Source organism: Janthinobacterium sp. 75, assembly GCF_004365495.1.
Taxonomy (GTDB): Bacteria; Pseudomonadota; Gammaproteobacteria; order Burkholderiales; family Burkholderiaceae_D; genus Janthinobacterium.
The window spans coordinates 3,991,570-4,047,832 of sequence record NZ_SORD01000001.1 but is presented as its reverse complement, the minus strand read 5'-3'; the positions used below and the strand labels follow the sequence as shown (position 1 = coordinate 4,047,832).

At 62.6% G+C, this 56,263-nt stretch carries 52 protein-coding genes (2 of these 52 running past the window's edge); 28 read left to right on the top strand and 24 right to left on the bottom strand.

Features of this window, described 5'->3' with window-relative positions:
• Positions 1-28, bottom strand: partial view of a tetratricopeptide repeat-containing response regulator gene (locus C8C89_RS18490; protein WP_133991645.1) — the 5' end (the start) only. Its footprint begins 1,598 nt before the window's first position; 28 of the gene's 1,626 nt are visible here — the first part of the coding sequence; its start codon is at positions 26-28; its stop codon lies beyond the left edge, outside the window.
• A 349-nt stretch (positions 29-377) separates the two neighbouring features.
• On the opposite strand from C8C89_RS18490, the gene C8C89_RS18485 reads away from it, so the two are divergent.
• Together C8C89_RS18485 and purL are read left to right on the top strand one after the other, a co-directional pair.
• Positions 378-1,442, top strand: coding sequence for a GGDEF domain-containing protein (locus C8C89_RS18485; protein ID WP_101481179.1), 1,065 nt, complete (start codon positions 378-380; stop codon positions 1,440-1,442).
• A 204-nt stretch (positions 1,443-1,646) separates the two neighbouring features.
• A complete protein-coding gene (purL, locus tag C8C89_RS18480; protein ID WP_133991642.1) occupies positions 1,647-5,696 on the top strand; it encodes a phosphoribosylformylglycinamidine synthase in 4,050 nt (1,349 codons plus the stop codon).
• A gap of 106 nt (positions 5,697-5,802) precedes the next feature.
• Here the strand turns inward: purL and C8C89_RS18475 are convergent, their stop codons facing one another.
• A complete protein-coding gene (locus tag C8C89_RS18475) occupies positions 5,803-6,468 on the bottom strand; it encodes a hypothetical protein (protein ID WP_243858087.1) in 666 nt (221 codons plus the stop codon).
• A gap of 523 nt (positions 6,469-6,991) precedes the next feature.
• Positions 6,992-7,798 (bottom strand): lipid II flippase Amj family protein, encoded by an 807-nt coding sequence (locus tag C8C89_RS18465; RefSeq protein ID WP_133991636.1) that lies wholly within the window; start codon positions 7,796-7,798, stop codon positions 6,992-6,994.
• A 314-nt stretch (positions 7,799-8,112) separates the two neighbouring features.
• Here C8C89_RS18465 and C8C89_RS18460 point away from each other — a divergent pair, with 314 nt between their 5' ends.
• A complete protein-coding gene (locus tag C8C89_RS18460) occupies positions 8,113-8,568 on the top strand; it encodes a tellurite resistance TerB family protein (RefSeq protein ID WP_096235317.1) in 456 nt (151 codons plus the stop codon).
• A gap of 366 nt (positions 8,569-8,934) precedes the next feature.
• Here the strand turns inward: C8C89_RS18460 and C8C89_RS18455 are convergent, their stop codons facing one another.
• The 4 genes from C8C89_RS18455 to C8C89_RS18440 all read right to left on the bottom strand — a co-directional run bounded on the left by C8C89_RS18455 (position 8,935) and on the right by C8C89_RS18440 (position 11,311).
• A complete protein-coding gene (locus tag C8C89_RS18455; protein ID WP_101481182.1) occupies positions 8,935-9,378 on the bottom strand; it encodes a hypothetical protein in 444 nt (147 codons plus the stop codon).
• Between the two features lie 146 nt (positions 9,379-9,524).
• Positions 9,525-9,944 carry a hypothetical protein gene (locus C8C89_RS18450; RefSeq protein ID WP_101481183.1) on the bottom strand — a complete coding sequence of 140 codons (420 nt, stop codon included), beginning with the start codon at positions 9,942-9,944 and terminating at the stop codon, positions 9,525-9,527.
• 6 nt (positions 9,945-9,950) lie between these two features.
• Positions 9,951-10,400, bottom strand: a complete 450-nt coding sequence (locus tag C8C89_RS18445; protein WP_133991634.1) for a hypothetical protein — start codon at positions 10,398-10,400, stop codon at positions 9,951-9,953.
• Between the two features lie 185 nt (positions 10,401-10,585).
• On the bottom strand, positions 10,586-11,311 hold the full coding sequence (locus C8C89_RS18440) for a helix-turn-helix transcriptional regulator (RefSeq protein ID WP_166674791.1): 726 nt from the start codon (positions 11,309-11,311) through the stop codon (positions 10,586-10,588).
• A 277-nt stretch (positions 11,312-11,588) separates the two neighbouring features.
• On the opposite strand from C8C89_RS18440, the gene C8C89_RS18435 reads away from it, so the two are divergent.
• Genes C8C89_RS18435 through C8C89_RS18415 form a run of 5 tightly spaced genes read left to right on the top strand, consistent with a single transcriptional unit; the run spans position 11,589 to position 18,104 of the window.
• A complete protein-coding gene (locus tag C8C89_RS18435; protein WP_101481186.1) occupies positions 11,589-12,272 on the top strand; it encodes a VWA domain-containing protein in 684 nt (227 codons plus the stop codon).
• Positions 12,273-12,286: 14 nt separating this feature from the next.
• Positions 12,287-13,045 carry a PP2C family serine/threonine-protein phosphatase gene (locus tag C8C89_RS18430; RefSeq protein WP_133991632.1) on the top strand — a complete coding sequence of 253 codons (759 nt, stop codon included), beginning with the start codon at positions 12,287-12,289 and terminating at the stop codon, positions 13,043-13,045.
• Complete coding sequence (locus tag C8C89_RS18425) at positions 13,042-15,390, top strand: hypothetical protein (RefSeq protein WP_133991630.1); 2,349 nt, start codon at positions 13,042-13,044, stop codon at positions 15,388-15,390. Before C8C89_RS18430 ends, C8C89_RS18425 begins: the two co-directional genes overlap by 4 nt.
• A gap of 9 nt (positions 15,391-15,399) precedes the next feature.
• Positions 15,400-16,746, top strand: a complete 1,347-nt coding sequence (locus tag C8C89_RS18420) for a toxin-antitoxin system YwqK family antitoxin (RefSeq protein WP_133991628.1) — start codon at positions 15,400-15,402, stop codon at positions 16,744-16,746.
• The gene (locus C8C89_RS18415) at positions 16,731-18,104 is read left to right on the top strand and encodes a toxin-antitoxin system YwqK family antitoxin (protein WP_166674790.1); all 1,374 of its coding nucleotides are present in this window, start codon (positions 16,731-16,733) and stop codon (positions 18,102-18,104) included. The genes C8C89_RS18420 and C8C89_RS18415 overlap by 16 nt, the downstream gene beginning before the upstream one ends.
• A gap of 429 nt (positions 18,105-18,533) precedes the next feature.
• Here the strand turns inward: C8C89_RS18415 and C8C89_RS18410 are convergent, their stop codons facing one another.
• Complete coding sequence (locus tag C8C89_RS18410; protein WP_133989997.1) at positions 18,534-19,760, bottom strand: FAD-dependent monooxygenase; 1,227 nt, start codon at positions 19,758-19,760, stop codon at positions 18,534-18,536.
• A 137-nt stretch (positions 19,761-19,897) separates the two neighbouring features.
• Here C8C89_RS18410 and C8C89_RS18405 point away from each other — a divergent pair, with 137 nt between their 5' ends.
• Complete coding sequence (locus C8C89_RS18405; RefSeq protein WP_099419983.1) at positions 19,898-20,839, top strand: LysR family transcriptional regulator; 942 nt, start codon at positions 19,898-19,900, stop codon at positions 20,837-20,839.
• 188 nt (positions 20,840-21,027) lie between these two features.
• Here the strand turns inward: C8C89_RS18405 and C8C89_RS18400 are convergent, their stop codons facing one another.
• The 4 genes from C8C89_RS18400 to nadB all read right to left on the bottom strand — a co-directional run bounded on the left by C8C89_RS18400 (position 21,028) and on the right by nadB (position 25,223).
• Positions 21,028-21,486, bottom strand: a complete 459-nt coding sequence (locus tag C8C89_RS18400) for a hypothetical protein (protein WP_133991624.1) — start codon at positions 21,484-21,486, stop codon at positions 21,028-21,030.
• A gap of 311 nt (positions 21,487-21,797) precedes the next feature.
• Positions 21,798-23,039: a hypothetical protein gene (locus tag C8C89_RS18390; protein WP_133991622.1), complete on the bottom strand. Its 1,242-nt coding sequence runs from the start codon at positions 23,037-23,039 to the stop codon at positions 21,798-21,800.
• Between the two features lie 142 nt (positions 23,040-23,181).
• A complete protein-coding gene (locus C8C89_RS18385; RefSeq protein ID WP_133991620.1) occupies positions 23,182-23,472 on the bottom strand; it encodes a hypothetical protein in 291 nt (96 codons plus the stop codon).
• Positions 23,473-23,609: 137 nt separating this feature from the next.
• A complete protein-coding gene (gene nadB, locus C8C89_RS18380) occupies positions 23,610-25,223 on the bottom strand; it encodes an L-aspartate oxidase (protein WP_101481197.1) in 1,614 nt (537 codons plus the stop codon).
• A 203-nt stretch (positions 25,224-25,426) separates the two neighbouring features.
• Here nadB and C8C89_RS18375 point away from each other — a divergent pair, with 203 nt between their 5' ends.
• The 6 genes from C8C89_RS18375 to C8C89_RS18350 all read left to right on the top strand — a co-directional run bounded on the left by C8C89_RS18375 (position 25,427) and on the right by C8C89_RS18350 (position 32,523).
• Positions 25,427-26,815: a TIGR03013 family XrtA/PEP-CTERM system glycosyltransferase gene (locus tag C8C89_RS18375; RefSeq protein ID WP_133991618.1), complete on the top strand. Its 1,389-nt coding sequence runs from the start codon at positions 25,427-25,429 to the stop codon at positions 26,813-26,815.
• Complete coding sequence (prsK, locus tag C8C89_RS18370) at positions 26,815-28,863, top strand: XrtA/PEP-CTERM system histidine kinase PrsK (protein ID WP_166674789.1); 2,049 nt, start codon at positions 26,815-26,817, stop codon at positions 28,861-28,863. The genes C8C89_RS18375 and prsK overlap by 1 nt, the downstream gene beginning before the upstream one ends.
• A gap of 12 nt (positions 28,864-28,875) precedes the next feature.
• Positions 28,876-30,231: a PEP-CTERM-box response regulator transcription factor gene (gene prsR / locus C8C89_RS18365; protein ID WP_133991614.1), complete on the top strand. Its 1,356-nt coding sequence runs from the start codon at positions 28,876-28,878 to the stop codon at positions 30,229-30,231.
• A gap of 105 nt (positions 30,232-30,336) precedes the next feature.
• Positions 30,337-30,780 (top strand): hemerythrin domain-containing protein, encoded by a 444-nt coding sequence (locus tag C8C89_RS18360; protein WP_133991611.1) that lies wholly within the window; start codon positions 30,337-30,339, stop codon positions 30,778-30,780.
• Between the two features lie 36 nt (positions 30,781-30,816).
• The gene (locus C8C89_RS18355; protein WP_133991609.1) at positions 30,817-31,752 is read left to right on the top strand and encodes a hypothetical protein; all 936 of its coding nucleotides are present in this window, start codon (positions 30,817-30,819) and stop codon (positions 31,750-31,752) included.
• Between the two features lie 201 nt (positions 31,753-31,953).
• Positions 31,954-32,523 (top strand): DUF1439 domain-containing protein, encoded by a 570-nt coding sequence (locus C8C89_RS18350; RefSeq protein ID WP_101481203.1) that lies wholly within the window; start codon positions 31,954-31,956, stop codon positions 32,521-32,523.
• Position 32,524: 1 nt separating this feature from the next.
• Here the strand turns inward: C8C89_RS18350 and C8C89_RS18345 are convergent, their stop codons facing one another.
• Entirely contained in the window at positions 32,525-32,761 is a 237-nt protein-coding gene (locus tag C8C89_RS18345; protein WP_101481204.1) for a hypothetical protein, read from the bottom strand.
• A 156-nt stretch (positions 32,762-32,917) separates the two neighbouring features.
• Here C8C89_RS18345 and C8C89_RS18340 point away from each other — a divergent pair, with 156 nt between their 5' ends.
• The gene (locus tag C8C89_RS18340; protein ID WP_133991607.1) at positions 32,918-33,640 is read left to right on the top strand and encodes a hypothetical protein; all 723 of its coding nucleotides are present in this window, start codon (positions 32,918-32,920) and stop codon (positions 33,638-33,640) included.
• A gap of 118 nt (positions 33,641-33,758) precedes the next feature.
• On the top strand, positions 33,759-35,807 hold the full coding sequence (locus C8C89_RS18335) for a M13 family metallopeptidase (RefSeq protein ID WP_133991605.1): 2,049 nt from the start codon (positions 33,759-33,761) through the stop codon (positions 35,805-35,807).
• 45 nt (positions 35,808-35,852) lie between these two features.
• Here the strand turns inward: C8C89_RS18335 and fdx are convergent, their stop codons facing one another.
• The 3 genes from fdx to lpxO all read right to left on the bottom strand — a co-directional run bounded on the left by fdx (position 35,853) and on the right by lpxO (position 37,640).
• A complete protein-coding gene (fdx, locus tag C8C89_RS18330; protein WP_133991602.1) occupies positions 35,853-36,185 on the bottom strand; it encodes an ISC system 2Fe-2S type ferredoxin in 333 nt (110 codons plus the stop codon).
• Between the two features lie 61 nt (positions 36,186-36,246).
• Positions 36,247-36,645, bottom strand: a complete 399-nt coding sequence (locus C8C89_RS18325; protein ID WP_133991600.1) for a DUF6331 family protein — start codon at positions 36,643-36,645, stop codon at positions 36,247-36,249.
• A 95-nt stretch (positions 36,646-36,740) separates the two neighbouring features.
• On the bottom strand, positions 36,741-37,640 hold the full coding sequence (lpxO, locus tag C8C89_RS18320; RefSeq protein WP_101481209.1) for a lipid A hydroxylase LpxO: 900 nt from the start codon (positions 37,638-37,640) through the stop codon (positions 36,741-36,743).
• Positions 37,641-37,784: 144 nt separating this feature from the next.
• On the opposite strand from lpxO, the gene C8C89_RS18315 reads away from it, so the two are divergent.
• From C8C89_RS18315 to C8C89_RS18305, 3 genes are all read left to right on the top strand, one after another.
• Positions 37,785-38,210, top strand: coding sequence for a hotdog fold thioesterase (locus C8C89_RS18315; RefSeq protein ID WP_133991598.1), 426 nt, complete (start codon positions 37,785-37,787; stop codon positions 38,208-38,210).
• Positions 38,211-38,465: 255 nt separating this feature from the next.
• Positions 38,466-40,046: a methyl-accepting chemotaxis protein gene (locus tag C8C89_RS18310; protein WP_133991596.1), complete on the top strand. Its 1,581-nt coding sequence runs from the start codon at positions 38,466-38,468 to the stop codon at positions 40,044-40,046.
• 80 nt (positions 40,047-40,126) lie between these two features.
• Positions 40,127-40,663, top strand: coding sequence for a CPBP family glutamic-type intramembrane protease (locus C8C89_RS18305; protein WP_133991594.1), 537 nt, complete (start codon positions 40,127-40,129; stop codon positions 40,661-40,663).
• On the opposite strand, the gene C8C89_RS18300 is transcribed toward C8C89_RS18305, so the two are convergent.
• On the bottom strand, positions 40,645-42,144 hold the full coding sequence (locus C8C89_RS18300) for an MFS transporter (RefSeq protein ID WP_133991591.1): 1,500 nt from the start codon (positions 42,142-42,144) through the stop codon (positions 40,645-40,647). The genes C8C89_RS18305 and C8C89_RS18300 overlap by 19 nt on opposite strands.
• A gap of 110 nt (positions 42,145-42,254) precedes the next feature.
• On the opposite strand from C8C89_RS18300, the gene C8C89_RS18295 reads away from it, so the two are divergent.
• The 5 genes from C8C89_RS18295 to C8C89_RS18275 all read left to right on the top strand — a co-directional run bounded on the left by C8C89_RS18295 (position 42,255) and on the right by C8C89_RS18275 (position 46,337).
• The gene (locus C8C89_RS18295) at positions 42,255-43,148 is read left to right on the top strand and encodes a LysR family transcriptional regulator (protein ID WP_133991589.1); all 894 of its coding nucleotides are present in this window, start codon (positions 42,255-42,257) and stop codon (positions 43,146-43,148) included.
• Positions 43,149-43,292: 144 nt separating this feature from the next.
• Entirely contained in the window at positions 43,293-43,793 is a 501-nt protein-coding gene (locus C8C89_RS18290; protein WP_208327796.1) for a VOC family protein, read from the top strand.
• A gap of 111 nt (positions 43,794-43,904) precedes the next feature.
• The gene (gene purT, locus C8C89_RS18285) at positions 43,905-45,134 is read left to right on the top strand and encodes a formate-dependent phosphoribosylglycinamide formyltransferase (protein WP_101481216.1); all 1,230 of its coding nucleotides are present in this window, start codon (positions 43,905-43,907) and stop codon (positions 45,132-45,134) included.
• A complete protein-coding gene (locus tag C8C89_RS18280) occupies positions 45,134-45,583 on the top strand; it encodes a DUF6678 family protein (RefSeq protein WP_243858085.1) in 450 nt (149 codons plus the stop codon). The genes purT and C8C89_RS18280 overlap by 1 nt, the downstream gene beginning before the upstream one ends.
• A gap of 16 nt (positions 45,584-45,599) precedes the next feature.
• Positions 45,600-46,337 (top strand): hypothetical protein, encoded by a 738-nt coding sequence (locus C8C89_RS18275; protein WP_133991587.1) that lies wholly within the window; start codon positions 45,600-45,602, stop codon positions 46,335-46,337.
• Here the strand turns inward: C8C89_RS18275 and C8C89_RS18270 are convergent.
• From C8C89_RS18270 to C8C89_RS18245, 6 genes are read right to left on the bottom strand one after another with little or no spacing between them, the layout of a single operon-like run.
• Entirely contained in the window at positions 46,324-47,040 is a 717-nt protein-coding gene (locus C8C89_RS18270) for a tetratricopeptide repeat protein (protein WP_133991585.1), read from the bottom strand. The genes C8C89_RS18275 and C8C89_RS18270 overlap by 14 nt on opposite strands.
• Positions 47,037-48,341: a glycosyltransferase gene (locus C8C89_RS18265; RefSeq protein ID WP_243858083.1), complete on the bottom strand. Its 1,305-nt coding sequence runs from the start codon at positions 48,339-48,341 to the stop codon at positions 47,037-47,039. The genes C8C89_RS18270 and C8C89_RS18265 overlap by 4 nt, the downstream gene beginning before the upstream one ends.
• Positions 48,335-49,222, bottom strand: a complete 888-nt coding sequence (locus C8C89_RS18260) for a hydrolase 1, exosortase A system-associated (protein WP_133991582.1) — start codon at positions 49,220-49,222, stop codon at positions 48,335-48,337. The genes C8C89_RS18265 and C8C89_RS18260 overlap by 7 nt, the downstream gene beginning before the upstream one ends.
• Positions 49,219-50,076: a hydrolase 2, exosortase A system-associated gene (locus C8C89_RS18255; protein WP_133991580.1), complete on the bottom strand. Its 858-nt coding sequence runs from the start codon at positions 50,074-50,076 to the stop codon at positions 49,219-49,221. The genes C8C89_RS18260 and C8C89_RS18255 overlap by 4 nt, the downstream gene beginning before the upstream one ends.
• Complete coding sequence (locus tag C8C89_RS18250; protein WP_101481221.1) at positions 50,073-50,318, bottom strand: acyl carrier protein; 246 nt, start codon at positions 50,316-50,318, stop codon at positions 50,073-50,075. Before C8C89_RS18250 ends, C8C89_RS18255 begins: the two co-directional genes overlap by 4 nt.
• On the bottom strand, positions 50,297-51,076 hold the full coding sequence (locus C8C89_RS18245; RefSeq protein ID WP_101484532.1) for a hypothetical protein: 780 nt from the start codon (positions 51,074-51,076) through the stop codon (positions 50,297-50,299). The genes C8C89_RS18250 and C8C89_RS18245 overlap by 22 nt, the downstream gene beginning before the upstream one ends.
• 186 nt (positions 51,077-51,262) lie before the next feature.
• On the opposite strand from C8C89_RS18245, the gene C8C89_RS18240 reads away from it, so the two are divergent.
• The 3 genes from C8C89_RS18240 to C8C89_RS18230 all read left to right on the top strand — a co-directional run bounded on the left by C8C89_RS18240 (position 51,263) and on the right by C8C89_RS18230 (position 56,087).
• The gene (locus tag C8C89_RS18240; RefSeq protein ID WP_133991578.1) at positions 51,263-52,867 is read left to right on the top strand and encodes an acyl-CoA ligase (AMP-forming), exosortase A system-associated; all 1,605 of its coding nucleotides are present in this window, start codon (positions 51,263-51,265) and stop codon (positions 52,865-52,867) included.
• A 113-nt stretch (positions 52,868-52,980) separates the two neighbouring features.
• Positions 52,981-54,159, top strand: a complete 1,179-nt coding sequence (locus tag C8C89_RS18235) for a pyridoxal-dependent decarboxylase, exosortase A system-associated (RefSeq protein ID WP_133993498.1) — start codon at positions 52,981-52,983, stop codon at positions 54,157-54,159.
• Positions 54,156-56,087 carry an asparagine synthase C-terminal domain-containing protein gene (locus C8C89_RS18230; RefSeq protein WP_101481223.1) on the top strand — a complete coding sequence of 644 codons (1,932 nt, stop codon included), beginning with the start codon at positions 54,156-54,158 and terminating at the stop codon, positions 56,085-56,087. Before C8C89_RS18235 ends, C8C89_RS18230 begins: the two co-directional genes overlap by 4 nt.
• Here C8C89_RS18230 and C8C89_RS18225 read toward each other — a convergent pair.
• Positions 55,996-56,263: the end of a polysaccharide deacetylase family protein gene (locus C8C89_RS18225; RefSeq protein ID WP_101481224.1), read on the bottom strand. 668 nt of this gene lie beyond the right edge of the window; only the last 268 of its 936 coding nucleotides appear in the window; its start codon lies beyond the right edge, outside the window — the gene reads right to left on this strand; the stop codon is at positions 55,996-55,998. The genes C8C89_RS18230 and C8C89_RS18225 overlap by 92 nt on opposite strands.

The window sequence follows — 56,263 nt, the reverse complement described above, 5'->3', positions numbered from 1 at the left end:
GGACAGATAAGTCGCTAGTTTCTGGCATTGTTCAGCTCTCGTTCATCTGTTCGGTCATTTGCGGGAACTCTCTTATATGTCTCTGCCCGGCAGCATTATTTTTTATCAGCATACTGCAAAGCTGGCTGGCACTGCCAGCAAAATGCATGCAATCCGGCGCGCTGCGTGAGGGCAGGCGCGTCCGGCGCCGTCCAGCGTTGTATTTCATGACACAGAGTTCCGCTTGTGGCGGTGCCAGCAGCTGTTTTTTCGTCCATTGATTGACTAGCGTGATAGTATTTTATAAATGCAACATTTGTTGCATACCGCGCCATGTCGCGGCCAGGCATGCGCAGGCTGTACGGGCGCTTTCTCCCTCTCTGGTATTGAAACCCGTCATGCGCTTACCTGATCTGTCTACCTTGCGGCGTATTGCCGTTCCGCTTGCATTTGGCGGCAACAGCGAACAGCAGCATACCTATTTTGCGGAACTGCACCGGGTCGGCATGGTCACGCAGCTGCTGGGCATCATCGCCTACAGCCTGACCTGGCTGATGATGCCGGAGCCCTATCATCCGAATCTGGTGCACGCCGTGCTGGCGCTGCTGGGCATGCTGGCCAGCCTGGTGGTGCGCTACCGCTGCACCACCCTTGCCGTGCTGACTGTCACCGGCGCTTGCGCCGTGCTGGCTCTGACCTTCGGCCTGCGCACCATGGCCGACGCCGTCCAGCACGCCAGCTTCTGGGTCTTGCCCGTGGGCGTCTTCATGACCCTGGCCATCGCCTCCATTTTCAATGGCGGCCTCAGCTACCTGGCCGTGGTGGCGGGCGTCTGGTGGAACGTGGGCCACGGCCTGTACCCGGTGAACGCGGGCTTGCCTGACCAATCCTGGGCGCCCTTGATGATTGCCGTCAGCGTCCTGTTCGGGCTGGCGCTGAACGTCAGCTTCAGCCTATTGCGTTTGCGCAACTATCACGCCAAAGTGGAATTGACGCGGCTGGCCTTTCAGGACAGCCTGACTGGCCTGAATAACCGCCGCATGTTCACGCAGCGCGCCCAGCAGATGCACGGCGCGACTCGAGGCGGCATGCTGTATTTCCTGATGATCGATATCGACGATTTCAAGGTCATCAACGACCAGCAGGGGCACGATGCGGGCGACGAGGTGCTGGTGCGCACGGCCGCCATCATCGCCGACAAGGCGCAAGGCCATTTGTGCGGACGCCTGGGCGGCGAGGAATTCGGCGTGGTCTACGCGGGCAGCCGCGAGGATGCGGGCGCCTTTGCTGGCGGCCTTGTCGAGGCCGTCAGCCAGGCCTTCCTGACAGCGCAGTTCGTGTCGATCAGCGTGGGCGTGGCCGAACTGGACCGGGGCAAGGAGCTGGGCCACAGCTACCGGCTGGCCGACGAAGCGCTGTACCTGGCCAAGCGCCAGGGCAAGAACCGCTATGTGATCGCCTGATGATTGCCGGAGGGTGTTGCTGGCGTGTCAAAAACTGCCGCTTTGCGGGGCAAAAGGGTGGCAAAAGGGGGGCAAAACCGCAAGTTCCGGTCATAAGGCAGGGGTAAAACGGGTATAATGCGCGCAAAGGAAATTTGCCGTACGAAAGATATTGTCATACCTACCTTTAACCCGCAGCCACGCTGCATCAACCACCTTCCAATCATGTTGATACTGCCGGGTTCCAATGCCCTGTCCGTTTTCCGTAGCCACCGTCTGTTAAGCCAACTGCAAGCCGTGTCGCCTGCGATTGTTGCCGTACAAGCACGCTATGTCCATTTCATCGATGCCAGCGCGCCTCTCACCAACGACGACAGCACGCGCCTTGGCGCCTTGCTGACGTACGGCGAGCCGGCCCAAGCTGACAATACGGAAGGCGCTGCCGAAGAATTCTTCGTCATCCCCCGTTTCGGCACGATTTCGCCGTGGGCCTCGAAAGCCACCGACATCGCGCACAATTGCGGGATGGCGCACATCAAGCGCGTCGAACGCGGCATCGCTTTCCGCATCAACCTGAAATCGGGCATCCTGGGCAGCGCCATTGGCGCCGGCAAATTGTCGGACGAGCAGGTGCAGGCTGTGGCCGACCTGCTGCACGACCGCATGACGGAATCCGTGTTGCGCAGCGCTGACCAGGCCAAGGACTTGTTCCGCACCCTGGAAGCGCGCCCGCTCGAATCGATCGACTTGCTGGGGCAGGGCAAGCGTGCCCTGGAAACGGCGAACACGGAACTGGGCCTGGCGATGTCGGAAGACGAAATCGACTACCTGGACGCCGCCTTCACCAAGGCTGGCCGCAATCCGACGGACGTGGAACTGATGATGTTCGCGCAAGCGAACAGCGAGCATTGCCGCCACAAGATCTTCAACGCCGACTGGACCATCGACGGCGTGGCGCAGCCAAAATCCTTGTTCGGCATGATCAAGAACACGCATGAATTGCAGCCGAAGGGCACCGTCGTCGCCTACAGCGACAATTCCTCGATCATGGAAGGCGCGACGGTATCGCGCTTCTACCCGCGCGGCGCCAGCCACGAATATGCGGCATCGACGGAACTGACGCACACCCTGATGAAGGTGGAAACGCATAATCACCCGACGGCGATTTCTCCTTTCCCCGGCGCCTCCACGGGCGCAGGCGGCGAGATCCGCGACGAAGGCGCGACGGGCCGCGGCGCCAAGCCAAAAGCTGGCCTGACCGGTTTCACCGTATCGAACCTGTCCTTGCCGGATGCAGTGCGCAGCTGGGAAACGGCCGCTTCCGTGACGGCGTCTCTGGCTGGCCGTACTGACGCCGATCAATACGGCAAACCGGAGCGCATCGCTTCGCCGCTGCAAATCATGATCGAAGGCCCGTTGGGCGGCGCCGCATTCTCGAACGAATTCGGTCGTCCCGTGCTGGGCGGCTACTTCCGCACGTATGAACAGAACGTCGGCGCAAAAGAAGCGGGCGCCCCTGACGACGTGTTCGGCTACCACAAGCCGATCATGATCGCTGGCGGCATCGGCAATATCTCGGCGCAGCACACGCACAAGAACGACATCCCCGTCGGCAGCCTGCTGGTGCAGCTCGGTGGCCCGGGCATGCGCATCGGCATGGGCGGCAGCGCCGCCTCGTCGATGACCACTGGCAGCAACACGGCCGACCTGGACTTCGATTCCGTCCAGCGCGGCAATCCGGAAATGGAACGCCGCGCCCAGGAAGTCATCAACGCCTGCTGGCAAATGGGCGCTGACAATCCGATCATCTCCATCCACGACGTGGGTGCGGGCGGCTTGTCGAACGCATTCCCGGAAATCACCAACGACGCCAAGCGCGGCGCGATTTTCGACCTGCGCAAGATTCCGCTGGAAGAATCGGGCATGGCGCCGAAAGAAATCTGGAGCAACGAGTCGCAGGAACGCTATGTTCTCGCCATCGCGCCGGAAAGCCTGCCCCTGTTCAAAGCCATGTGCGAACGCGAACGCTGCCTGTTCGCCGCCGTGGGCGTGGCCACCGAAGAGCGTCAACTCAAGCTGATCGACCCGGAACTGGGCAACGAGCCGGTCGACATGCCGATGGACGTCTTGCTGGGCAAGCCGCCCAAGATGCAGCGCGACGTGGTTCACGTGGCCAACGATTTCCCCGCCATCGACCTGACGGGCATGGACCTGGTGGACGTAGCGCAAAAAGTGCTGCTGTTGCCGACCGTGGCCGACAAATCCTTCCTGATCACCATCGGCGACCGCAGCGTGGGCGGCATGACCGTGCGCGACCAGATGGTGGGGCCATGGCAAGTGCCGGTGGCCGATTGCGCCGTCACCACCATGAGCTTCGAAGGCTACCTGGGTGAAGCGATGGCCATGGGCGAACGCACGCCGCTGGCCGTCATCGACGCCGCTGCCTCGGGCCGCATGGCCGTGGGTGAAGCCGTCACCAACATCGCTGCCGCCGCGATTGCCGACATTTCCGACATCAAGCTGTCCGCCAACTGGATGGCCGCCTGCGGCCAGCCTGGCCAGGATGCAGCCCTGTACGACACGGTGAAAGCCGTCGGCATGGACCTGTGCCCGGCGCTGGGCATCAGCATCCCCGTCGGCAAGGATTCGCTGTCGATGCGCACGACGTGGAAAGACGACAGCACGGGCGCGGCGAAATCCGTCACGTCGCCAGTGTCCCTGATCGTGTCCTCGTTCGCACCAGTGACGGACGTGCGCAAGTCGCTCACGCCGCAGCTGAAAACGGACAAGGGCGATACGTCATTGATCTTGATCGACCTGGGCCGCGGCAAGAACCGCTTGGGCGCCTCCGCCCTGGCGCAAGTCATGGGCCAGCTGGGCAATGAGACGCCGGACGTGGACAGCGCGGAAGACCTGAAAGGCTTCTTCGCCGCCATCCAGAAATTGAACAGCGACGACAAGCTGCTGGCCTACCATGACCGTTCGGACGGCGGCCTGTACGCCACCCTGACGGAAATGGCCTTCGCCGGCCACACGGGCATGTCCGTCAACCTGGACATGCTGACCATGGAAGGCGAGCACTCCAGCGACTGGGGCGACGCCAAGAACTGGACGGGCCAGGTAGCGGAGCGCCGCAACGAACTGACCCTGCGCGCCTTGTTCAGCGAAGAGCTGGGCGCCGTCATCCAGGTGCGTGCGGAAGAAAAATCGCTCGTTATGGACGTACTGCGCACCTTCAATCTGGGCGCCTGCAGCCATATCATCGGCAAATTGAACGACCGCGACGTGATCGAATTCACGCGCGACGCCAAGCTGATTTACACCCAGCCACGCGCAGCCCTGCACCGCCTGTGGAGCGAAACGAGCTGGCGCATCGCCCGCCTGCGCGACAATCCGGCTTGCGCGGACGCCGAATACGACCGCCTGCTGGACGTGCAAGACCCGGGCATGTCGCCTATCGTCACGTTCGACCAGAACGACAACATCGCCGCGCCATTCATCGCCACCGGCGTGCGTCCGCGTGTCGCCATCCTGCGCGAGCAGGGCGTCAACTCGCACATCGAGACGGCTTACGTGATGCACCAGGCAGGTTTCACGGCTGTCGACGTGCACATGAGCGACCTGATTGCGGGCCGCGTCAAGCTGGACGACTTCCAGGGCGTCATCGCCGTGGGCGGCTTCTCGTACGGCGATGTGCTGGGCGCGGGCGAAGGCTGGGCGAAAACGATTTTGTTCAACGCCAGCCTGGCGGAACAGTTCGCGCGCTTCTTCAACCGCACGGACAGCTTCGGCCTGGGTATCTGCAACGGCTGCCAGATGATGAGCAACTTGAAATCCATCATCCCTGGCGCCCACGCCTGGCCTAAATTTACGCGCAACAAGTCGGAGAAATTCGAAGGCCGCTTTGCCATGGTCGAAGTGATGGATTCTCCATCGATCTTCTTCAACGGCATGGCAGGCACGCAAGCCGGCATCGCCATCGCCCACGGCGAAGGCTACGCCGACTTCTCGCAAACGGGCGACATCACCCAGGTCAGCAAAGCCATGCGCTTCGTCGACAACAAGGGCGCCGCCACCGAAGCGTACCCGTACAACCCGAACGGCTCGCCCGAAGGCATCACCTCCGTCACCACGCCAGACGGCCGCTTCACCGTGCTGATGCCGCATGCAGAACGCGTGTTCCGCAGCGTGCAGCAGTCGTATCACCCTGAAGCATGGGGCGAGGATTCGCCGTGGATGCGCATGTTCAGGAATGCGCGGAAGTTTGTGGGGTAATTCAGAGCTGTTTGCGGCGCGGCGCCTTGGTTCAAGGCGCTGCTGCTGGGGTAGAAATGAGAAAGCCGCTGTCGGGAGACAGCGGCTTTTTATTTTTTAAAATACATCACTTCATATTTTTAATGATAGCTTGCAAATTCTGAAATCGTTGCTCATTAAGAAATTTTACTTCACCTATGCTTCCAAGGTCGAAAATCTCGGCAGCTTTTTTTAATCGACTAAGTAAAGGTATGGCAATTCCATCTACCAAATCTGCAAAACCTATCATGTCGGAATAGCTAGATGGTATTTTGTAACCCTTAGTCGAACTGGCTATTACAACATCATGATCTCTAAGTTTTGCAATTATATTTGAGCGTAGATACTGCTTAGTAATCTCATGAAATCCTTGATTTTTTAAATGTTCAAGAATTTCATTTGTTGATGTGAATGTTTTTCCAGAAGGGAATCTGGCACAAAAAAGCAAGTAGCTGAGCGTTGCGTACTGAATTTCTATTTCCGGATCCGATGAATTAAAATTATTTCTTAAAAATTCAGATGCTCTAAGAAGTGAGATGGTGGAAATTTTTGAGTCAATGTCGGTGGATGAGTTGTTGGCTGCTAGTTCTGTTTCGAATTTCGGCGGCCACTCATCTATCCTTATTCTCCTATTTTGAATGAAGCTTAGAAAACTGTCTCGTACGTTCCCAGAAACTTTTTCCTCGTACAGCTTTGCTGTGGTGCCAACCAAAAAGTCAGCAAGCTGAACTAATATTTGGGTTCTGCTATCCACAATCTCAATTTTCGATTCGAAAAAAAGATCGGGAACATGAGTTTTGGTGACGTAATTTCTAAAGCTGTTAATGAAATCTGAACCCCCGTGGCCATCAGCATAAATCGTTATATTTTTTACTGACTTGAAAAGTTGATTGTATAGGAGTCCATTTATGAATTTAATGAAAGATTTTTGTATTGCAATCCGCTATCTTTTATTATTCGTGATTTATCCACGCAAACTGCATAAAATCTGAAATTTAAAGGTGATATCTCATTGATTATTTTCAGTCTTTTGGCGTCGCTTAGTTTGTTTGATTTAATTTCGCCAGAATTGAAATATTTTATTCTAATATTCTCCATCGATGCTTCAAGTTCCGATCTTTCTTCGGTCGGAATTATTACTGCTAGTACTATGAAGTAATTTGAGGCGCCATCCTTCTCGGTTGCTAAATCATGGTTTCCGGATTCATCAACAAAGGCAAAGTAATCACTCATTAGTAGCCCATTTTAAATTTGTACTTTTGGATATTCTTGAATATTCACAACCCCTTCGCCACCCCTACAATCACCACCGCCGACGGCACCAGCAAAAACTGCGCAATCAGTGTCCCGGCCAACCGACTCCCCACCAGCCACACCACCGCGCGCCGGAATTGCGATTCTTCGATCTTGCCTTGGATGACGTCGTCCGTCATGCCCGACATATGCGGGTCGATGAAGACGGCCATCATGATGGTGGCGCCGCCGTTGATGATCGATGAAAGCGTGCTGGAGGTGACGCGCACGCTGGGATCGAGCACGCCTGCGTACAGTGCAGCGAAGACGCCTACCGTCCACAGGGCCGTGGCGATGACGTTCATGGCGGTCATGGAGACGGAGACGCCGGATTGTTGGCGCAGGCCAGTGACGTTGGCGGGTTTGGGCAGGCTGGCGGAGGTCTTGAGATAGGACAAGCCGCCCTTGAAGACGGCGTGCAGCAGCAGTTTCGGTACCGACCTGTGCACCTGGAAATGCTCGACGGCGCGGCAGAAGGCGCGCTGGAAGGTGGGGATCAGTATCGCGCCAATAATTGTGGCCAGGCTGGCGGAGAACAGCAGCCAGCGGAAGTCTATCAATAGCGTGCTGGCGGCAACATGCTGGTCTATGCCCGTTTCCACACGCTTGGCGAGGAATGGCCCGAGGAAAGAGTTCGAGGTGCGCGACAGCAGCATCAGAATACTGAACAGGGCCAGCGAGACGGCGATGCGTCGCGTGCGGATGCCGGCGATGCGCACGGAGTAGGCGAGGGTGCCGATAATGTGGATGATGAACGTCAGTGCGCAAATCAACAGCAATTGCTTGTCCATCACAACCTTGCAGTAAAGAAAATGTAATTCCATGCTGCCATGGAGTTACTTATTTTTCAACTGCAAATAAGATAATTTTATGTGATTGGGGTTTTGTGGTGGTTTGTGTGGAGTTGACTGAATTTCATCCCAAGGCAGAAACTGGGGTCAGACCCGACGGGTCTGACCGCGGCCTTTGCCTGTGGGGGAGATAAATGCCGCCAGTGAGTGTATGGCGTGGTTTCCTTGCTTGTATTTCAAGCTTGCACCCTCAACTACCGCACATGGCGGCGTGTCTTGCCGCACTGATCAATTACCCAACCCGGAGGTACACCGTGAGTTTCGATTCCTTTCTGTCCAAACTGAAGACCAAAGCCAGCGAACTGAAAACCGAGGCCTTGAAGTATAAGAACAAGGATTTCCTGAACGCCGCGATGGCAGGCTCGGCCTTGATCGCCATGGCCGACGGCAGCGTCAGTGCGGAAGAGAAGCAGAAGATGGTGAAGTTTATTGAAAGCAATGATGCGCTGTCGGTGTTTACCACCACGGACGTGATCAAGGCTTTCCAGGACTATGTCGGCCAGCTGGAATTCGACAAGGATATCGGCGAAGCCAAGGCGTATCAGGCGCTGGGCAAGATGAAGTCGAATGTGGAGGCGTCGCGCTTGCTGGTGCGCATGATCATCGCCGTCGCTTCGTCGGACGGCAATTTCGACGCCAACGAGCAGCGCGTGGCCAGCAAGATCGCGCGCGAGCTGGGCTTGACTCCTGCGGAGTTCGAGTTACAGTAACTGCCAAGCCAGCCGACCCCGGCTGGCTAGCTCAAGCCTTCCAGGTCATCGTCATGCCGCATCGGCTTGCCAGCGTCATAGGTAAAGCGCAGGATGACTTGCGTGGGCTTGCTGGCAGGATGGATGGCGCGTGGTGCTGGTGCAGGCGGCGCTGACCAGGGCCGGCAGTGGCCAGGCCAGCAGGCGCAGGCCGCCGCGCAGCACAGTCAATATCGGGCTACTGCGAGTGTCTGCATTGCGCTCCATGGGTCGTTGCCATTCCTTCAAGGAAATGGCGGCGATGGTAGCATGCGATGGCAGCGCAAACCTTCCTGGCACTCTGCTACGGTATAGCGCCATTCGTTTCTATTAACGGTGCCCGCCGCCTCAACGCGACGCCAGGCCGATGGTTTGCACGTGGGAGGGCACGATGCCGCCGCTCGACACATTCTGCGACGGCACCACCATCACCAGTTCGCCATCCACGCTGCCGTCATCGTTGTGGTCGATGCGCACCTTCAACTGGCGGTCCAGCGCGACGAAGGCGTTGTGGTCGGTGGCGACGATGCGGTGCTCTTCCTGCTGGCCGATCCGCGCATACTTGACAGCGCCGGCGAGGCGCAGTTCCAGGGTGTCGCCATTCGACAGATCATAGGTGCCGACGAATTTCTTGAAATCCTGGCGCATCATGTAGCGCTGGTGTTCTGGCACGTCGATGCTCGGCGAGTTGCCCGGCACGGTGACAGTGTGTTCTGGCGGCAGGGTCTGCGCGATGGCTGCCGTGCTGGCGGCGGCGAGACACAGGAGTGTGCTCAGGATGATGGTTTTCATTGTCGTCCTCGTTGGTTTGTGGCCTCTGGCGCATGGTGCGGGTGGGCTAGGAGCAGTAAGCAGTCTAGGTGCGGGTTTGGCGATGTGCATTGTTCATTCGATGGAGAGCCGCAGTTCATGCGGCGTCGATATTCAGCGGGACCATGCTAGGACGCGCCGTGATTCAATTCCTGCAGCACTTTCTTGCACAGCAGCCCGTAGCCCATGCCCGTGCCGCGTTTGTGTGCGGCAAGGTCGTAGCTGGCGCTGATATCGTCCCACGCCACGCTGCCGGGCAAGGGCCGCAAATCGTCGTCCAGGTCCATCTCGAAATGGATGAAGTGGCCGTCGGCGCTCAGCAGCTTGCCGTACACGGCGGGCATGCCAGGGTAGGCCAGTTGCAGGTCAAGCATGAGGGCCGTGCCCAGTGCCACGCCATGGTTGGCGGCGCACTGGCGCAAGGCGTCGGGCAAGGGGCGGGCGCGCCACCAGGCCGCCGTCTGTCGGATGGCGGCCAGGGTCAGCGCGTTTTGCTGTTGGACAGAATATTGTTTGCTCATGGCTGCCACCGATGCGGAATGCAACATGCCCCCTCAACGTGATGCCAGGCCCATGTTTTGCACGTGGGCAGGCACGAGGTCGCCGTTCGCCAGTTTCTCGGCCGGTACCTGCATCAGCACTTCGCCACCCACGCTGCCATCGTCGCGCAAGTCGATGCGCATGGCCAGTTGCCGGTCGAGCGCCACGAAGGTATCGCGGGAAGAAGCGACGATCCGGTGTTCTTCCTGGTCATCGATGCGCGCATACATGAAGGCGCCGATGCTGCCCGCATTGCGCAGGTGGAGCACCTGGCCGTTCGCCAATTCATAGCCGCCGCGGAACGGGGCAAATTCTTGCGCAGTCATAAGGTGCCTGTGGGCCGGCAGTTCGATCGCGTGCAGGCGTCCACCGGGAATGGTGACGGTCTGGCTGTCGGGAAGCGTTTGCGCATTTGCCAGCAGGGCGCAGACGCCCAGGGTGCCGGCCAAGATCCATGTTTTCATTTTTTTACCCATCCTTGAACTTTGGTGCCGTCCGCTGCCGGCGCGGCGATGTTGATGTGGGTGCCAGGGAACCAAACCGGCTGGTCCGTGTGCGGTGCTGTCACTCTGGCAAGGCGCGGGCTACCGGTCTTGCCAGTGTAGGCAGGCAATATGCACCGCGCATCATCCGATCGGATGACATGTCCTCATGCATCAAGGACGGCCAGGTGCGCCGTTGCGCCGTGGATCAGGGCGATCAGCTCGCCCTGGCGCCGTGTATCCGTCTTTAAATAGGTGTGGTGCAAATGCGTCTTGACGGTGTTGACGCTGATGCCGCTTCGTGCGGCGATTTCCTCGATGGTGGCCCCTTGCGCCAGCGCCTTGCCGACCTGCGCTTCGGCTTGCGTGAGGTCAAACAGCTGCCGCAAGGCCGGGACGGAAGTGCTCGTTTTTGTGGGGTCGTGCGCGATCATCAGCGCGCAGGCGGGCTGGCAATCGGCAAGCGGGGTGACAGTCATGGCCAGTGGCGCTTGCTGCTTGCGCGCCAGGCGCAGCGACTGGCATTGCTGTGCGCCGTCGGCGCTGGCGATGACCAGGCGCACGGCGCGCGCCAGGGTGGGCGGCACGGACGGTTCCAGTTGTGCCGCATGCAGGGCGTGGCCGGCGGGGGTGGCAAAGCGCAGTCCGAGGCCCGCGTCGAGCACCAGCACGGCGGCGCCCATGGCGTCGAGCGCCGCCAGTGCGCAGTGGCTGGCCAGTTGCGCTTCGCGCAGGCGCTGCTGCAGGCACAGTGCGCGTTGCAGATGCGGCAAGAGTTCCTGCCATTGCTGGCCGCTCAGACCTGCGCTGTCGAGTTGCGGCCAGTCGCCTGCGCCGCAGGCCGAGTCGTACATGGCCCCGATCAGCTTGCTTACATCTGTTGCCGTGCCCATGCTTGCCCCCATTGCCCGATGACATCAGTGTGCCGCAGGCGTGCAGGTGCGGAACTGGGTAAGGGCGGTGTTGTGCAGCGATCCTCCCCACCTTTGTGAGGAAGGGGTGGTCGCTGCCATCTGGCCTGGGCAACTTTCAAGATAGTACAAAGATAGTGCTGCTGCAATGGCGCGCGCAAATCTGCCTGGATAGTGTTCTGTAGGAAACTCGCGCGGCTAAAACGCGTCCATGATGTAAGATTCGCACTATGTCCGATTTCACATTTACCGATTGCCCATGAGTTCAATAATGATTCCCGACGTCGCCCTGGTCGACAACACCGAACAACGCACGCCGCTGGTGCTCGTGCTGGACTGTTCCGGCAGCATGGATGGCGAACCCGTGTCGCTGCTGAACGAAGGCCTGGCCTTGCTGGAACAGGAACTCAAGTCAGACGTGATCGCCGCCAAGCGCGTGCGCATTCTGGTGATTCAATATGGCGCCCACGATGAAGCGGTGGTCGCCAGCAACTGGTGCGATGCCATGGATTTCACGGCGCCCCACCTGGAAGCGAACGGCACCACGCCGACCGGTGCAGCTGTCGAGTTGGCCCTGGCCGAGATCGAGCAGGAAAAGCAGCGCTTCCGCCAGGCGGGCGTGGCGTACACGCGGCCGTGGCTATTCCTGATGTCGGACGGCGAACCGACGGACCGCTGGCAGCATGGCGCCGAACAGGCGCGCGCGGCCGAGCAGGCCAATAAAGTGGCGATCTTCCCCATCGCCGTGGGCGACAACGCGAATATCGATAGCCTTGGGCAGTTTTCCAGCCGTGGCGAGCGGGGCGTGAAGCAGCTGAAAGGCTTGCAGTTCCGCGAACTGTTCCTGTGGCTGAGCGCCAGCATGCAGGTGGTGTCGCAATCGCGTCCTGGCGCGCAGGCGCAGTTGGCCTCGACGGACGGCTGGTCTGTCGTGAATACGTGAAAGCCCGCTGATCCATGGCGATAGCAAATAAGCATTGGCGCGTGTTTGGCGCGTCCGTCACGGGCAAGGCGCACCTGGATAAAGATATCCCATGCCAGGATGCGCACGCGCATGCCGTCGTCAACGGGGTACTGGTGGCCATCGTTTGCGATGGCGCCGGTTCGGCGCGGTTGAGCGAGCAGGGCGCGCAGTTTGTCGCAATGCAAACCGTGCAGGCGCTGGCCGGACGGCTGGAGCAGGGTGCCACCGTGCAGGATTTGCATGACGGTGCGCTGGCGGGCGCCCTGGCGCAGATCCGTGCCGCACTGGACGACATCGCACGCGCCGCCAACGCCACCCTGGACGACTATGCCAGCACCGTGGTGGGCGTGGTCATGGGCGCCGACCAGGGCTTCTTTTTCCACCTGGGCGATGGCCTGGGCGTGGCGCAATTGCCGGACGGTGGAGAGCTGATTTCGCTGCCCGCCAACGGCGAGTATGCCAACGAAACCTACTTTATCAGCGGCGAGCGCTGGCGCGAACAGCTGCGCCTGCTTGCGATTCCGCAAGCCGCGCGCGGCGTCGTGCTGATGTCGGACGGCTGCATGCCCTTTGCCATGAGCAAGAACAATGCGGCGCTGTATGCGCCTTTCATGGATGCCGTGCAAGGCTATCTGCGCACGGTCGGGAGTATCGAACTGGGCAACGAGGCGCTGGCGTCCACCCTGGCCGACCCGCGCACGCACCAGATCACGGGCGACGACAAGACCCTGCTGCTGGCCTTGCGCGCATGAGCCAGAAGCAGGGTGTGACACCGGGCCTGAGTCCGGGTGGAAAAATTTGGCTGGATAAAGTCCGTAGTTTGATCCTGGGCAAACTCGTCAAGAGCGGCGGCGCGGGTAGCGTGTATCTGTTGCCCGGCGCGCCCGCGCAGGTGGCCAAGCTGTACCACCCGCACCTGGACCGGGCCGCCAACCGGCGCAAGCTCGAAGCGATGCTGGAACTGTCGCCCGAGCTGCCCGATCAATTGGAAAACGGCAAGCGCTACGTGCAGATCGCCTGGCCGCAAGCGGCCGTGTTCGACGGCCAGGGCGGCTTTGCCGGTTTCGTCATGCCCCTGCTGGACATGGCGCAGACGGCGGAGCTGGAACAGATCATGCAGGAGCGCCAGGCGCGCGCGGCCGGCTTGCCCACGGGGCTCGGTCCCAAGCTGACCCTGGCCGCCAACCTGGCCGCCGTCATCGATGCGCTGCACCAGCAGCAGCATTACGTGGTCGATCTGAAACCTGTGAACTTGCGCTTTTACCGCGATTCGCTGTACATCGCCATGCTTGACTGCGATGGTTTCAGCATCCAGGGCCATGCCGAGCGTTTTCCTGCCGAGCAATTCACGGCTGACTACCTGGCGCCGGAATTCCAGCGCAAGGGCATGCCGGCGGGCACCGAAATGGCGCAAGACCGATTTGCGCTGGCCGTTATCATCTTCCAGTTGCTCAACTTCGGCATCCACCCGTACAGCGGGCGGCCAGGCAATGCGCAGGTGGCCACCGACATTCCCGGGCGCATTCGCGACGGCTGCTATGCGTATGGCGTGAAGCGCCACAAGCAGCTGGCGCCGAACGCCACCAGCGGCCACGCGCTGATGCCGCCCGAATTGCGTGCCATGTTCGATCGTGCGTTTTCCCAGTCCCCCAAACCGCAGCGCCCGTCGGCTGCCGACTGGGCGCAGTTGTTGCGCGGCTATGCACAGCGCAGCGGCGGCAAGCTCGTCGTGTGTACCGTCAATCCCGAACACCAGCATTTTGCGGGCCAGGGCTGCGCCGCCTGCGCGCGCGACAAGGTCATCGTCGCGGCCGCGCAAGCGTCCGTGCAGGCGCAGCAGCAGATACTGGCGCAGTCTCAGCCTCAGCCTCAGCCGCCGCAGCGCAGTACGCGCCGCACGGCGCCGGGGCAGGCGCCCGCCGCCATTCCAGTGGCGGGCAACACGGGCGGCGGCATCACGGGCAAGGGCTGGGCCGTCGTGGTGCTGCTGATCGTGCTGTTCCTGATCGGCTTTACGGCCTGGACCTCGTCGCCGAATGAAACCAAGGCCAAGGCCAGCTTGCAGGCGCAAGCCGAGCAGGCGGCTGGCCTGGAAGTGTTTCGCTGGCGTACGCGCAAGGCGGCCGGTTTCCAGCCGTCCGATGCGCGCAAGGCCGTGCGCAGCCTGTCGCAAGCGATCAGCAAGGGCGACGATGACGCCGTCACGCGCGGCTTGCAGCTGTTGTACCGTTCCGGCCAGGAAAAGCCGTCCGACTACGGCGTCGACCGCACGCAGGCGCAGCTGCGCGCCTCGTTGCTGGAGGGCCTGGGCTGGGTGCCCGGCTATGAGCCGGGGCTGGTCGCGACCTATCTTGACCTGCTGCAAGCGAACCCGCGCGACCATCTGGTGGCGGCGGCCATGGGCCGCATGCATCTGAGCCTGAACGAACCGCAGGCGGCGCGCCAGTACTTCGAGCAAGCCGTGTGGGCGCACCCAACGGATGGCACGGCCTGGCTGGGCATCGCGGCCGCGGCGCAGCTGCGCGGCGGCGACGAGGGCGATGCCGTCAATCTGGTGGCGCTGGCGCAACTGACGGCTTACCGCTACGCCGTGGAGCATGCCTTGCCAGCCGAGCCGGGTCAGCCGGCCGACAATGGCGTCGCGCGCATGACGCAGCGCATGGATCTGAACGCCAAGGTGCTGCGTCTGGCGCAGCCGGGCGCTTACCAGAAACGTTGGGACAAGGTGCTGGCCGAGGGCGCGCTGCTGGCAGCCAGGCTGAAGGCCTTGCCGCCCTTGCGGGACCAGGTCGGCAGTGTACAGCGCGAGACGATGACGACGGTTGCGTATGGCGTGCTGGACGAAAAGCACGCAACGGGTGAAAACCGCCTGACCCTGACCATCGCGGCCGACGGCACCCTGACCTATGCGGCGGCCGAGTTGCCGATGGAGCCGATGCTTAACAAGGTGCTGCTCGATAGCGTCAAGCGCTGGACCTACTTGCCGGCCGTGCAGCACGGTCAATTGCGGGATGCCGAGGTGGTGGTGCTGGTGCGCTACCGCGATGGCCGGGTCAGCTTCGTGCCGGGCGGTGTGGCCGTCACGGCGGAAAATTAAAGGAATCCCATGAAAATCAAGATTATATGCGCCTTACTGGGCGCCTCCTTGCTGGCCTCAGGCATGGCGCAGGCGGACATCGTGCAGCGCCTGGTAGTGACAGCCATGGCGGCCGAGCCAGATAGCGAAGGCGGCGATGTGTACACTATTGCGGGCACGACGGCCTGCGGCGGCAAGCAGATACGCATGGATGCCCGCTCGGTGAACCTGGACGAGGCGCCTTACGACGCGCTGAAAGCCGATCTGGCCCGGCACATTCGCAACAAGACGCCCATGCGCGTCACCCTGAAAAAATGCCCGGAGGATGCGAGCGTACCCATCGTGCGCGACATCGCCGCCTGCACGCCAGCGGTCTGCGCCGATGGCCGGGCGCGGCTGTACCTGCACGACCGTTTCTTCCCCATCGAGCAAGAAAAAGCACCGAATGTGCTGCTGTTGCCCTTGCCGAAAGGCAAGCTGCCAGGCACGTGGAAAGTGGAGATTTATAGCGTCGCCGGCCACAAGCTGCGCCTGTCCGGCCAGGTCAACAAGGCCGATTATGCATCCGGGGAACTGGTGGGCGGCTATGTCACGTATTACCCGAACGGCAAAATCGAGAAACAGGTTGCGCAGGATGGGCAGGGTCAGCAGCACGGCATCGGCAGCAAGTACTTTCCCGATGGCACCCTGGAGTTGCGCGGTAACTGGCGCCATGGTTTGCCCGAGGGCGAGCACCAGCGTTATCACGCCACGGGCAAGCTGAGCGAGACGAGCAGCTACCGAGATGGCAAGCAACTCGACGGGCCCGTGCAGAAGTTTGATGAAAATGGCAAGCTGAGCAGCAGCTACACTTTGCGCGACGGCAAGATGGATGGCGAGATGCTCACGTACTTCCCGGATGGAAAAATCTCCAGCCGCGCGGAAATGCAGCACGGCAAGTTCAACGGCGTGAGCACGAATTACTACCCCGATGGCGCCGTGCGAGCCAGGATGACGCAGGTTAACGATTTACCCACGGGCGTGGCAATGGAATTCTATCCAGATGGCAAGGTGGAGAGCCGCCAGGAGTATGGCGACAAGGGCGGGCTGCTGAGCTTGCAGCGCTACAGCCCCCAGGGTGTGCTGGTGCTGGAAAGACGGTGGGATGCGCAATTGCGTGAACAAGGCACGTCGCGCTCGTGGTACGAGAACGGCAAGCCCGAGCAATCCATCGAGTACGTGAACGACCGGCGCGAGGGATGGAGCCGCAGTTGGCGCGAGGATGGCAGTCTGAAGAGTGAATGCCAGTATGTGGCCGGCAAGGCTCAGGGGGCTTGCGGCGAAGCGCCGCCAGCGCCGGAATTGTTGCGCAAGGAGCAGGCATGGCGCGCACTTTGAAACATTTATTTGGCGCCATGCTGCTGTTGCCGGCGCTGGCCAACGCCGAGATTGAGCAGCGGCAAGTAGTCACCGCGATCAAGGCGACGCCCGACGGCGATGTGCTGACCCTCGCCAGCGACAGCGGCTGCGGCGGCAGGCAGGTGCTGATGAATGCCGTTTCCGTGCGCCTGGATAAGGATCAGTATGTCGCCATGAAGCATCAATTGGCTACCTTGATCCGCAACAAGACGCCCTTGTTGATGCGTATCACATTCTGTCCCGCGCCAGGCAAGGTGGGAGGCGAAGCGGGAGCGCTCGCCATGCCCGAAGTTGGCAAGCTGGGCCGCTGCGAGCCGCAGGCCTGTGCCGACGGCAAGCCGCGTTTGTACCTGAATCACAATCTGTCGCGCGGCGAAGTCAAGGAACATGCGCGCTATGCGCTGGTCCTGCCGCTGCCGCCAGGCAGTACGCCAGGCACCTGGCAAGTCGAGGTTTATCATGTGCGCGAAGGCGAGCCGAAGCGTCTGACGGGTCTGGTCAACGATCCAGATTACCTGCGCGGCAAGCTGGTGGGCAACTACAGCATGTATTACCCGCATGGACAGCTGGAAATGCAGGTTGAGCAAGATGGGCGAGGCGTGCAGCAGGGGACGCAGACCCGCTATTACCCTGACGGCAAGATGTCCATACGCGGCACGTGGCGCAACGGCGTGCAGGAGGGGGAAGAGCAGACCTATCACCAGAATGGCAAGCTGATCGAGTCGCGCACCTACCGCAACGGCGCCCGTGCCGATGGTCTGGTGGAAACGTTCGACAAGGATGGCAAGCTGCGCACGCGCATGACGCAGGTCAAGGGCCAGACGGAGGGCGAATTGCTGCTGTTCTATCCGGACGGCACAGTAGAAAGCCGCAGCCTGTATGTGAACGGCATCCAGACGGGGCCGAGCACCAGTTATTTCCCGGATGGCAAGGTGCATCGCACAGGCAACTATGTCGACGGCAAGCCTGCCGGCGAAAGCGTCGAGTATTATCCGGACGGCAAGGTCGCCAGCAAGCGCACGCATAGCGGGCACTACGTCATGCGCAGCGAACAGCGCTTCAGCCGGGCCGGCGTCTTGATCGTGCAAAAGCAGTGGAATGCAGGTGGGCGCGAGGAGGGCGCATTGCGTTCGTGGTACGCCGATGGCAAGCCGCGCCAGCTGATCGAGTACGTGAATGGCGAACGCCAGGGCTGGACCCGGCACTGGCGTGCAGATGGCAGTGTGGAAAGCGAATGCCGCTATGTAGCTGACGAGCCCCAGGGAAAGTGCACTGGAGATTCAGCCAAAATGTCGTACACGGAAGATGGGATTGCGTTCGACATGCCGGAACCCTGACCAGGGAAAGTTATTGCCTTTCGATCCGTAATGCGTGGCCTGACTTTTTGCGACGCATGTACCGCTACTGGAAAGGACACTGGGGGGAGTTCAGACTTTGTCCCGTCGCGTCACGGTGCCGGTGGCGTCGTTTCGCGTATAAACACCGCTGCCAGCCTGCACCGGACCGTGGCGCACGGCTGCCTGCGCCGAGCAGGGCTTGTTGTGGTCGGCAGCTGTCTCCCCATAGCCGCCGTTCGAGTTTCGATGGCCACGGTCTGCTATGTAACGCTTACCGGCTGATGCCCACATGCAAGCTGACCGGATGCGTGGGAAGAGGCGCTTGCATAAAACCTGAAAAATCGCATCCAGCTCCTGTCAAGCTCAGCCGGCCGCTCGGCTTTCGTCACTGGGGACATGACTTTCTATCCGCGTGGAATCCCGTACACATCATTCAATGCGGTAAAGGCTGTCAAAGCCGCCTACCTCCACTGACGTGCTGTCTGCGCCACCAAGCAGCGGTAGACCCTGGCTCCATCCGGCTGCCAAGACCTGCACGTCACGCACAGGATCGGACGCCTTGGCCCTCTCGTTGCGGATGCGACAGGTTTCGGTATCTGTGGCGAACAACCCACGTGCGAAGACCCGGCCCTGTTCCGCCAGCCTTGCGGTTTTGGGAGCGCGAATTCTCGCAAACGCCTGGAAGATGTCTTCCAAGCCTCCACTTGCACCATCCAAACACCGGGCCAAATGCCACGCATCCTCAAGCGCCTGGCAGGCTCCTTGCCCCGACGTCGGCAACGGCGCGTGCGCCGCATCTCCCACGAGCAGCACATTTGCCCGGCTCCACGTGTGCAGCGGCTCCAAGTCGTGCACGGCAATCAGTCGGATGGCATCCGCCGGTGTCGCCTGGATGAGACGTGTGACAGGCTCAGGCCATTCCGCGAACAGGTCCTCAATTTCCTTACGCATATCCGCTGCAGGCGCCGCCATCGGCAATGGCCGTGCCTGCGCCGCCGCCCAGTAGACCAGATCCGGCCGGACCGGCACGCAACCGAAGCGCTTGCCCACCCCCCAGAAGTCTTGAATCGAAACATCGTTCACCAGCGCATGCGGCCCCTGCGCTACGCCAATCCAGTTCACAAAGCCTTGATAGATTGGTGTGTTGTCACCCGCGACAAACCTGCGCGCCACTGATTCCATGCGGCCGTCGGCCCCAATGAGCAGATCCGGGCGGACGCTCGCGCCATTTTCGAAATGGGCCACGGCTCTGCTATGAGTATCAAGCTCAATAGCCACCGCCCGGTGCCCGAACTCCACCGGAATCCCTGCCCGTGCCGCATGATCCAGCAACACCTCCTGCAGGTGCCTGCGCAGCACCGTGTAGGTCGGGTATCCCATCGTCCGGTCCAGCAAACCAATATCGAGGCCCCCCAGTGCATTTCCCGCAGCATCCTGGCGACGCATTGTCAGCGGTCTACCGCCAATGGCCTCAATGTCTTGCAGCAGTCCCAGTTCTTCCAGCACAAAGCTGGCATTGGGCCAGAGCGTCACGCCAGCCCCCATGGTTGCCGGCCCCGCCCGGCGCTCATATACGCGGGGACTGTACCCCCGCTTGCTCAAGGCAAGCGCCACGCTCAACCCTGCAATGCCGCCGCCAAGTATTCCGATTTCCATGCTAAAGCTCTCCTATTCAATCCGTCCCGACGTGCCGCCGACGGCGATTCATCGGACGAGATGGCATATTAAATTCCGCCACTGTGGAGTACTAGTATGTGAAAATGGATAGCTTTCATACCTTAATCGGGATAATAATGCGCAATGCCCTCGACCTGAATACAGTCCGTGTCTACGTGGCGGTCGTCGATGAACAAAGCTTTGCCGGCGCAGCACGCCTGCTGACCCTGCCATCTTCTAACGTTAGCCGCCACGTCGCCTCGCTGGAACGCATGCTGGGCGTCCGCCTGCTGGAACGCAGCACCCGCCACCTGCGCATGACGGAAGCTGGCAGGCTACTCTACGAACGCGCAAAACCCTTGCTCGACGCCTTGCTCTCCACCGAGGAAGAGCTTGGCGCAGTACAGCGTGAGCTGCGTGGCCCCCTAAGGATGTGCATGCCAGGCGAAGCGCCAAGGCTGCTAGCTCCTATCCTGGCCGAATTCTGTAGCCTCCATCCAGGCATCGAGCTTGAATGCGATACCCGGATGACCGGACTTGAGGTACTTCGAGAGGACGTCGATCTTTCAATCGTCTTCCACCGTGGCCATCAGGAGGACAGTACTTTCATCACCCGCGAACTCGCCACCCTGCCCAGCATCGTGGTTGCCGCCCCCACCTTGCTAGCCAAGACCGGCATGCCACACTATGTGCGCGAACTGAAGTCTCTACCGTGCATCACCACCCTCAGTGCGCTGAAAGGTCAGCCCTGGCAGTTTCAGAACGCTGCGGGAGAAATCGTCAAGGTGCCGGTCCGCAGCCGTTACCGCGTCAACAGCGGAGAACTGGCAGTGGCAGGCGCACGGCAAGGCATCGGCTTCGCGATTGTGGCGGCCTATCCCTGCCAGGAAGATCTTGCTACGGGCCGATTGCAGGAGGTACCACTGGACCTGTGTCCCGCGCCCCTGAAATTACTGGGGGCATACAGCCATCGCCATTCCGTGACCGCGCGTGTGCGGGCGCTGCTGGATTTGATACAAGTGCGGTTGGCTGGGTCGGTTAACCCTCCCGTGGACCCCATAACTTGTGGAACGGTCTAGGATCGAAGTAGTGCACTGGACTCAAAGTGGAGTTCTTCGGCGCAGAAGCAGTCGCTCGGTATGACTTTCTCAATGTCAGCTTTTGGCCGAACCCGGCCGTTCGGGCAGCATAGCAGGTTGTCAGGGTGAAAATCTAGCGGCTGCATCGTCAGGCTGGATTCGCCCCAAAGCGGACCTTCCAGCATCCATCAGGAACGGGCGGCCGCCAATGGCTTGGCGCCTGGATATCGGGTAACGAACGAATCGATGGCCTGCGCTGGCAGATTGATCAGAATCGTTCCACTACTATCCCAGCAAGCAATTTCGAACAAAGCACCTTCTAGCTGCGGCCCCGGTTCCGTGCCGTCCCAATATCGCGGGTTGTCCTCAACGCATGGCGCCGGAGTAGTTATCGGACGAAGCCCCTTCGGTACCGCACTAAACACCGCCCAGATAAACTGAATCTCGTTGGCAAGCAGAAAGCCTGCGAGTTCGTCGCCGGTGAACCATTGATCATCCAGCTTAAACCCCGGTGGCTTCCAGTTAGTTTCGATGTCGCTGACGTACCAGTCATAGTCTTGCGGCGCAATGTTGGCGGCCTCGAACACGTCGCGCATGTTGGTATACCAGCGGACCTGATCGGTTTTTTCCAAGATGAGATTTTTCATTTTTCCCTTTAGCCCTTGACCGTTGAAGGACCGGTTTTGGCCGATTGCCGTCGTCGGCAGTTTCCGCCCCAAAGCGGAAGTTCGAAATTATTCCTCATCACGCAATCGCGTCCGAGCTTTTGACAGCGCTTGACCATATTCCATATTAAATGGAGCTACTGATTTCTTCTCAAAAAAGCAGCACAGATTCCAGAGCGCTCTTTGTTCTGCTTGGTCTACTATGTTCAACTGGTCTGAATCAGAGTAGCGGCTCAACAGCTCAAATAACACAAGGGCTACGTCAGCAGTAAGTGTTATTCCCTCCAACCCTTCTATGGTGTCACGAGCTGCGCAGAAGCGCTGCCTTCGGGGATAATCAGGGCAAAGTCGTAGCCGTTGATCAGGTTAAACATTTCAATGTCGCCCCCCGCCAGTTTGCGCGAGCCTGGCCGCAGTGACCGCATATCAAATAGAGACCAGCTGCCGTCGGTGGCGCCTGCACTGGCCAGCAGATTGAAGGCCGGGCTGTCAAGTTCGATGTGTGCCGGCTGATATGGCTTGCGCGCTCCCGCGAATCTCAGTTGCGTACCCTTCGCCGCCAGCACGATCAGGTGCAGCGAGGTACGGCCCTGGCCTTCGGCGCGTTCAGCCAGAAAGTTGCCAATGTCACGATTGTTGAGTGGATTAATACCCTTGTATGCGTGATTTGCGCCGACCTTGACCACCAGCTTTTGCTCTTGCATGCCGAGGCGGGTTTCCAGGGTCCGCTTTAACAGCGTCAAACGTAAGCGGTTGGAGAGGTCGCGATCACCGGGCACTTGAGAGGCGCTTTTCTGATAGATGGCGCGGGTGGCCAGCAATGCATCGAGCAGCCCTAGCGCGGTTTGCTCTTTGGGGCCGGCAAGTAGCGGGCGCAACGAGGTCAGTTCCTCGCTTGGGGCCGACAGCATAAAGTACTCGAAGGGATTGCCGGTGGCTGCCGCCTTTTGAGATGCGACAGCTTCCATTTGACGCAAGGCTTCCAGCTTCGCGCGGGCGGCCGGATTAACCGGCTGGGCCAGCATCAGGGTGATCAGGTATTTGGCCGCCCCCACGAATTCCTGATCGATGCCCCAGTGCTTGAAGCGCGGTCCTGCGGCCAGGGCAAAGCCGGCGAGCATCTCTGCTTCCTGGCGCATGGTGTAGAAAGCAACGGAGTCTGGATAGGTGGCGTCGAATCTGGCGATAGCAGCAACCGCGTCGGGGCCCTTGAGTATCCCTTCGAGCGCGCTCGTCACGGCTGGACCATTTTCAGTTACCAAGGTCGTGAAGCCGGCAGGGGGCAAGGCATTGAAGTAGGCGGATGAGAATTGGGCGATCTCGGCGACACCGTGATCCTCGCCGAGGAGGACGTACTGCGCCTGGCGCGAAGCCTGTAGCAGCAGTGCCGCACCGGGTCCCGATAACGTGCCTTTGTCAACGGTGATAGCGAGCCGGCTGGCCGTGAGTTTTTCAAGGACGGCGGTATCGGCGACGGCCGAATCGGCGAAGCCGAGCGTCAGGGTGGCGGCAAGGAAGGCGAGACGGATGAACATAATAGTGTGGGCCGATCAGGGCGGTCAGTGAATGTATCAACAGTTTAACTGTCGCTTGCAACATCGGCTTCTGGCCGAAAGCTGCTATTGCCAGGTTCCGTTCCAAAGCGTACCGTTTGACCTCACGCTGAGGCCTATACGATCAAGTTATTTCTACCCGCACGCCGTTGTCATGGATGCGGCAACACCATTTCGCGGGTTTGCTCCACTCGCCATTGGCAGCAACGTCATTCAATTCAGCAGTGCCCTCGGCAAGCAAATACTCTTCGGTGCCATCGGCGTAGCAATTGTATTCATAAACAAATACCGGCAGGCCTTCACTAAGCAATACACTGGCACTCGTTGCATCAATAACAAGGTCGGTTTTTGATAGCAACACCACATCCGGTTGAACCAGTTCGTTGAAGTCCACTTGTATTCTTGGCTTTTCCATCGCTCTCATCGTAAGCGAAGCGTCATGTCAATCAAGTAATTCGTTGCGATGGCCGCTACTGGCCGATAGCGGAACACCGCAATGACTGATCGCACGATGCGCCTGCCTTCCGAATCAGGAGGCGGTTGCCTTGTTGTCTACCTGTGCGGCGGCGTCAGCACGCTGGCGATGGCCTTCGGCAAGGTTTCCGGATAATCACGGCTGAAGTGCAGGCCACGGCTTTCGCGGCGCGACAGGGCGCTGTTGACGATCATCGACGCCACGTCGACCAGATTGCGCAATTCCAGCAAGTCGTGCGTGATGCGGAAGTTGCGGTAGTACTCGTCGATTTCCTCTTTCAGCAGGGCGATGCGGTGCTGGGCCCGCTCCAGGCGCTTGGTCGTGCGCACAATGCCCACGTAATTCCACATGAAGCGGCGCAGTTCATCCCAATTGTGGGAAATCACCACTTCTTCATCCGCATCCGTGACGCGGCTTTCATCCCAGTCGGGCAAATACGGCGTGCCCAGCTTTTCCTTGCTTTCGATATCCTGTGCGCAAGCGCGGCCGATGACGATGCATTCCAGCAAGGAATTCGACGCCAGGCGGTTCGCGCCGTGCAAGCCGGTACAGGCCGTCTCGCCCACTGCATACAGGCCCGGCAAGTCGGCGCGACCGGACAGGTCCGTGACGACGCCGCCGCAAGTGTAGTGGGCGGCAGGCACGATGGGGATAGGCTGCTTGGTGATGTCGATGCCCAGTTCCAAACAGCGCGCGTAAATTGTGGGGAAGTGTTCGATGAGGAACTCGGCCGGCTTGTGGCTGATATCCAGGTGCACGTAATCGAGGCCGCGCTTTTTGATCTCAAAGTCGATGGCGCGCGCCACCACGTCGCGCGGCGCCAGTTCGGCCCGCTCATCGTGGGCCAGCATGAAGCGCTGGCCGGCCGCTGCGCCCGCTTCAGGCGGCAGTTTCAGCAAACCGCCTTCGCCACGGATGGCTTCGGTGATCAGGAAGGATTTCGCATACGGGTGGTACAAACAAGTCGGGTGGAACTGGATGAATTCCATGTTCGACACGCGGCAGCCGGCGCGCCAGGCCATGGCGATGCCGTCGCCGCTGGCCGTGTCGGGATTCGTTGTGTATAAATACACCTTGCCGGCACCTCCCGTGGCCAGCACCGTGTGCTCGGCGGCAAAGGTGTGCACCTTGCCCGTTTGCTCATCCTGCACGTACAGGCCGTGGCAATGCGGTTGCGCATTGCGCTGTGTCGGCTTCATGCCCAGCTTGTCGGAGGTGATCAGGTCGATGGCGCAATGGTGTTCGAACAGGCTGATGTTCGGGTGGGAACGTACCTTTTCTTCCAGGGTCACCTGCACGGCATGGCCCGTGGCGTCGGCCGCGTGGATGATGCGGCGCTGGCTATGGCCACCTTCGCGGGTCAGATGGAAGCCCAGTTCGGCCGTGGCGTCGCGCGTAAACGGCACGCCTTGCTCGATCAGCCATTCGATGGCTTCGCGGCCGTGTTCGACGATATAGCGCGTGGCGCTCTCGTCGCACAGGCCGCCGCCCGCTATCAGTGTGTCTTCGATGTGCTGCTGATGGCTGTCGCCCGAGTCCAGCACGGCCGCGATCCCGCCTTGCGCCCAGTTGCTGGCGCCATCGAGCAGCGCGCGTTTGGAAATGATCGCGACAGTGCGCGTCTCAGCTAAATGCAGTGCAACCGATAAACCCGCCAGGCCACTGCCGACAATCGCTACATCAAATTTCATGACATTCATCTCATTTAGGGGAAGCATACTATATGCCATTTCCCCTCATTCGGTAATGTGTTGAGATAAATTCTGCAAGCGAAAGATCGCCGGGGGCGTAGCTTGTGGCGCATCAATGTCCTCGCGGAACAGTTGGCCATCATGGCAAGACAGCAGCAGGTCGCCCTGTGCGCGGCGTGCCGCTTTTTGCCGCAGGAGGAACCATGATCCGCATCTTCAGCCATTATGTCTCGAAAACAGCGTTTATATTGCTGTTGCTGGAAATCATGATCCTGTTGCTGTCGGCCACCCTGACATCGATGCTGTGGCTGGCGGACGACAGCCGCCTGGTGCGGGTGGGTGAGCTTTACCTTTCGTCCACGATCTTTGCGCTGGTCATCGTGCTGAGCATGAGTGCGCTGGGCATGTACCAGCACCGCTCGCGTGAAGATATCCGCAACACTTTATTGCGCATCCTGCCTTCGTTCGCGCTGGGCTTTGCCGTGCTCAGCGTCTTGATCCGTTTCATCCCGTCCTTGCATTTCGGGCGCGGCAGCGTGCTGATCTTTGGCCTGGGCGCCATCGGCGTGCTGCTGGCGCGCCTGGTGGTGTTCAAATCCTCGCAATCGCCGCTGATGGAAGGCCGGCTGATCCTGGTGGGTGGCGGGGCACTGGCGCGCGAATGCATGGACTTGGCAGCGAGCAAGATCGGTTTCCACCAGTTTACGGTGGTCGGCTGCGTCGATGTGGCTGGAGAGCAATGCTGCGTGCCGGTCTCGGCCTTGCTGCCGGCCGAGCCGTCGCTGCTGGCCATGGCCCAGCGCCATGCGGCGCATGAGATCGTGGTGTCCGTCAGCGACCGGCGCAATGGGGCGTTTCCTGCCAAGCAGCTATTGGAATGCGCGCTGGGCGGCGTGAAAGTGATCGACGCGGCCACGTTTTTCGAGCGCGAAGCGTGCCAAATCCGCATCGATTCCTTGCAGCCCAGCTATCTGATCTATGGCGGCGGCTTCGACCAGAGTTTTTTCCGCGCCGCCTCGAAGCGCCTGTTTGACCTGGCCGCCAGCAGCGTCATCTGCCTGGCGGCGCTGCCCGTGATGCTGGTGACAGCACTGAGCATCCGCCTGGAAGACGGCGGCCCCGTTTTTTACCAGCAGGAGCGGGTGGGGCGCGACGGCTTGCCCTTTAAGGTGCTGAAATTTCGCAGCATGCGCTGCGATGCCGAGCGCGATGGCAAGCCCATCTGGGCGCTGGCCAATGATGCGCGCATCACACGGGTGGGCAATCTGATCCGCAAGCTGCGCATCGACGAATTGCCGCAAATGCTCAATGTGTTTCGCGGCGAGATGAGTTTTGTGGGGCCGCGCCCCGAGCGTGCCTACTTTGTCGAGCAACTGAAGCAGCAGGTGCCGTACTACAACATTCGTCATAGCATCAAGCCCGGCATCACGGGCCTGGCGCAGGTGCGCTATCAATATGGCGCCTCCGTCGACGATGCCGTGAAGAAGCTGCAATACGATTTATATTATGTGAAAAATAATAGCCTCTTCCTCGACTTGCTGATCCTGCTCGACACGGTGCAGGTGGTGCTGTTTGGCAAGGGCAGCCGATAATGCGGGCGCAATCGGCCTGGCTGGCGCAGACTGATGCGGCGGCCCTCAGCCACGGCCTCGCGTCGCTGGCCTTCTTCGCGCTGGCACTGCTATTCATCAGCAACTGGCGCGCGCGGCAAAACGTGCGCGCCTTGCTGCTCGCCTGCCTGGCGACGGGGGGCTGGGCCACGGGCACGGTGGTGCTGGTGCTGCTGGGGCAACGCATCGCGCTGGCCGGCGATGCGCTGGAGTTGCTGCGCACCCTGGCCTGGCTGGTTTTTTTGCTGCTGCTGATCGAACCGTCGCGGCCCCGCTTGCGTCTGGTGCTGGCCGGCGTCGCCCTCACGGCGCTGGCGCCCTGGCTGTTGTCCATGGCCTCGTCGTGGCTGGCGCTGCCTTTGCCGGCGCGTATCATCGCCAGTGTCTGCCGTTTGCTGCTGGCCGTGCTGGGCATGCTGCTGGTGGAGCAGTGGTACCGCAACACGCCGCCCTTGAAACGCTGGGGCATCAAGTTTGCCTGCCTGGGCGTGGGCGGCCTGTTTGCCTACGATTTCTATCTGTACAGCGACGCCTTGCTGTTTCGCGCGATCAACGATGATATCTGGGCCGCGCGCGGCATCGTCGACGCCCTGTGCGCCCCGCTGCTGGCCGTGTCGGCCGCGCGCAATCCAGGCTGGGCGCTGGGTCTGTCCGTCTCGCGCCAGATGCTGTACCGTTCGGCCGCTTTGCTGGGTTCGGCCATCTATTTGCTGGCCATGGCGGCCAGCGCCTACTACTTGCGCTATGTCGGCGGCACCTGGGGTTCGCTGATGCAGATGGCTTACCTGGGCGGCGCGGCCCTGCTGCTGGCGGGCGCGCTGTTCTCCGGCAGTCTGCGCGCCAAGCTCAAGGTCACCATCAACAAGCATTTCTATAACGCCATCTTCGATTACCGCGAAGAATGGCTGCGTTTTACGCGGGCCTTGTCTGAAGATGGCCCGGCCCTGGGCGAACGCACGATACAGGCCATGGCGCAGCTGGTCGAAAGCCGCGCCGGCGCGCTGTGGATAGTGCGCGAACAGGGGCAGTTTGCCCCGGCCGCCACCTGGAACTGGCCACCGAGCACGTGGAGCGAGCCGGCGACCGGCAGCCTGTGTCAGTTTCTGGAAGCGCGGCAGTGGGTGATCGACGTGCCTTACTGTCGGCAAAACCCGCGCCAGTACGGTGGCTTGCAGCTACCGCCTGCGCTGCTGGCGCTGCCCGACGTGTGGCTGCTGCTGCCCTTGATGCTGCATGGCCAGCTGTTCGCCTTTGTCGCGCTGGCGCGGCCCCGTACGCGTATCGGCTTGAACTGGGAAATCCGCGACGTGCTGAAAATTGCCGGCAGCCAAGCCGCCAGCTACCTGGCGCACCGCGAATCGCTCGACACCCTGACGGTGTCGCGCCAGTTTGACTCGTTCAACCGCATGTCCACTTTTATTGTGCATGACTTGAAAAACCTCGTGTTCCAGCTGTCCTTGTTGTTAAGCAATGCCGAAAAGCACCGCGCCAATCCCGCCTTCCAGCAGGACATGCTGGGCACCCTGGACCATTCCGTGCAGAAAATGAAGACCTTGCTGCAGAAGCTGGCGCGTGGCGAGGCGCCGGAAGCGCCGGCGCCGCTGCTGCTCGATGGCTTGCTGCGCCAGGCCGTGGCCGCCAAGGCCAGCCTGGCGCCGGCGCCCCGACTGGAAATTGTCGATGCCGAGCTGACGGTGCTGGCCAACCGCGCTCGGCTGGAAAGAGTGCTGGGCCATTTGATCCAGAACGCCATCGAGGCCACAGCCAGCGATGGCAAGGTGGCCGTACGGCTGCGGCGCGAGCAGCACACGGCCGTGGTCGAGCTCGACGATACGGGGCAGGGCATGAGCGAGCAATTCATCCGCGAACGCCTGTTCAAGCCCTTTGACACGACCAAGACGGCGGGCATGGGCATCGGCGTGTTCGAAAGCCGCGAATACCTGCGCGAAGTGGGCGGCAGCCTGGAAGTGCGCAGCGAACCCGAGGTCGGCACCAGGTTTCGCGTGATCCTGCCGCTGCACGCGGCCTAGCAAAGGAGTGCCATGGGCAAGCAAAAACTGCTGGTCATCGAAGACGATCCGGGCCTGCAAAAGCAGTTGCACTGGAGTTTTGACGGCTATGAAGTCTTGTTGGCGGGCGAGCGTGAAACGGCGCTGGCGCTGGTGCGGCGCCACCAGCCATCCGTGGTGACGATGGATCTGGGCTTGCCGCCGGACCCGGACGGCGCCACGGAAGGCCTGGCCACCCTGCAGCACATCCTCGCGCTGGCGCCGGACACCAAGGTCATCATCCTCTCGGGCAACCAGGAGCGGGCGCATGCGTTAAAGGCCATCGCCCTGGGCGCCTACGATTTCCACCAGAAACCGTTCGACGCCGACATGCTGGGCCTGGTCATCGCCCGCGCGTTCTACCTGCACGCCATGCAGCAGGAAAACCGCCGCATGCTGCAGACGCAGGCGGACTCGCCGCTGGCCGGCATCGTCAGCCGCGATCCGGGCATGCTGAAACTGTGCCGCAGCGTGGAAAAAGTGGCGCCCTCGTCGGCCAGCGTGATGCTGCTGGGCGACTCGGGCAGCGGCAAGGAATTGATTGCGAAGGGCTTGCATGCACTGTCCAGCCGCCATGCGCAGCGTTTTGTGGCCATCAATTGCGCGGCCATCCCGGAAAACCTGCTGGAAAGCGAGCTGTTCGGTTATGAGCGGGGAGCATTTACGGGCGCGGCGCGGCAAACCCTGGGCAAGATCGAGCTGGCTCACGGCGGCACCTTCTTTCTCGACGAGGTCGGCGACATGCCGATGGCCCTGCAGGCGAAATTGCTGCGCTTCCTGCAGGAAAGAGTCATCGAAAGGGTGGGCGGGCGCGCCGAGATCGCCGTCGACGTGCGCATCGTCTGCGCCACGCACCAGGATTTGAAAATGCTGGCGGAACAGGGGCGTTTCCGCGAAGACCTGTTCTACCGCCTCAGCGAAATCGTCTTGCGCATTCCGCCCCTGCGCGAACGAGCTGGCGATGCAGCCTTGCTGGCCCACCATTTCAAGAACAAGTTCTGCGCCAGCGAGGGACGCAGCAACCTGCATTTCAGCGCGGGCGCGCTGCAGCTGATCGAAAGCCATGGCTGGCCCGGCAATGTGCGCGAGGTGGAAAACTGCATCAAGCGCGCCGTCATCATGAGCGACGGGCCGCAGATCGCGGCCGACGATCTGGGCTTGTCCGCCAGCGCCCAAGCGGCGCCCATGGAAGAGGCCATCAACCTGCGCCAGGCCCGCGAAGCGGCCGAATACAAGGCCATGGTGCGTGCGCTGGCGCGGGCTGACGGCAATATCGCCCGCGCGGCTGACTTGCTGGGTGTGAGCCGGCCCACCTTGTACGACCTGATGGGCCATCACGGCATCAAGTAGCCGCAGGATACTGATATGAATTGAATATCAAGTTTGTGTAAGGCGTCGCACATACGCTGACGCCGCCATGGCGCATCCTTGTCTCATCCACAACAAGGAGGCGCCATGAATGCGATCAGTTTATTAATGCAGGACCACAAGGCCGTCAAAGCCTTGTTTGCCCAATATGAAGGCTTGAGCGACCGCTCATTCGCCACCAAGAAAAAGTTGGCCGACCAGATCTGCCAGGAATTGACCGTGCACACGCAGCTGGAAGAAGAAATCTTCTACCCGGCCGTGCGCCGCCCCATCCACGACGGCGATTTGATGGATGAAGCCGTCGTCGAGCACGCGAGCGCCAAGGAACTCATCGCGCAGATCGAAGCGATGGATCCCGCCGACGACCTGTACGACGCCAAGGTCAAGGTGCTGTCCGAACAGATCGAACACCACGTCAAGGAAGAAGAGGGTGACATGTTTCCCAAAGTGCGCCATACAGCCGTCGACCTCGATGCGCTGGGCCGGGAAATGGCCGCGCGCAAGGAACAGCTGAAGGGCGTGGCCACCTGAACGGCTTAAAAAAATCAACAACCAAGGGAGAATTCCATGCAAGCTACACAATTGTCCGTGTCGGACCTGAACAATCCGGGCGTATCCTGGGGCGCCGTGCTGGCGGGCGCTGCCGCTGCAGCCGCCTTGTCCTTCATCCTGCTGATCCTCGGCGTGGGCCTGAGCCTGTCGTCCGTGTCGCCGTGGTCGTTCAACGCCACGGCCATCGGCGTGTCGACCATCGCATGGCTGGCCTTCATGCAACTGGCCGCGTCCGGCATCGGCGGCTACATGGCCGGCCGTTTGCGTGTGAAATGGAGTTCCATCCACACGGATGAAGTGCATTTCCGCGATACGGCGCATGGCTTGCTGGCCTGGGCCGTGGCCACCCTGATCACCGTGGCCGTGTTGGCCGGCGGCACGCGCGCCGTGCTCAGCGGCGCCATCGATGCGGGCAGCGGCGTGGCGGCGGCAGTGTCCCCGGCCGCAGCGGCTGGTGCTGGCGTGGCTGCGTCCAAGGCGGGCGAGGGCGGCAGTGCCGTCAATCCGCTCGATTACTTCTCGGACATGCTGCTGCGCGCCGCACCCGCATCCGCTGCCGTCAGCGGCGCGCCCATGCCAGCATCTGCTGGCGTCACGCTCGCCGACCAGCGCGTGGAAATCGGCAAGATCTTTGCAACGGGCCTGTCCACGGGCAGCCTGGCCGCCGATGACCGCGCCTACCTGGGCCAGGTCGTGGCCAGCCGCACGGGCTTGACGCAAGCTGAAGCAGAAGCGCGAGTCGACGCTGTCTACGGCCGCGCCGCCAAGGCCGCCGCCGATGCCAAGGCAAGTGCCCAGCAAGCGGCCGATACGGCACGCAAGGCCGGTGCCCACACGGCCCTGTGGATGTTCGTCGCCTTGCTGCTGGGCGCTTTCGTCGCCAGCCTGGCCGCCACTGTTGGCGGGCGCCAGCGCGACCATGAGCGCGTGCTGCGCCATGTGACCATTTAAATCATCCATTTCAATCTAGGAGACTGCCATGCGTTCCATCCTCTTGCTGCTGCTGGGCATTCCATTGCCCATCGTCATACTGATCGCCCTGTTCGTGCACTAACAAAGCAAGAACCGGCGCCCGCCGCAAGGTGGGCGCCGGTTTTTGCGTGAAAGCGGCCGCATGTGTAAGATGGCGCCATCTTTCCACCGAGACTATCCATGAATGTGACCGCCATCCGTCCCTTGCTGAAAACCGCCGCCATCGCCGCTTTTACCTGCACGCTGCTGGCCTCGTGCTCCACCCTGATCGGCCCGCGCGACGTGAATGTGTCGCTGAGCAAGATGCAGCAAGGCCTGGAGCGCCGCTTTCCCATCGACAAGCGCGTGTTGTCCGTGCTGGACGTCAAGCTGACCCACCCGCAACTGTCCTTGCAGCCCGAGCGCGAGCGCGTGGCCCTGAGCGTGGATGCGAGCGTCTTGCCGCCGTTCATACGTCAGAGCTGGCGCGGCAGCCTGGCCATGTCGGGCCGTCTGGTGCTCGACGCCCAGCGCAATGCCGTCTACCTGAGCGAAGCGAGCGTGGACAAGGTAAGCATCGACGGCATGGATGAAGCGCAGCAGCGCCAGTTCGCCAAGGTGGCCAGCCTGGTGGCCGACCAGCTCATGCATGAAACGCCGATCTACACCTTCAAGCCCGATGAATTGCGCTACGCGGGCGTGCAATTCGTGCCCACGCAGATCAGGACCACCGGCAATGGGCTGACGGTGACGTTCGAGCCGGTGAAATAGGCTAGACCTCGAACGCTGGCGAGCTGATTTGCGTTGCCGTGTTATTGCGCGGCGTCGCCTCTTCGTGGAACAGGTCAGCCAGGTATTCGCACAACGCATCGGCTTGAATATCGTCCGGAATAATGAAATCGGCGGGCCGGCGCTTGCCTTCCGTGCCGAGATAGAATGCGCGCCATGCTCCCGGATTTCCCCGGACGGCAATCAGCGTGCCGAAAATATTGAATCTGCATTCCTGCATCAAGCTGCTCCATTTCCTTGCTCAAGTTTGACATTTGTTGTGCTATAGTAATATTTACTTATATAGTAACATTTACTTATCCAAGGGCGGGCAATGGTCAATATCAGCACGGCGGGAATCCAACCCGGGGCACTGTCTGCCGCGGAAGGCAGCAAGGTGTCATCAGGCAAGGCAGCATCGGACAAGGCCCAGACAACCCAGGCGCCGGCCGGCGCTGGCGCCGTGGCGGACGATGTCGTGATTTCGACCCTGGCCGGGCGCCTGGGGAAGGCTGCCACGGCCACCAGCGCCACCATCCGGGGCTTCGATCATGCGGCGCTGGGTCGGTGGGTGAATGACAATACCGATGACATCCTGTATCCGCTGGACGCCGAACACAAGGCGGCCGCGGCAAAGCAGGTGCCGCAACCGAATGACGCGGCATCGGCAAAGTCGGCCGCCGCCGCCACCGCTTATGTCGACAGGAAGGGCCCCAATCCGTTTGCCGGGCTTTCGCGCGAGCAATTGTCCGCCATTTCGAACGATGACAGCGGGACATTTACCATCAACGAGCGGCGTGCCGCCTTTATGCAGGCGTATCAGGAAGAAGAGGCCTGGCGCACTCAAGTCGTGGCGCAAGCCATGCATGAATACAATACTACCGGCAAGACGACCAATTTCTTCAAGTCGGTGCTCGCGCATTTCAATGCATTGCCCCAGCTGGAACAGTCGCAATATCCCGCCAATTATGCGAGCGACCTGGAAGACAAGATCAAGCTCGATTTTAACTATTTCAATCATGCGGCCGGCAATGGGGGGCCAACGCCGGGTTCGCTTGCAGACATGCTGAAAAATCAGGATAGAAAAGGCCTGGATCTGTTTGATCTCCTGGGCCGCTGACCTCTGGAATTGTTCAACTGTCATTGTTGCCCGCAGGCAGGCCGACTATAATCCTGCCTCCCATGCCTGGACACAGCATGTTACCCAACATGAAGTTAAAACAATTAAAGGAATCTTCGTGAAACGTTCACTCATCAGCGCCGCTTGCTGCGCCTTGCTCGCCTTATCTTCGCCATCGCTGTACGCCCAGCAAGGTGCTACCGCCGCCGCGCCAGTCTCCGGCATCGACCTGAAAACCCTGGACCCCGCGGTCAGCCCCAAGGATGATTTCTACGGCTACGTCAACGGCGTGTGGACCCGCAATACGGAAATCCCGGCCGACAAATCCGTCTGGGGCACGTATATCGAATTGCGCGAAATCGCGCAAGGCCAGCTGCGCGGCCTGATCGATGCCACCGTCAAGAACCCCGGCAAACCCGGCAGCGAGGCGCACAAGATCGCCGACCTGTACACGAGTTTCATGAACGACAAGGCGCGCGATGCGGCCGGCTTCAAGCCCCTGCGCACCGAGCTGGCCCGCGTTGCTGCCGTAAAAGACAAGAAGGACTTGCCAGCGCTGTTCGCTTACCTGCAAGGCAATGGCGTTGCCACGCCGTTTTCCGCCTATGTGGCGCCCGATGCGCAAGATCCCGAGCACTACACGGTCAACATCAGCCAGTCCGGCCTGGGCTTGCCTGACCGCGACTACTATCTGAAGGAAGACGACGCCAAGCTGCAAGCCGTGCGCGCCAAATACCTCAAGCATATCGAGACCATGCTGGCCATGAGCGGCGACAAGGGCGCCGTTGAACACGCGGCGCAGATCCTCGATGTCGAAACGCGTCTGGCGGCCGTGCAGTGGACGCGCGTGCAGATGCGCGACCCCGTCAAGTCCTATAACCGCGTCGACTTCGACAAGTTCGCGGCACTGGCGCCGGCCTTCGACTGGAAAGCCTACTTTGCCGCAGCCGGCCTGGCGCCGAAAGCCTCTTCGGCCGTCGTGCGCCAGCCCAGCTTCCTCAATGGTTTTTCCGAGGCTGTGGCTGCCGTGCCGCTGGCATCGTGGAAGAGCTATCTGAACTGGCGCATCATCGAAAGCTATGCGTCCTACCTGGACAGCGCCAGCGTCAAAGAGCGTTTTGCGTTCGACGGCACGGTGCTGCGCGGCGTGCCGCAAAGCGAACCGCAGTGGCAGCTGGCGCTGCGCTTCACGGATAACGCCATCAGCGACGCCGTCGGCAAGCGCTACGTGGACATGTATCTGCCGCCGGAAACGAAGCCGCGCGTGATGGCCATGTTCGACAATTTCGTCGCTTCGTTCAAGGATGGCATCGAGCAGCTCGACTGGATGGGCCCGGAAACCAAGAAGGAAGCCCAGCTCAAGCTGGCCGCCTTGAAGCCGAAGATCGCCTATCCGGATACCTGGCGCGACTACAGCAGCATGAAGACGCAGCCAAACGACTTGATCGCCAACGTGCGTGCGTCGCGCGCGTGGAGCCGCCAGCAAAACCTGGACAAGCTGGGCAAACCCGTCGACCGCGACGAATGGTCGATGACGCCGCAAACCGTCAACGCCAGCTACAGCCCGGCCCTCAACGCCATCACGATTCCCGCCGCCATCCTGCAGCCGCCATTTTTCAATGTGAAAGCGGAAGATGCCGTCAATTACGGCTTGCTGGGCATTACTTTCGGCCATGAAATCAGCCATGCCTTCGACGATTCGGGCAGCCAATATGATGCCAAGGGCCGTTTGCGCAACTGGTGGACGGCAGAGGACCGCACGGCCTTCAAGGCGCTGGCCGCCGGTCTCGTCAAGCAATACGGTGCCTACAGCCCCGTGCCTGGCTACCACATCAATGGCGAGCTGACCCTGGGTGAAAACATCGGCGACAATTCCGGCCTGTCCATCACCTACAAGGCCTATCAGCGTTCGCTCGGCGGCAAGCCATCGCCCGTACTCGACGGCCTGACGGGCGAACAGCGCCTGTACATCGGTTTTGCGCAGAAATGGCGCGCGAAACTGCGTCCGGAAGCGGCGATTGCCCAGATCAAGAGCGACCCGCATTCGCCGGGCGAATTCCGCGCCAAGGGCACGGTGAAGAACCAGCCCGGCTTCTATGAAGCGTTCGGCATCAAGCCGGGCGACCCGATGTATCTGCCGCCCGAGCAGCGCGTGATCATGTGGTAAATCATGTGGTAAGCCCGTAGGGCAGTCGGGCAAGCGCGCCGGGGACTATTCCTTGGCGTGGTTGAGCGTGTACCGGGGCAGTTCCACGGTCAGGTCTTCCTGGCTGACGCGTGCCTGGCACGACAGGCGGGAATGGGGCTGCAAGCCCCAGGCCTGGTCAAGCATGTCTTCCTCATTGTCGCCCAGTTCATTGAGCGAGTCGAAACCCTGCACCACGACCACGTGGCAGGTGGAACAGGCGCCCACCTGGCCGCAGGCGTGTTCCATGTCAATCTTGTTGAGCAGCAAGGCGTCGCAAATGCTCATTGTTTCTGGCGCGTCGAACACTGCGCCGTCGGGGGCCAGCTCGGGATGGGGCAGGACGGTAATTTTTGGCATGCGGGGTTCTCCTCGGTTATCCTTCAATCCCGTCACCTTGGACCTTCCCGCCTTGGCAAGGTCAAGCCCCTGCGCGATCCTGTCCGACGATGCACGCATCCAGATGGTCGAGCAATTGCAGGAACACGCGTTTATCTGCAATGTGATTCATCGTGGCACTCGTCAATACATCGCTGGCAGCCGCCGTCACGGCCTCCTTGGCCGCTGCGCAGGCGGCATGCAGTTGCGCGCTATCCAGTTCCAGCAGCGCCGTGTCGATGCCTGCGTGCGTGAAATCGAAGGCATCCATGCCGCAGCAGCCGGCCACGCAATGGGTTTCCAGTCGGCAAATTAGTGGCCACAGCCCGTCCAGCAGGGCATCGATGTCGCCGGCCTGATCATAGCGCTCCCCGATGTCGATGCATTCGATCCAGGCATCATCGGCGATCTGGATATCGTATTGGCGCTCGCGTTGAGTCATTTTTCAACATTCTCCTGGTCATTAGCATCGCATTATAAAAAAAACCGCCCGAAGGCGGTTTGCTTGCATCCGAGACGGCGCGTCAGCTAAATAAGCTAGATGAAGTAGATCAGCGCGACCACACCCACGACGAGGGCCACGCGGGTAATTTGATACGCGGTCTTGTTCCACGCCTTGAAGCGGCGGCGGTACTGGCCCATGGTCCAGGAAATCTGGAACAGTTTGCTGACACCGCCCACCTGGTCGCCCAGTTCGTTTGGCGAGGCGGCGGCCGTCATCAGGGTGCGGCCCAGCCAGCGGTTCAGACCTTGCGCCCAGCGGTAGCGCATCGGGCGCTCGATGTCGCAGAACAGGATGATGCGGTCGCTGTCGGCATCGTTACGGGCCCAGTGTATATACGTTTCATCGAACATCACGGCCTGGCCATCGCGCCAGCTGTGGCGTTCGCCATCGACGTCGATGAAGCAGCGGTCGTCGTTGGGCGTCTGCAAGCCCAGGTGGTAGCGCAGCGAACCGGCGAACGGGTCGCGGTGCGGGTTGAGCTTGCCGCCTTGCGGCAGTTCCGCAAACATGGCTGCCTTGATCGAGGGAATCGATTGCAGCAGCGCATAGGTTTGCGGGCACATCTGCTGAGCAGACGGGTGGTTCGCGTCATACCATTTCAGGTAGAAACGCTTCCAGCCATATTTGAAGAAGGAATTGAAGCCCACGTCATTGTTCTTTTCCGCCGCTTTGATCTTTTTCATTTCCTGCATGCGCAGCGCTTCATCGCGGATGATCTGCCAGTTCTGCTGCAGCGGCGCCAGTTCGGGAAATTGATCGACGGAAAGATATGGCGTGGCCGGCACCTTGGAAAAGGTATGCATGAACAGGTTCAGCGGCGCCATGAACGAGGAGTGATCGAAGATCTGGCGGCGAAACGGCAGGCGCACCTTGCCACGAAAATGAATATGTAAAACAGAAAACACAAAAATGCCCAGCAAGGCCCACTTCATACACAACCTCGTTTTTTAAGAATGGGGCAATTATAACCAGTTAATGCCACCGCTACCCCCTGCGACGGTGAAGGAAAGATGAAGCTGCGCGTGCGCGCCGCCTGCCCTACAATGGTTTTTTCTCCACACTTATCCGAGGTAACAATGGAAATCTGGCACGCACCGCTCGACCTGGCCACCCTCAACGCCGCCTGTGTAGGCACGGCCATGCGCCACCTGGGCATTGCATTCACGGCCTTCGGCCCCGACTGGATCGAGGCGACCATGCCCGTCGACCACCGCACCATGCAGCCGTTCAAGCTGCTGCATGGCGGCGCTTCCGTGCTGCTGGCCGAAACCCTGGGCAGCATGGCCGCGAATGCCTGCCTCGATTCCAGCCGGCAAGTGAGCGTGGGACAGGAAATCAACGCCAACCACGTGCGCGGCGTGCGCGGTGGCCACGTGACGGGGCGCGCCACGCCGATACACCGGGGCCGCAGCAGCCAGGTGTGGGAAATCCGCATCGTCGACGATGACGGCAAACTGTGCTGTATATCGCGCATCACCATGGCCGTCATCGACGCGCCTTGACTTGCATCAAAGCAATAAAAGTGAGCGCGTGAAATCATCCATAACGCTGTTCGCTTATAATTCAGTGTGCTGTTGTGTGGCGTGGGGTGTCTCCCGCATGCCTGCATTGCCCGAATATTAGAAGCTGACTGCCCAAAAAACGCCAGTTGGATACTGATATTGCTCTCTACGCAATATCGGCAAATGACGGTGAGCAGATCGCCCGGTTCCAGCGGAGCCGGCAAAAATCAACTTTATTACAGGGCAATAATAACAATGATGTCATTCAATCGTTTGACGATAGGCGCACGCCTGAGCGCAGGTTTCGGCTTGCTGGTGGTATTGATGCTGGTTCTGGCTGCCTTCGCGCTGCTGCGCATCGCTGCCATCTCCGGTGCCATGGACGCGCAGGACAAGGTACAGCAGGAAAAACTCGACCCGCTGTACGTGGCGCGCGAAGCGCTGGACCAGACGGGCCTGGCCGCCCGCAACGCGTATATCTTTCATGATCAGGCCGCCGCCGAAAAAGAGCTGGCCATCCTCGACAGCCAGAAGGCGCTGTACCTGGAAGCGCTGGCCAGGCTGGCGCCGAAATTCGCCGGTGACGCGCAATTCGAGAAAGTCAGCACGGGCCTGAAAACCATGGCGCAGGAATTGCAGCGTCCGCGCCAGTTCCGCGCCACGGGCCAGATGGACCAGTACGGTACCTTCCTCGTTGAGGAGTGCAGCCCCTTGCGGCGCCAGATCGTCGCCGACATCGATGCGGTCCTGAAAAACGTGCAGCACGAATCGGAGCAAGCCAGCGTGGCCGCGCGCGCCATCTACGGCCAGTCGCTGCGCTGGATCGGCGTGCTGGCCGCGCTCAGCGTGCTCATTTGCATTGCGGTGGCCACCGTCATCACGCGGGGCCTGCTGCGCCAGCTGGGCGGAGAACCGGCGTATGCGGCTTCGATTGCCGGGCGCATCGCGCTGGGCGAACTGGCCATCGACGTGCACACGCGCCAAGGCGACGATAGCAGTTTATTATTTGCCATCAAAACCATGCGCGACAACCTGGCCGCCATCGTCGGCAAGGTGCGCCACGGTACGGAAAGCATCGCCACGGCCTCGACCGAGATCGCTACGGGCAACCGGGATTTGTCGCAGCGCACGGAGCAGCAGGCCGGTTCGCTGGAAGAAGTGGCGTCGTCGATGGAAGAACTGATCTCCACCGTGCGCCAGAATGCGGACAACGCGCAGCAGGCGAACCGTTTGGCGCGCGAAGCGTCCACCGTGTCGGAACAGGGCGGCAAGGCGGTGGCCGAAGTGGTGCACACCATGGGCTTGATCAATGCCTCGTCGAACAAGATCGTCGACATCATCGGCGTGATCGACAGCATCGCCTTCCAGACCAATATCCTGGCCTTGAACGCGGCCGTGGAAGCGGCGCGCGCCGGTGAACAGGGTCGCGGTTTCGCCGTGGTCGCCACCGAAGTGCGCAGCCTGGCGCAGCGTTCGGCCGCCGCCGCGCGTGAAATCAAGACCCTGATCGACGATTCCGTCAGCAAGGTGGGCACGGGCACGGTGCTCGTCGAGCAGGCAGGCGCCACCATGCATGAGGTGGTGGCCGGCATCGGCAGGGTGACGGGCATCATGGCCGAGATCAGCCACGCCACGCAGGAGCAGGGCGCCGGCATCGAACAAGTCAACCGCGCCATCGTCGACATGGACCGCGTCACCCAGCAAAACGCGGCCCTGGTGGAACAGGCGGCCGCCGCCGCGCATGAGCTGCAGCAGCAGGCAGCCCAGCTGGAACAGGAAGTGGGTATCTTCAAACTGGCCCAGCCGGCCAACGCTCCCTTGCGCCTGGCGGCCTGAGACCGTTCGCGCAGCAGCGCGGCGCGCCAGCTGCCATATTACGCGCTACAATAAGAGCTGGATCACCGCCAGGACTACTCATGCAAGTGCGCAGCAGCCACGATCTCTCCAGCCCGGACGACGACAAGCCGGCGCCGCCCGTGCTGCAGCTGGCCCTTGCCGGCCTGGGCTGGGGCTTGCTCACCTGCATGCTGTGTTTTGCCATCCTGTTCCTCACCAAATGGCTGCTGCCGCCCGACTACTGGGGCGCGCACACGGGCCTGACCAAGTTCAAGCGCGAAATGTCGCTGCCCTTGCTGGTGTTCTGGGTCGTCATCTATTCTCCCATCCTGGAAACCTTTCTTGGCCAGCTCCTGCCGCTGGAAATTCTCAAGCGCCTGGGCGCCAGCCGCCAGCTGAGCATTTTCATCGGCGCCATCCTGTGGGCCATCGTGCATTTCATCAGCGGCGGCTTGCTGCACGCCATTGTCGCGCTGGGCTCGGGCGCCATGTTCAGCTTTGTCTACCTGCGCTACCGCGCTCCCGGCGTGGCTGTTGCTTATGCGACGACGACCTTTTCCCGCGCCTGCAACAATATCGCCGTTCTGGTCGCCGTGTTCTATGGCCTTGATGCCTGAGTCCCATCCTTTCTGAGCAAATACGGCACCAGCGCCGCCAGTGTCACGGCCAGCCCCGCCAAGCCGCCCAGCAATTGGCGGAAGGCGGCGTCATAGCTGGCGCGCACCAGCGTTTCCTGCCCGCCCAGCAGCTGTGTTGCTTGTTGGATATCGCCGAGTGCGGCGCGGCTGGCAGCCGCCAGCACGGGCAGATCGGCAGGCAGCTGGCGCGCCAGGCCCGCGCCGATCAGACCGGCCAGCACGGCGCCCGCCAGGGCCAGCGCCACGCCATCGGCGCTGATGCGCACGGTATTGAAGATGCCCGTTGCCATGCCGGCCCGCGCTGTTTCCACCACGTTCAGAGCCATGCCGTCCATCAAGCCCCAGGGTAAGCCGATGCCCGTGCCGATAAGTAGCAGCGGTCCGGCCCAATCCGCAGGGGTGCCATGACCCAGGACCTGCGCCAGCCAGGCCAGGCCCGCCGCCGCCAGCAGCAGACCTGCCGCGCACACGGTACCGGCCTTGACCCAACGCAACAGCAGCGGCGCCAGCATGGGCACGAGCAGCAGCGGCGCGGCCAGGGCGGTCATCAGGCGGCCCGCCGCCAGCGCGGACATATTGTCGATGCCGATGAAGCGCCCCGGTAGCATGACGATGAGCACGATGAACAGGAAGGCGGGCGAGGCGGCCAGCACTTGCACTGCGACAAAGCGACGCTGGCGGAACAGGCTCAAGTCCAGCATGGGCTGCGTCGTCCTGCGCTCGATCGCGATAAAAACGCATACCAGCAGCACGGACAAGGCAACGGGCAACAGCACGGCCCCGCTGCGCCAGCCGTGTTCGGGCGCCAGCAGCATGCCCAGGGTCAACAGGGCCAGCGCGGCGCTAAAGCTGAGGGCGCCAGGCCAGTCCAGCCGGCCCTTGCCGCGCGGCGGATCGGCCGGCACCTTGCCCCATACCAGCAATATGCCAATGACGCCCAGTGCGGCCGTGGCGTAAAAGATGGCGGGCCAGCGGGCCAGTGCCAGCATGGCGCCCGCTACCAGGGGACCGAAAGCCAGGCCCATGCCAAAGGTCGTGCCCAGCACGCTCATCACGCGGTTGCGCGCCGCACCGTGGAACAATGGCGCCAGCGACGACATGGCGGCGGCGAACGCGGCCGCGCCACCGAGGCCCTGCACGAAGCGCAGCGCGGCGATCCAGGCCACCGAGGGCGCGACGGCAATGGCCAGGGTTGCCACGCAAAACAGCGCCAGCCCCGCGAGCCAGACCCGGCGCCGTCCCAGCACGTCCGTCAGGCTGCCGGCCACCATCATGGCGCTGCCATAGCTGAGGATATACGCATTGATGACCCAGTTCAGGGCGGCGGCGCTGCCGTGCAATTCTGCGCCGAGGGCGGGCAGCGCCACGGCAGGGCCCGTGAAACACAGGGGTATCAGCAGGCCCGTGAGGCAGGCGGCCAGCACTTGCAGGGAGAGTGAAAAAGATGAGGAAGAGGGCATGGAAATCGGCTCGGAGTGAAGGAGTGGCGAGTATGGCGCGCCCGTCATTGAAGAAAAATGGGCTAAACTGCCGAACATATCGGACAAAAATGTCCGCAATTGGGAATCATATGGATAGCTTGAGTGGCATCGCCATGTTTGTGCAGGTGGCCGACAGTGGCAGTTTTTCGGCCACGGGCCGGCTGCTGGGCTTGTCGTCGTCGGCCGTGGGCAAGAGCGTGGCGCGCATGGAGGCGCGACTCGGCGCGCGCCTGTTCCAGCGCAGCACGCGGCACTTGGCGCTGACGGACGAGGGCGAGAAATTCCTGCTGCGCTGCAAGCGCATCCTGGCCGAGGTGGCGGCGGCCGAGCGCGAACTGAGCGAGTCCAGCAGCGGTCCCAGCGGACGCTTGCGCATCAGCCTGCCACGCTACAGCGGCCTGTTCGAGCCGGCCATCGGCGCCTTCATGCAAGCCTATCCCGCCATCGAACTCGATCTCGATTTCTCCGACGCCATGGTCAACCTCGTCAACGACGGCTATGACGTCGCCGTGCGCACGGGCGAACTGGACGACTCGGGCTTGACGCGTCGCAAACTGTGCACGTTTCGCCGCCTGCTGGTTGCGTCCCCCGCCTACCTGGCGCGCCATGGCCGGCCCCTCGATGGCGCCGAGATGCTGCTGCACCGGCGCCTGGATTACCGTTTTCCCGCCACGGGCCGCCTGGAACAGTGGCCGCTGCCGGACGAGGCAACCCAGCCGGCGCCCGGCATGGTTTGCAACAGCGTGGAAATGCGCGTCTTCCTGGCCGTGCAGGGGCGGGGCATAGCCTACCTGCCTGCCTTTGCCGTGCAGCGCGAGCTGGCGGCGGGACAACTGGTGTCGTTGCTGGACGAGCATACGCAGGCGCGCACGGCCTTCTGGCTGCTGTGGCCAGCCAGTCGCCACCTGCCGCCGCGCCTGCGCGTGTTGATCGATTTCCTGGTGGAACAATTGCAGGATCAGGCTTTTGGCGCGCAGCCCTGACGCTTGCTTCTTCCCGGGAAGCGCCGTAGCTGCATGTGCCTGGTGCCATCGCGCGCCATGGCCGCGCAATAGTGACTATATTGATAGCTATCCTTCCCGGCGCGGGAAGGCGTTCCTATCCTGACTATTCCGACCTAGGGAGACATCATGCACAGCGTACAAAAGATTACCCCATGCCTATGGTTCAACGGCAACGCCGAGGCGGCGGCCCGGTTTTATACGGGAATATTTCCCAATTCGAAGCTTGGCCAGATCCTGCGCTACGGCGAGGAGGGCAGGGAAATTCACGGCCAGGAACCGGGCAGCGTACTGACGGTGGCCTTCGAACTCGATGGCCAGACGTTTACGGGCTTGAACGGCGGCCCTTTGTTCCAGTTTTCCGAGGCCATCTCGTTTCAGGTCAATTGCGAAACCCAGGACGAAGTCGACCACTACTGGAAGCAGCTGTCCCAAGGTGGTCCACCGGAAGCGCAGCAATGCAGCTGGCTCAAGGACCAGTTTGGCGTGTCCTGGCAAATCGTGCCCACCCTCATGATCCGCCTGTTGACGGACCCTGATCCCGTCAAGGCCGCGCGGGTGATGAAAGCCATGATGGGCATGAAAAAAATCGACATTGACGAGATCAAGCGGGCTTACGCCGGTTAGTGCGAGCCGCCGGATGGGGACGAGCGACCGCACGCCAGCGGCGCGCCCTGTCCAAGATGGCCCGCATTTGTTATAGTCCCAGCCATCTTTCCAACGCCACCTGACCCTGCCATGACCTCAAGCACCAGCAGCACCATCGCGCCCCGCACCTTCGGCACGCCCCTGTCGTCCACCGCCATCAAAGTCATGCTGCTGGGCTCGGGCGAACTGGGCAAGGAAGTGATCATTTCGCTGCAGCGCCTGGGCGTGGAAGTGATCGCCGTCGACCGCTATCCGAACGCGCCGGGCCACCCCGTGGCGCACCGCTCGCACGTGATCGACATGAGCGATGGCGTGGCGCTGGCCGCCCTGATCGACCTGGAAAAGCCGGATTTGATCGTGCCGGAAATCGAAGCCATCGCCACCGATACCCTGGCGGCGCTGGAAGCGGCCGGCCAGATCACCTGCATCCCGAACGCGCGCGCGGCCGTACTGACGATGAACCGCGAAGGCATCCGCACGCTGGCGGCCGAAACGCTGGGCGTGGCAACGTCGCCATACCGCTTCGCCAGCAGCCTGCAGGAGCTGCAGCTGGCGTGCCAGGAAATCGGTTTCCCTTGTGTCGTGAAACCCGTGATGTCGTCGTCCGGCAAGGGCCAGTCCAAGCTCGATAGCGCCGCTGACGTGGACGCGGCGTGGGCGTATGCGGCCAGCGGCGGCAGGGTCGACACGGGCCGGGTCATCGTCGAAGGCTTCATCGACTTCGATTACGAAATCACCTTGCTGACCGTGCGCGCCGTCGGTGCCTCGGGACAGATCGAGACGCAGTTTTGCGAACCGATCGGCCACTTGCAGGTGCAGGGCGATTACGTGGAATCGTGGCAGCCGGCCCGCATGGCGCCGCTGGCCCTGGAGCGTTCGCGCGACATCGCCCGCAGGGTGACGGATAACCTGGGTGGCCTGGGCCTGTTCGGCGTGGAACTGTTCGTCAAGGACGACATGGTATGGTTCTCGGAGGTAAGCCCCCGTCCGCACGACACGGGCATGGTCACCATGGCCAGCCAGGTGCAGAGCGAATTCGAGCTGCACGCGAAAGCCATCCTCGGCTTGCCTGTCAACGTGGCGTTGCGTTCGCCCGGCGCATCGGCCGTCATCTACGGCCAGCTGGAAGCGAAGGGTATCGCCTTCGAAGGCGTGGCCGACGCCTTGAGCGTGCCGGGCGCAGACTTGCGCCTGTTTGGCAAGCCGGAATCGTTCGCCCGCCGCCGCATGGGCGTGGCGCTGGCCACGGCGGACGATACTGACACGGCCCGCGCGCGCGCCGTGCTGGCCGCGTCCAAGGTCAAGCCGGTCGCGAGGTAATGGCTGGCCTGATGGTGGCCCCCAGCCTGCCGCTGGCCGACGCTGGCGGCGACGACATCAAGCGCAAGCTGCGCGGCCACATCGCGCGGCGCAACCTGGCCGGCGCCGCCAACGACTGCAAGTGGAACGAGCTGCTGGCCTTCATGCGCGGGCAAACTGAATGGCTGCCGTCGTACCGCTATGGTTCAGTGTCCGGCTATGTCTCGCGCTGGGATACGGAATGGGATTACCATCCGCCGTTCCCGTTCATGGGCGTGGAATGGTTCGACATCGGCCTGACCTCGGAAGAACACGTGGGCATGCTGCTGCCGAAGATCATCATCGACCATGGCGTGTGGATCGTGCCTGAACTGGAACGTATCGGCTTCGATTTCGAGGTGCGGGACCGGGTGGCGCGCATCTGGGGCTATTTGCCCCGCAACTATCACGACTTTCCACCCGCTGACTAATTCAAAGAGTAATCTCATGCCTGAAAACGATATCCCGCAAGTACCGCAACCGGACGACGCAGTCGTCGGCAAGGAAGCGGGCGCGCAGATGCTTGCTGCGGCCTGCGCCGCGCGCGACGCTTTTTATGCCACCCTGGGCACCATGGACGCCGACGTGCTGGCGCCGCTGGTCAATCCCGCCTTCATGGGAGGCCCCCGCTGGCCGTCACTGCGCCAAGCCTGGCGCGTGATCCGCCGGCCTGACTCGGTCATTATCGCCAGCGACGGCTTGAGCGACCCGTTCGAGGATGACGACGACGTTTTCGTCCCGCGCGGCCACCTGCTGGAAGTGTGCATCGAGGCGCCGCTGGCCGCCTTCGACGGCGATCCGGTGCAGGCCTCGTGGCTGTTCGACGTGATCTATCAAATCAGCCAGAACGTGGCCGATCATGGCTCCGTCGATTTGCTGCTGCAGCGCCACGGCAGCGTATCGATGGTGCTGGATGTGCAGGATGCGCCGGAGGGGCTGGAAGACGAGAACGAACAGGTGGGCGTGCTGCTGGCGCAGCGGGCAAGCACCATCCCGCCATTGTTCGCCACGCCATATGGGGAAGTGATGCTGCTCACCGCCACCGTGCTGCAGCCGGCCGAACTGGCGTACATCAGCGAGGCCGCCGACAAGGCGCAGTCGCGGCGCGACCTGGCCGCTGCGCTGGCTGCTTCGCCGACGGGGCATTTGAGCGTGGCCAAGCGGCCGGCCGTCATTCCCCGCTAGTTTTTTCGGCTGGCACGGCAGTTGCAGGTACTGGCGTTTCTTCCGTTTTAGGGGCTGCCTTCGCTTCTTTATCTTGAATGACGGCCGGCGGCGGATCGCGCCACTGGCCCGCCGCTTTCAGTTTATTCTTCAGCCCCGGCAGGGGAAAACCCAGCGCATAGGCTTTTTGCGCGTGCGCGCTGGCCTTGTCGTATTCCTTCTTTTTGACATACATCAGGCCCAGGTTGTACTGGATGGTGGCCTGGTCGGGCGCCAGGCGGCTGGCCGCCTCCAGCTGTTCCAGCGCCGTCGCATCCTGGCCCATGGCCAGCAGGTAGTTGCCATACACCATGCGTGCCGTCACGTCGTGCGGCGCGAAGGCGATGGCCCGTTCGAAAAAGCAGCTGACCGTATAGCGGGCGCCGACTGGCTGCGCGCTTTTCAGGCGCAAGCCCAGCCTGGCCATGGAGGCCAGTGCACGGTGGTGGTTCGGGAAGTGCTCCAATGTGTAGCTGATGTCGCCCCCCAGACTGCCCGTCATACCTTGCGTGAGCGTTTCCACGGCGCGCGAAAAATGGAATTTCTCGACCACGGACAGGCCGGAGCGGTCTTCCGCGCTCGTATAGTCGCCGCCCGGCGTGTGCTTGACGTAGGGCGGGCAGTCGGCGGCGCCGGTATGGGCGCAGCAGGCGGCGAGGGCGCAGGCAAGTATCAGGTGTTTCATGTTCTTCTCCTGTGGCTGACCTGGTCCAGCAAGTCGGCCAGGGCGTTGCTGCGGGCTTGCCGCGATTGCAGGGCGATGGCGTTGGGACTGGCCAGAGGGGCGCGTCCCTGGCGCGCCAGTTCCAGGAAGCGCAGCAACGCGCGCGCGCAGTCGGTGCTGGAATCGAGCCGGCCGATGGTGTCGATGCCGCAGTGGCGCAGCTTGGCCGCGCTGTCGCCCGCCAGGTCGGTCAGCGCCAGGATGGGCCGGCGGCAGCGCAGGTATTCATACAGCTTGGCGGGAATCTGCGCATTGCAATTAGCCGCCTGCAGCAGCAGCAAGCCGTCGGCCGCCAGCATTTCCTGCAGCGCCGCACCGTGTGGCTGCAAAGGTTCCAGGCGCACCAGGTCCCGGATGCCGTATTTCGCCAGCAGGCAGGCCAACCATGCATCGTGGCCTGTGGCGCGCAGCATCAGCTGGAAATTATGCGCCTGCAGCACGCCGTCGTGGCGCAGCCTGGCCAGGGCCTCGAACAGCGGTTGGGGATCGCGCTCGGACGGGTAGATCACGCCGCTGTGCAGCAGCAGGAAGCGGCTGCGGTGGCCGCCCGGCCCGTGCGGCGGCGCGTCGCCTTCGTCATCGTCATGGCCATTTTCGATCAGGCGGAAGCGCTCGCGCCCCACCTGCGCCAAGCGCCGCCGGTGCGCGTCGATGGCGCCCGGCGTGGTGCAGACGATGGCCGCGCTGCGCGCCGCGATGCGCTGTTCTATCCACGCATGCATGCGGTGCAGCTGCGGTTCGGTCGGATACGGCGCCAGCGGGTCGCTGTCGTCCAGCATGGGGTCGCGCTGGTCGGCGACCCAGGGCAGGCCGCTGAGTTTTTGCAAGGTCAGCGCGATCAGGTGCGCCGTGGCGATCGGGTACGTGGACCAGATGGCGTCGGGGCGGTACTGGCGGATCATGCGCAGGCCGGCCGGCACGGCGCTCAGCCACCAGGATATCCAGCGGTCGGGCAGCGCCAGGCAGCGCGGATAGCGCCCGGCGATGGCCAGGTGGCGCGCCGCATCCAGCGCCAGGGTGCGCCGCACGGTCGCTTGCGCGCCGATCCGCGCCAGCTGCGCATCGCCCCGCTGCGCATACGCGAGCGGCGCGGGGCTGAGCACCAGCGGCTGCCAGCCGCAGTCGGGCAAATGGCGCGCGAAGCCCAGGGTGCGCAGGATGCCGCTGCCGCCAGCAAGCGGCGGGAAATGGTAGGCCACCATCAGCACCCGTTTTGGTCGGGCCGCGTTCGGTCGGGCCGCGTCCGGCGTGATCCCTACCATGACTGCAGCCACCGTGCACACAGTTGTTCGACTTCGCCGCGCCAGGCGCCGCTGGCGAAAGTGTGGTTGGCGCCAGCCACCTGCGCCTGCGTCCAGTGCGCGCGCGCGGCGACGGCGCGCCACGCCACATCGCCATCGAGCAGGGCTTGCCACTCGCGCGCGCCCAGATCGTCGCCGCTGAGGATCAGGAGCACCTTGCCCTGGAATTGCGCCAGCGCCCGCAGCAGGGCCGGCGCGGGCGCATCGTCTTGCTGCATTGCCTGCAGCTGCGTTGCGGCCGCCACCTGCCGCAGCGAGGCCAGGCTGGCGCCCAGCTGCAGTCCGCCGCCAGCCAGCTTGCGCCAGAACGCACCTTGCAGCAGGCGTGGCAAATAGTAGTGGCGCAAGGTGGCCCGCGCCAGGCCCATGCTGCTGCGTACCCACGGGTTGAGCAGGATCAGTGCGACGATGCGCGCGTCGTTTGGCGCATGGCAGGCGGCGGCCGTGGCGCCATCGCACAAGCCCCATAGTGCCACTTCGCGCAGCGACGGCACGCTGTCGAAGAATTGCGTGAGCGCGCCCGCGATGTCGGGGCCGGCGGCGCGGTAATCGCGCGCGCTCCCTTCGCTGTCACCCATGCCGCGCAAGTCGAAGCGCAGCACGGGCCAGCCGTGCGCGGCCAGGGCGCGCGCCAGCAAGACAAACTGGCGGTGGCTGCCCACCCGGTACTGGGGCCCGCCCGTGATGATCAACACGCCGCGCGGCCCTGGTGCGGCGGGCAGGCTGAGGATGCCGACCATGCGCGCCGGCGCTTCGGCGTCGTCGGCCGCGCTGCGAAAGCGCAGGGGCAGTTCGCGTACGCTGTGCCCTGCGAGGTGCTGCTGACTGCTGTCGCGCTTCATGGCCGCGTCCTTTCCTCGCCGAGCCAGTCGTGGCACAGTTTTCGCGTGGCGTCCAGCAGTTGCGGACACGCCAGCAGCTCGCCGCTGTGCCAGAACGGACCGTCGCCGAAGCTGGCCACATGCACGGCGGCGCCATGTTCGCGCCACTGGCGCGCCAGCGAAGGCACTGGTGCGCAGGTTTGCTCCGGTGCCTGGTAATTGAGCCAATAGACAGGTACCGCGGGCAGCAGCGCTGCTGCGCTGACGCCATCGATGGCCAGCGCCAGTTCGGGCGCCAGCAGGTAGCCGGCCACTTCCACAGCCTCGCCTTTCGCCAGTGTGGCGCGTGCCTGGCCGGGCACTTCCCGCGTGCTGCTGGCCAGCATGCTGGTGGCCAGGCGCAGGCGCAGGAAGCGGTCGATGCTGCGCCGTCCATCGAGTTCCGGTTGCCAGAGCAGCAAACGCGCCAGGGGCAGCGGCGCGCGGCTGGCGAAATCGAGGGCCAGCAGGGCGCCCAGGCGCAAGCCCCACACGGTCAAGGGACCATCGACCCGCTGCGCCAGCCACGCGCAAGCCAGGTGCAGGTCGTTGTGCCAGATGTCCCAGCGCGCCTCGCCGAAGTCGCCGCTGCTGTCGCCGCAGCCAAACAGGTCGATTTGCAGCACGCTGTAGCCAGAGGAGGCAAAGGCGCGCGCCTGCGCGGCAGCCACGTGGCGACTTTTATTGAGTTCTTCCGTAAATGGATGCACATAGAGAATGCCGCCGCGCGCGCTGCGGCCCGGCGGCGGCAGGTGCAGCAGGCAGTAGCGCTGTCCGCCGCTGGCGGGCTGGAAGAATGGCAGCAGCGGCAGCGCGTCGATGGCGGCGCTGTTCATGGTCGCAGCTGTGCAGACACGAAATCATGCAGGGTGCCGACAGTGGCGAAGTGGCGCGCGTGGATGTCGTCGTCGGCGACAAAGATGCCGAAATGGTCTTCCAGCGCAGCGATCAAGCCGATCACGGCCATCGAGTCGAGCTCCGGCACGCTGCCAAGGAGCGGCGTGTGGGCTTCCAGCGCGCGCCCGTTCAAGCACAGCGTGGTGTCGAGGATGTATTTTACTGCTTCAAGATGCGGCATGTCAGCTCCAGGGATGGGTAGTGGGGCAGGCGGCTGGTATCGAAGGCCAGGCAGGGAACATCGTCGGGCCGGCGCGACAGGTAGAGATACGGCGGCAGGCTGGCGGCCATCCATTGCCAGTGCCCGCAGCGGATGAACGTGGCCGTGCCCAGCGGGTGCGTGCCCAGGCGCGCATGGGCGCCCAGCGAAGCGCGGTTGAAACGCGAAATGCGGCTGCACGACCAGCGCACGCCCTGCGCGTACAGCACGGCGTTGGCTTCTTCCCACAGGCGTGCGAAGACCAAGCCGCCCCGTTGCGCGGGATGCACCCACACGTCCAGGTCCCACGAAGACTGTCCCGACGCCAGCGCATAGCGGGCGCGCACCTCGTCTTCCTGGCAGCCGTGGCGCAGCAGCCAGATCCAGCCGGACATGCATGCCGTCTTCTCGTCTTGCGCGCTGCGCGCGACCAGGCATTGCGCGCCCTGGCGGTAGCGCTCGCGCAACGCGCCGGGACGGCGCTCGGGACCGGACGGCAAGTCCGCCTCCGCCAGGCAGGGCGTGACGGTGATCGACTGGCCGCGCCCGCGGCACAGCGAGCCGGGCGCCACCGCTTGCGCCACGAACTGGTAGCGGTGCAGCGCGCAGCGCCCGCCCGGCACCATCGCCAGCAGCCGCGCCAGGGCCAGCCAGGCGCTGTCGCACCAGCCCAGCTGGCGAAGGCTGGCGGCAAGCCGTTGCAGGCGGGGGGAATGGAGGAAATGGACGAAGCTGGCCATGGCGCTCAAGAATGGGACGGCTTTGCAGCCAACGCTATTCATTAGAGCGCAGCGGCCAGCGGCGGTCTTGCGCCGGCTCAAGCTGTGTTGCTGAAACTGTTAATTGATCAAAATCAAGACCGTTGTGGCCGTTTGTCTGAATCATAGGGGAATGCATGGCAATCATGGCAACCCGGGAGCGAAACGATGGCGACACTGATACACGAGCTGATCTTCGACGCGGCGCAGCGCGCCCCCCATGCGCCGGCGCTGTCGTGGCAGGGCGAGGAAATCAGCTATGCAGCGTTGGCGCAATCCGTGCGCGATGGCGCAAGCACTTTGCTGACCCTGGGCTTGCAGCGCGGCGCGCGCGTGGCCGTGTACCTGGAAAAACGCCCGGAAAACGTCAGCGCCATGTTTGGCGCGGCGGCTGCCGGCGGCGTGTTCGTGCCCGTCAATCCGCTGCTCAAGCCGGACCAGGTAGCGTATATCCTGGCCGATTGCAACGTGGTCATCCTCGTCACATCGCGCGAACGCCTGGCGCGGCTGGGCCCTGCACTGGCCGCCTGCCCGGACTTGCGGACGGTGCTGTTGACGGGCGAACTACCGCCGCAAAACAGCCTGGACGGCGTACGGCTGCTGCCGTGGAATGGCGTACCCGCGGGCGGCGCGCCCGCGCCCGAACCCCTGTGGCATACGGTAATCGACACGGACATGGCCGCCATCCTGTACACCTCGGGCAGCACGGGGCTGCCGAAAGGCGTGGTGCTGTCGCACCGGAACATGCTGGCGGGCGCGCTCAGCGTGTCGTCCTACCTGCGCAATACGCCGCAAGACCGGATCTTGTGCGTCCTGCCGCTCAGTTTTGACTATGGCCTGAGCCAGCTGACGACGGCATTTGCCAGCGGCGCCTGCGCCGTGCTGATGAATTACCTGCTGCTGCGCGACATCGTCGAAGCCGTGGAGCAGGAGGCCATCACGGGATTGGCCGCCGTGCCGCCCCTGTGGGTGCAGTTGTCTCAGCTGAGCTGGCCCCTGTCCACGCCCTTGCGCTACATCACCAATTCGGGCGGCGTGATGCAGAGATCCACGCTCGACCGTCTGCGCCATGCGCTACCGCGCACCCAGGTCTACCTGATGTATGGCTTGACGGAAGCGTTCCGCTCCACCTATCTGGCGCCGGAACAGCTGGAGCGGCGTCCCGATTCCATCGGGCAAGCGATTCCCAACGCGGAAGTGCTGGTGCTGCGCCCCGATGGCAGCCTTTGCGACGCCGATGAGCTGGGCGAGCTCGTGCACCGTGGCGCGCTGGTGGCGCTTGGCTACTGGAACGATGCGGCGCGTACGGCCGCGCGCTTCAAGCCGCTGCCGCCGCAGGCGAGCGGCCTGGTGCTGCCGGAACTGGCCGTCTGGTCGGGCGACACCGTGCGCCGCGATGCGGACGGCTATCTGTACTTCGTGGGCCGTAGCGACGACATGATCAAGACGTCCGGCTACCGTGTCAGCCCGGCCGAGATCGAGAAAGTCGCGTATGCGAGCGGGCTCGTGGGGGAGGCTGCCGCGCTGGGCCTGCCCCATGCCGTGCTGGGCCAGGCTATCGCCTTGCTCGTCACGCCCGCGCCGGGCGTCGCATTGCTGCGCGAGAGCGTGCTGGCCGCCTGCCGCGCGCGCCTGCCCAGTTATATGGTGCCGCTGTGGGTGGAAATCCGCGACGGCGTGCTGCCGCGCAATCCGAACGGCAAGATCGACCGTCCCTTGCTGGCCAGGGAACTGGCGCGCGCGGGTGCGGTCCAATCAGGAGACGCGGCATGAATGGTCCCGCCATGAAAGACGCCCATTTGAGCAGCCCCGATAGCGCGGAAAGCCCCGATAGGCTGGAGCTGCCCTCGCACGCGCCCCTGCGCCAGTTCGCCGTTGCGGGCGACATGCTGCACGTCGGCGGCATGCCTTTGCGCCGCCTGGCACAGCGCGTGGGCAGCACACCGTTCTATGCGTATGAACGCGCGCACATCACGCGTCGCATGGCGGAACTGCGCGCTGCCTTGCCCGCTGGCGTGCACGTGCATTACGCGATGAAGGCCAATCCCATGCCGGCCGTGGTGCAGTGGCTGGCCGGTCTGGTCGATGGCATCGACGTGGCATCGGGCGGCGAACTGTCGACCGCGCTCGATACGACCATGGCGGTCGAACGCATCAGTTTTGCAGGGCCGGGCAAGAGCGATGGGGAACTGGCGCGGGCTGTGGCGGCTGGCGTGCTGATCAACGTGGAATCTGGCGCCCAGCTGGAAAGGGTGGCGCTGGCCAGTGAACGGCTGGGCGTGACGGCCAGAGTGGCCGTGCGCGTGAATCCCGATTTCGCCTTGCGCCGCACGGGCATGCGCATGGGCGGCGGGGCGCAGCCGTTTGGCGTCGATGCGGCCCTGGTGCCCGCGCTGCTGGGCCGCATCGGCCAGCTGGGCCTGGATTTCCACGGCTTTCACCTATATGCGGGCTCGCAAAACCTGTCGGCGGCGGCCCTGGCTGAAGCGCAGGCGCTCAGCGTGCAACTGGCCCTGCAACTGGCCGACAGCGCGCCGTCGCCCTTGCGTACCCTGAATATCGGCGGCGGCTTTGGCGTGCCATATTTTCCCGGCGAGCAGGCACTCGAGTTGGCGCCCGTGGCGGACGGCCTGCAGCGGCAGCTCGCCATCCTGGCCGAGGCGGCACCCGGGGCGCGCCTGAACCTGGAATTGGGCCGCTATCTGGTGGCCGAGGCCGGTGTTTATGTGTGCAAGGTGATCGAACGCAAGCTGTCGCATGGGCAAGTGTTTCTCGTCACGGATGGGGGTTTGCACCATCATCTGGCCGCTTCCGGCAATTTCGGCCAGCTGATCCGCAAGAATTATCCGGTCGCCATCGGTAGCCGCCTGCAGGGCGGGGCGCGCGAAGTGGCGTCCGTCGTGGGGCCGTTGTGCACACCGCTGGACTTGTTGGCCGACCAGATGGAGATGACGCGCGCCGAGGAGGGCGACCTGGTGGTGGTGTTCCAGTCGGGCGCATATGGCTTGACGGCCAGTCCGACGGCCTTCCTCGGCCATCCTTTGCCGGCCGAGGTGCTCGTATGAGCGGCCTGTGCGGTTGGCTGGCGGCGGCGGGCAGCGTTGCGGCAGCCGATGGCGCGGCGCGGGCCACCTTGGCGAGCATGGCCGCGCCCCTGTCGCGTTTCGATGGCGCTCCCCTGGCCACCAGCGCAAGTGACGTGGGCAGCGTAGCCGTGGCCGCCATCGATGGCAGCCGCCATGTATTTCAGCAGGATGGCTTGCAAGTGGCCATCTGGGGGCGGCCCGTGCTCGACGGCTCGGCAGACGACGTGGCGGGCCGCCTCGCATCCCTGTGGCTGAGCCGGGGCGTAGGCGCCTGCGCCTGCCTGTCCGGCCCCTTTTCGATGGCCATCCTCGATGCTTTTTCCGGCTCTGCCCTGCTGGCCGTGGACCGCGCCGGCATGCATCCGCTCAGCTATGCGAGTAATGCGCAAGGCCTGTTCTTTGCCTCCTCGCACGACGCCTTGCTGGCCCATCCGAGCGTGCGGGGCGCGCTCGATCCCCAAGCCCTGTATCACTACCTGTTCTTCCACATGGTGCCTGGCCCGGCCACGGCTTACCTGGGCCAGCAGCGCTTGCTGCCGGGCGAGTACCTGCATGTGCGGGGCGGCAAGCCATGCAAGGGCCGCTATTGGCAGCTAGCCTTCCAGGAACCAGGCGCGGCGCACGCGCGGGCCAGCTTTGCCGGCAACAAGCAGGAATTCCTGCGCTTGCTGCGCCTGGCCGTGGAAAGCAGCCTGGGGGCGGATGGCGCGGACACCGGCGCATTTCTCAGTGGCGGCACGGACAGTTCCACCCTGGCCGCCATCATGGGCCAGGTGACGGGCCGGCCCGCGCGCACGTATTCCATCGGTTTTGATGCGCCCGGCTATGACGAAATGGCGTATGCGCGCCTGGCCGCCAGTCATGCGGGCAGCATCCACCACGAGCGCTACGTGACACCAAACGACGTGCTGGCCGCGATTCCTGCCATGGCGGCCGTCTTCGACCAGCCTTTCGGCAATGCCTCGGCCATTCCCGCCTTTTACTGCGCGCAGATGGCGCGCGAGGATGGCGTGAGACGTTTGTTGGGCGGCGATGGCGGCGATGAATTGTTTGGAGGCAATGAACGCTATGCGCACCAGGCCTTGCTGTCGCATTACGGGCGCTTGCCCATCATGCTGCGCCAGGCCATCATCGAGCCGCTGCTGTTCCGTGTGCGCGCGGGCAAGCCGTGGCGACTGGGCGACAAGGCGCGCCGCTACATCGAGCAAGCGAGCCTGCCGTTGCCGGCCCGCCTAGACAGCTATAACCTGCTGCTGCGCCATGGCCATGGCACGGTGCTGGAAGCGGGTTTTATAGACACCATCGTCCCGGGCATGGCACCTGGCTGCGTGAACCTCGCCTATTGGGAGCGGCAAGGCCAGGGCTTGAGCCAGATCAATCAGTTGCTGGCGCTGGACATGCGCTTTACCCTGGCCGACAACGACCTGTTCAAGGTGCGCAAGGCCTGCGAGCTGGCCGGCGTGGAAGCGGCCTTTCCCTTCCTGCACGATGCGATGGTAGCGTTCGCTTCGCGCCTGGCGCCGCGCGAGAAGCTCGACGGCAGGCAGTTGCGGCCCTTCTTCAAGCGGGCGCTGGCGGACATCCTGCCGCCGGCCATCGTGCGCAAGAAAAAGCACGGCTTCGGCTTGCCCTTCGGCTTATGGCTGCACAGCCACGCGCCGCTGCGCGAATTTGCCTTTGATAACCTGACGCAGCTGCGGGGGCGCGGCATCGTGCGGCCCGCCTTCATCGACGATTTAAAAGGGCGGCTGCTGGCGGAGCACCCGGCCTATCACGGCACCATGGTGTGGCTGCTGCTGATGCTGGAGCAGTGGCTCAGCCAGCATCCAGGCGCGCTGGGTGCGCTTGCCGGCGGTTTTGCCGCAAGCGCCACAGAAATGCCAGCCGTCCTCGATCCCACGGCGTAAAGCGGGGCAGCTGCAGCAGATCCAGCCCCGCGCCGGGGCGCGCCACGCCCCAGTCCGTGGCCACGGCCGCTTTGAAACCGAGGTTACGGACCATTGCCACGTGCGGCGCGCCATAGTCGCGCCCGGCCTTGCCGTTCGGATAAGCAAACAGGGTGACGGGCGCCTGGATCAAGTCT

What these genes read in the sequence shown, in the direction of transcription:
- C8C89_RS18485 (WP_101481179.1), top strand. Translation starts at nt 378, where the DNA reads ATGCGCTTACCTGATCTGTCTACCTTGCGGCGTATTGCCGTTCCGCTT.
- purL (WP_133991642.1), top strand. Translation starts at nt 1,647, where the DNA reads ATGTTGATACTGCCGGGTTCCAATGCCCTGTCCGTTTTCCGTAGCCAC.
- C8C89_RS18465 (WP_133991636.1), bottom strand. Translation starts at nt 7,798, where the DNA reads ATGGACAAGCAATTGCTGTTGATTTGCGCACTGACGTTCATCATCCAC.
- C8C89_RS18455 (WP_101481182.1), bottom strand. Translation starts at nt 9,378, where the DNA reads ATGAAAACCATCATCCTGAGCACACTCCTGTGTCTCGCCGCCGCCAGC.
- C8C89_RS18450 (WP_101481183.1), bottom strand. Translation starts at nt 9,944, where the DNA reads ATGTTGCATTCCGCATCGGTGGCAGCCATGAGCAAACAATATTCTGTC.
- C8C89_RS18445 (WP_133991634.1), bottom strand. Translation starts at nt 10,400, where the DNA reads ATGAAAACATGGATCTTGGCCGGCACCCTGGGCGTCTGCGCCCTGCTG.
- C8C89_RS18440 (WP_166674791.1), bottom strand. Translation starts at nt 11,311, where the DNA reads ATGGGCACGGCAACAGATGTAAGCAAGCTGATCGGGGCCATGTACGAC.
- C8C89_RS18435 (WP_101481186.1), top strand. Translation starts at nt 11,589, where the DNA reads ATGAGTTCAATAATGATTCCCGACGTCGCCCTGGTCGACAACACCGAA.
- C8C89_RS18430 (WP_133991632.1), top strand. Translation starts at nt 12,287, where the DNA reads ATGGCGATAGCAAATAAGCATTGGCGCGTGTTTGGCGCGTCCGTCACG.
- C8C89_RS18425 (WP_133991630.1), top strand. Translation starts at nt 13,042, where the DNA reads ATGAGCCAGAAGCAGGGTGTGACACCGGGCCTGAGTCCGGGTGGAAAA.
- C8C89_RS18420 (WP_133991628.1), top strand. Translation starts at nt 15,400, where the DNA reads ATGAAAATCAAGATTATATGCGCCTTACTGGGCGCCTCCTTGCTGGCC.
- C8C89_RS18415 (WP_166674790.1), top strand. Translation starts at nt 16,731, where the DNA reads ATGGCGCGCACTTTGAAACATTTATTTGGCGCCATGCTGCTGTTGCCG.
- C8C89_RS18410 (WP_133989997.1), bottom strand. Translation starts at nt 19,760, where the DNA reads ATGGAAATCGGAATACTTGGCGGCGGCATTGCAGGGTTGAGCGTGGCG.
- C8C89_RS18405 (WP_099419983.1), top strand. Translation starts at nt 19,898, where the DNA reads ATGCGCAATGCCCTCGACCTGAATACAGTCCGTGTCTACGTGGCGGTC.
- C8C89_RS18400 (WP_133991624.1), bottom strand. Translation starts at nt 21,486, where the DNA reads ATGAAAAATCTCATCTTGGAAAAAACCGATCAGGTCCGCTGGTATACC.
- C8C89_RS18390 (WP_133991622.1), bottom strand. Translation starts at nt 23,039, where the DNA reads ATGTTCATCCGTCTCGCCTTCCTTGCCGCCACCCTGACGCTCGGCTTC.
- C8C89_RS18385 (WP_133991620.1), bottom strand. Translation starts at nt 23,472, where the DNA reads ATGGAAAAGCCAAGAATACAAGTGGACTTCAACGAACTGGTTCAACCG.
- nadB (WP_101481197.1), bottom strand. Translation starts at nt 25,223, where the DNA reads ATGAAATTTGATGTAGCGATTGTCGGCAGTGGCCTGGCGGGTTTATCG.
- C8C89_RS18375 (WP_133991618.1), top strand. Translation starts at nt 25,427, where the DNA reads ATGATCCGCATCTTCAGCCATTATGTCTCGAAAACAGCGTTTATATTG.
- prsK (WP_166674789.1), top strand. Translation starts at nt 26,815, where the DNA reads ATGCGGGCGCAATCGGCCTGGCTGGCGCAGACTGATGCGGCGGCCCTC.
- prsR (WP_133991614.1), top strand. Translation starts at nt 28,876, where the DNA reads ATGGGCAAGCAAAAACTGCTGGTCATCGAAGACGATCCGGGCCTGCAA.
- C8C89_RS18360 (WP_133991611.1), top strand. Translation starts at nt 30,337, where the DNA reads ATGAATGCGATCAGTTTATTAATGCAGGACCACAAGGCCGTCAAAGCC.
- C8C89_RS18355 (WP_133991609.1), top strand. Translation starts at nt 30,817, where the DNA reads ATGCAAGCTACACAATTGTCCGTGTCGGACCTGAACAATCCGGGCGTA.
- C8C89_RS18350 (WP_101481203.1), top strand. Translation starts at nt 31,954, where the DNA reads ATGAATGTGACCGCCATCCGTCCCTTGCTGAAAACCGCCGCCATCGCC.
- C8C89_RS18345 (WP_101481204.1), bottom strand. Translation starts at nt 32,761, where the DNA reads ATGCAGGAATGCAGATTCAATATTTTCGGCACGCTGATTGCCGTCCGG.
- fdx (WP_133991602.1), bottom strand. Translation starts at nt 36,185, where the DNA reads ATGCCAAAAATTACCGTCCTGCCCCATCCCGAGCTGGCCCCCGACGGC.
- C8C89_RS18325 (WP_133991600.1), bottom strand. Translation starts at nt 36,645, where the DNA reads ATGACTCAACGCGAGCGCCAATACGATATCCAGATCGCCGATGATGCC.
- lpxO (WP_101481209.1), bottom strand. Translation starts at nt 37,640, where the DNA reads ATGAAGTGGGCCTTGCTGGGCATTTTTGTGTTTTCTGTTTTACATATT.
- C8C89_RS18315 (WP_133991598.1), top strand. Translation starts at nt 37,785, where the DNA reads ATGGAAATCTGGCACGCACCGCTCGACCTGGCCACCCTCAACGCCGCC.
- C8C89_RS18310 (WP_133991596.1), top strand. Translation starts at nt 38,466, where the DNA reads ATGATGTCATTCAATCGTTTGACGATAGGCGCACGCCTGAGCGCAGGT.
- C8C89_RS18305 (WP_133991594.1), top strand. Translation starts at nt 40,127, where the DNA reads ATGCAAGTGCGCAGCAGCCACGATCTCTCCAGCCCGGACGACGACAAG.
- C8C89_RS18300 (WP_133991591.1), bottom strand. Translation starts at nt 42,144, where the DNA reads ATGCCCTCTTCCTCATCTTTTTCACTCTCCCTGCAAGTGCTGGCCGCC.
- C8C89_RS18295 (WP_133991589.1), top strand. Translation starts at nt 42,255, where the DNA reads ATGGATAGCTTGAGTGGCATCGCCATGTTTGTGCAGGTGGCCGACAGT.
- purT (WP_101481216.1), top strand. Translation starts at nt 43,905, where the DNA reads ATGACCTCAAGCACCAGCAGCACCATCGCGCCCCGCACCTTCGGCACG.
- C8C89_RS18280 (WP_243858085.1), top strand. Translation starts at nt 45,134, where the DNA reads ATGGCTGGCCTGATGGTGGCCCCCAGCCTGCCGCTGGCCGACGCTGGC.
- C8C89_RS18275 (WP_133991587.1), top strand. Translation starts at nt 45,600, where the DNA reads ATGCCTGAAAACGATATCCCGCAAGTACCGCAACCGGACGACGCAGTC.
- C8C89_RS18270 (WP_133991585.1), bottom strand. Translation starts at nt 47,040, where the DNA reads ATGAAACACCTGATACTTGCCTGCGCCCTCGCCGCCTGCTGCGCCCAT.
- C8C89_RS18265 (WP_243858083.1), bottom strand. Translation starts at nt 48,341, where the DNA reads ATGGTAGGGATCACGCCGGACGCGGCCCGACCGAACGCGGCCCGACCA.
- C8C89_RS18260 (WP_133991582.1), bottom strand. Translation starts at nt 49,222, where the DNA reads ATGAAGCGCGACAGCAGTCAGCAGCACCTCGCAGGGCACAGCGTACGC.
- C8C89_RS18255 (WP_133991580.1), bottom strand. Translation starts at nt 50,076, where the DNA reads ATGAACAGCGCCGCCATCGACGCGCTGCCGCTGCTGCCATTCTTCCAG.
- C8C89_RS18250 (WP_101481221.1), bottom strand. Translation starts at nt 50,318, where the DNA reads ATGCCGCATCTTGAAGCAGTAAAATACATCCTCGACACCACGCTGTGC.
- C8C89_RS18245 (WP_101484532.1), bottom strand. Translation starts at nt 51,076, where the DNA reads ATGGCCAGCTTCGTCCATTTCCTCCATTCCCCCCGCCTGCAACGGCTT.
- C8C89_RS18240 (WP_133991578.1), top strand. Translation starts at nt 51,263, where the DNA reads ATGGCGACACTGATACACGAGCTGATCTTCGACGCGGCGCAGCGCGCC.
- C8C89_RS18235 (WP_133993498.1), top strand. Translation starts at nt 52,981, where the DNA reads ATGCTGCACGTCGGCGGCATGCCTTTGCGCCGCCTGGCACAGCGCGTG.
- C8C89_RS18230 (WP_101481223.1), top strand. Translation starts at nt 54,156, where the DNA reads ATGAGCGGCCTGTGCGGTTGGCTGGCGGCGGCGGGCAGCGTTGCGGCA.